The following is a 42,876-nucleotide window of genomic DNA, read 5'->3' as shown; positions in this document are numbered from 1 at the left end:
CCCCAGCCCCCCCACCCCCCCCACCCCCCCCACCACCCCCCCCCCCCCTCCCAAGCCGAGCCGCGGGGGGGGGGGGGCGGGCCGGCCCCCCCCCCCCCCCCCCCCCCCCCCCCCCGGGTCCTGGGCGAGGATCGCCTGGTGCAGGGCCACCAGCTCCGGGCCGGGGTCGAGGCCCAGTTCCTCGGCCAGCCGCTCGCGCAGCTCCGCGTAGCTGGCCAGCGCCTCGCTCTGGCGGCCCGCCCGGTAGAGGGCGCGCAGGTGGACGGCTCGCAGGCGCTCCCGCAGCGGGTGGCGGGCCACCAGGTCGCCCAGCTCGCCGGCCAGCAGGCCGTGCTCGCCCAGTTCCAGGCGCGCCTCCGCGCGCAGCTCCAGCGCGGTCAGGCGCTGCTCTTCCAGCCGTACGACGGCGGCCCGGGTGAACTCCTCGTCCGCGAAGTCCGCGTACGCCGGGCCCCGCCACAGGTCCAGCGCCTCGTCCAGCAGGGCGGCCCGGGTGCGCGGGTCCCCGGTCGCCTCGGCCCGCGCCAGCAGGTCGGTGAAGCGCACGGCGTCCACGTCGGCCGGGGCGAGGTGATAGCCGGGCGCCCTGGAGATCACCAGGTCCCTGCCACCGGGTTCGGCGTCCTCCAGCGCCTTGCGCAGCTGGGAGACCCGTACCTGGAGAGCCCCTGCCGGATTGCGGGGCTGCTCGTCCCCCCACAGGTCCTCCACCAGACGGTCGGCGGAAACCGTGCGTCCCTCGTGCACGAGCAGGTCGGCGAGGAGGGCGCGGACCTTGATGCCGGGAACGGTCACGGGCTCGCCCCGGTCCGTCCACACGGCGAGCGGCCCCAGCACCCCGAAACGCATGCGAGCCACCCTATGCGCCGCCCCTGTCTTCCGAAATAGCCGTTGAAAGGGGGTGCACGGACGAGTGATCAGGAGTCGGGAAGGGGTGGGGCCTTCCGGGCGGTGCCGCGGTAGGTGTCCGGGTCGTAGCGGCGTTCACCGATGTCGAGTTTGGCGTGGGCGGCGGCGATCAGGTCGACGCCGAGGACGTCGGCCAGGCGGACCAGGTAGATGGCGACGTCGCCCAGTTCGGCGGTGATGCGGGACAGAGTGTCGGGGTCGGGGTGGCGTGACTCGTCGGGGGTGAGCCATTGGAGTTCGGCCACGAGTTCCCCTACCTCGCCCGTCAGCGCCATCGCGAGGTTCTTCGGGGTGTGGAACTGCTCCCAGTCGCGGGCCCGCGCGAACGCGCGCAGCCGCTCCGCCAGCCCGTCCAGCTCCGTCGTCATGGTTCACGACCTTACGAGCTTCCCGCCGTACAAAGCAGGGAGCGAAAGTTTCAGCAGCCTCGCTCTGAAATTTTCAGAAGGAGAGGGCGGGCCGGGGCTCTTTCTGACGCGTTTCCTCCGGGACGGGTGGCTGCTCGACCGGTTCGAGGAGGTTGAGGACGGCACCGAGCGTGGCCCCGTACACGGTGTGGCCCGCCGCCATCACGGCGGGCCGGGTGGGGAGGTCGTGGCGGATCGGCGGGAGGACGCTGAGGCGCGGCGCCCAGCCCTCGTAGCTGACCGCCCAGATCAGCAGCGCGTAGCCGACGCCGGACGCGACCCGCCGGTCCGGGCGGCGCGACAGCAGGGCGAAGGCCATGCCGGAGGCGACGCCGAAGCCGAGGTGGGCCAGGGCCGCCAGGACGCCCTCGCCGGGCTTGGGGCGCCGCTTGCTGCCCGGGAGCAGGCCGCGGACGATGTGCTTGGGCGGCTGGGCGGGCATGAGGCCGGCCTGCTGCCCGGCCAGCATGACCGCGCTCATGGTCACGGTGGCGGCGGCGCCGCTGAGGGCGCCGCGCACGAGTCGGTGCGTCATGAGGCCGCTGCTGCCCGTGCCCCCGCCGCCGAAACCCAGGTCAGGCGGGCAACGGGGTGGTGCTCTCGCGCACGACCAGCTCGGTGGCCAGCTCGACGCGGCGCGCCTCGGGCGACTCGCCGCGCCGCATGGCCAGCACGGTGCGGGTGGCGAGCGCGGCCATCTCCTGCAGCGGCTGGCGGACCGTGGTCAGCGGCGGCCAGGCGGACTTGGCCAGCGGGATGTCGTCGAAGCCGACCACGCTGAGGTCTTCGGGGACCCGCAGGCCGCGCTGGCGGGCCGCCTCCAGGACGCCGAAGGCCTGCATGTCGCTGCCCGCGAAGATGGCCGTGGGCGGCTCGTCGAGCGAGAGCAGCGCGTGGCCGTGGTCGTGGCCGGAGTCGACCATGAACGTGCCGCGGCGGATCAGCTCGGGCGCGGCGGGCACCCCGGCTGTCTCCAGCGCGGCGCGGTAGCCGTCGATGCGGGCCTGGCTGCACAGCATGTCGTTGGGGCCGCTGATCATGCCGATCCGGCGGTGGCCGAGCTCCAGCAGGTGGCGGGTGGCGGCCAGGCCGCCGTTCCAGTTGGTCGCGCCGACGGAGACGACGCCGGGGGCGGGCTCGCCCTCCGGGTCGACCACGACGAACGGCAGCGAGCGGGCGCTGAGCTGGTCCTGAATACCGGCGGAGAGCTTGGAGGCGACGATCACGACGCCGTCGGTGCGGCGGCCGGCCAGGCGTTCGAGCCAGTCGCGGCCCGGCCCGGCGTGGGTATGCAGGACGGTGATGACGACGCTGGCCCCGGCCTCGTGGGCGGCGCTCTCGGCCCCGCGCACGATCTCCATCGCCCAGGGCGATTCCAACTCGGTGAAGACGAGGTCGACGAGCCCGGCGGGGGTCTCGTCGTGACTCACGCGCCGCTGGTAGCCGTGCTTGTGCAGCAGCCGCTCGACGCGATGGCGGGTCGCCGGGGCGACTTCGGGCCGACCGTTGATCACCTTGGACACCGTGGGAATCGACACCCCGGCCTCCTCGGCAATCAGAGCGATCGTCACCCGCCTTTTCGCAGACATGATCCGGAGTTTAGTCGAAAGTTTCGGAGTAGGGATAACCGGTCGTGACCGAACCGCGATCGGCATCGCTATTGACGCTTCACAAGCGGTCTACCTATGCTCCGGACAACGAAAATATCGGGGGGTTCACGAAATTTTCCAAGGAGGGAACCCCTGTGAAACGAACCTGTGCGTTGATCGCGGCGGTCGTCCTGCTGGCCGGGTGCGGAGGCGGGCAGACCGCCACGACAGAAGCCGGCGACGAGGGCTCGCCCGGGAAGGTGACACTCGAGTTCTGGCACCTGGCGACGTCCGACCCGCTGAAGACGGTTTACGAGCAGCGGGCCAAGGAGTTCCAGGAAGCCAACCCGAACGTCACCGTCAAGATGACTGTTCTGGAGAACGAGGCATACAAGAGCAAACTGACCACACTGACCCAGTCGGGCAAGACTCCTGACGTCTTCGCCACGTGGGGCGGCGGTGTGCTGAAGCAGCAGGTCGACGCGGGGCTGATCAAGGACATCAGCTCGGACGTCGACCTGAGTGAGTTCACCACGGCCTCGATGGCCGCGTACCAGTTCGACGGCAAGACGTACGCGCTGCCGGTCGACATCGGCATGGTCGGCTTCTGGTACAACAAGAAGCACTTCGAGCAGGCGGGCATCGCCGAGCCGCCGACCACCTGGTCGGGCTACCTCGACGCGGTCAAGAAGCTGAAGGACGCCGGGATCACCCCCATCGCGCTGGCCGGCAAGGAGAAGTGGCCCGGCCACTACTACTGGGCCTACCTCGCCATGCGCATCGCGGGCCTGCCGGCTCTGCAGCAGGCGGGAGTCGACAACGACTTCACCAAGCCCGAGTTCGTCCAGGCCGGGCAGCAGCTCAAGGCGCTGGTCGACCTGGAGCCGTTCCAGCGCGGTTTCCTCGGCGCGGGCTACTCCACCCCCGACGGCCAGGCCGCCAGCGTCGCCAACGGCAAGGCCACCATGGAACTGATGGGCCAGTGGGCGCCGACCGTGCAGAACGACGCGGGCGAGGGCCTCGGCGACGACCTCGGCTTCTTCCCGTTCCCTGAGGTCGAGGGCGGCAAGGGCGCCATCACCGAGGCGTTCGGCGGTGGCGGCGGCATGGCCGTGGGCGCCGACGCGCCGCAGGAGGCCCTTGACTTCCTGAAGTTCCTCACCAACAAGGAGAACCACACCAAGGCGGTCGAGACCGGCGCCGTCCTGCCCGTGCTCAAGGGCGTCGAGGAGGCGGTCAAGGACGAGAACCTCAAGACCGTCGCCACCACGCTGGCCGGTGCCACCGGCTTCCAGCTCTACCTGGACCAGGCGTACCCGCCGGCGGTCGGCTCGGAGGTCAACGACAGCGTTGCCGAGCTGATGGCGGGCACCAAGACGCCGGAGCAGGTGGCGCAGGACATCACCGAAGTGGCCAAGAGCGAGAGCTGATGACGACCGTCACCCGCAGGCCGGAGGCGGCCACGCCTCCGGCCCGTCCCCATCGCCGCCGCAAACCCGGCGCCCGCAACAACTGGCTCACGATCACCCTGTTCGTCGCGCCCGCGCTGGCGCTCTTCCTGCTGCTGGTGGTGGCGCCCATCCTGGTCGCCATCTACGCCAGCGGCTTCAAGTGGAACGGGTTCGGCGGGCTGCCCACCGACTTCATCGGCTTCGGCAACTTCACCAAGCTGCTCTCCAGCGAGATCTTCTACACCGACATGGGGCACCTGCTGTTCCTGATCGGTACGACGCTGGTGATCCAGCTGCCGTTCGCGCTGGCCATCGCGATGCTGCTGCACCAGCGCATCCGGGGGCGGGCGCTCTACCGGCTGGTGTTCTTCGCGCCGTACGTGCTGTCCGAGGTCATCACCGGTGTGCTGTTCTCGCTGATCCTGTCGCCGGAGAACGGCATCGCCAACCAGCTCCTCAGCCCGCTCGGGCTGGACTCGGAGTGGCTGTCGCACCCGGACAGCGCGCTATGGTCGATCTTCCTGGTCATGACGTGGAAGTACTTCGGCTTCCACATGATGATCTACCTGGCCGGCCGGCAGAACATCCCGAACGAGCTGATCGAGGCCGCCAAGATCGACGGAGCCGCCGGTTGGAGGATCTTCCGGTACGTCACGCTGCCCCTGCTCGGGCCCACGATCAGGATCAGCGTGTTCCTGTCCGTCATCTACACCATCCAGCTCTTCGACCTGGTCTGGATCCTCACCGAGGGCGGGCCCGCGCACTCGTCGGAGACGCTGGCCGTCACCATGTTCGCGCTCGGCTTCGAGCGCTCCCAGGTCGGCTACGCCAGCGCGATCAGCGTGGTCATGTTCGTGCTGAGCCTCATCTTCGCCCTCGTCTACCAGCGGTTCGTCATGCGCCGTGACCTGGAGGGCGCGACCACGGCCATGGGAGGTAAACGATGAAGCGCACCACACTGCCCCTGCACGCGATCGCCTGGGTGGTCGGCGCGTTCATTCTCATCCCGGTGGTGTACGCGGTGCTCGGCGGGTTCAAGAGCACCCAGCAGCTCTCGACGAACCCGTTCGGCCTGCCCAGCCCGTGGGAGACCGGCAACTACACCGAGGTGCTGGCGACCGGCTCGTTCTGGCGGCAGGTGTGGAACAGCACGTTCATCGCCGTCGCCACGACCGTGCTGGTGGTCGGGCTGGCGGCGCTGGCCGCGTACATCTTCGCCCGCTTCGCCTTCCGGGGCAGGGAGGCGCTGTTCACGCTGTTCACGGCGGGCCTGATGTTCCCGTTCGCGGTCGCGATCCTGCCCATCTTCGTGATGCTGCGCACGCTCAACCTGCTGGACAACCCGATGGGGGTGATCCTGGTGCAGGCCGCGTTCGGCCTGCCACTGACGATCATCATCCTGCGCCAGTTCTTCCGGAGCGTCCCAGGAGAGATCGAGGAGGCGGCCACGATCGACGGCTGCTCACCGTTCGGCTTCTTCTGGCGGATCCTGCTGCCGATGGCCCGCCCGGCGATCGCCACCGTGTCGGTGCTGGCGATCGTGGGAAGCTGGAACAACTTCATGCTCCCGCTGGTCGTCTTCAGCGACGAGCTGAGCTGGACCCTCCCGCTCGGCGTACAGCAGTTCCAGGGCCAGTACAGCTCCGACACCGCGCGGATCCTCGCCTACCTCGTGCTGGCCATGCTGCCCGCACTGGGGTTCTACGCAGTTGCGGAACGCCACCTGATCGGTGGCCTCACAGCGGGAGCGATGAAAGGGTGACCATGCTGCACGTCTCCGGAGCCGAGCTCCGCACCTCCGACGACCGGCCCGTACGTTTACGCGGCGTCGGGCTCGGCGGCTGGATGAACATGGAGAACTTCATCACCGGTTATCCGGCCAACGAGGCGTCGATGCGCGCGGCGGTGCGGCAGGTGCTGGGCGAGGAGCGTGCCGAGCTCTTCTTCGACCGGCTGCTCTCCTCCTTCTTCACCGAGCAGGACGCGGCGCTGCTGGCCCGGCTGGGCATGAACTGCGTGCGCATCCCGGTCAACTACCGGCACTTCGAGTCGGACGACCGGCCCTTCGAGATCACCGAGTACGGGTTCGGCCATCTCGACCGGGTGATCGGCCTGCTCGGCGCGCACGGCATCTACAGCGTGATCGACCTGCACGCGTTGCCCGGCTCCCAGAACCAGCACTGGCACTCCGACAACCCGACCCACGTCGCCTCCTTCTGGCAGCACCGGCACTTCCAGGACCGGGTGGTGCACCTGTGGGAGGCGATCGCCGACCACTACCGGGACAACCCGTGGGTGGCCGGCTACAACCCGATCAACGAGCCGGGCGACCCGAGCGGCAAGGTCGTCGGGCCGTTCTACGACCGGCTGGTCAAGGCGGTGCGCGCGGCCGACCCCCGGCATGTGCTGTTCCTGGACGGCAACACGTACTCGACCGACTTCTCGATCTTCCGGGAGGTGTACGAGAACACCGTCTTCGTCTGTCACGACTACGCCCTCGCCGGGTTCGCCCACGGGGGTGGTTATCCCGGATACACCCAGGGCCGCTGGTGTGACCGGGACGAGCTGGAGCGCACGTTCGAGGAGCGGTCGCGGTTCCAGCGCGAGACCGGCACCCCGCTCTGGGTCGGCGAGTTCGGCCCCGTCTACACCGGGGATCCGGAGCTGGACCGGGAGCGCTACCAGATCCTCCGCGACCAGCTGGAGATCTACGACGGGCACCAGGCCGGCTGGTCGCTGTGGACGTACAAGGACGTCGGCCTGCAAGGACTGGTCTGCGCCGACGGGCCGTACCTGGAGAGGTTCGGCCCGTTCATCGAGAAGAAGAAGCGGCTCGGCGCCGACCGGTGGGGCTCGACCATGCAGGAGTCCGCCGAGGAGCTCGCACCGCTGCACGAGCTGATGGAGACCGAGTTCCCCGGCTGGGAGCCCTACCCGTGGGGCGCCCGCTACCAGGTCGACGACCTGATCCGGCACATCCTCATCGCCCAGGCGCTGCTGCCCGAGTACGCCGAGCTGTTCAGGGGCCTCGACGACTCGGAGTTGCTGGCGCTGGCCGACTCGTTCGCGCTGGAGAACTGCCGGCGCCGCGAGCCGCTGCTGGATCTGCTGGCCGCCAACCTGGGCGGGAGCGCGTCAGCGTGACGTGAGCCGGAACCGGTCGTGGTTGTCGCGCCGGTCCGGGTCAAGGAAGGTCGAGGCGACGGACACGGTCGCGCTCGGCCGGTCCGTCCGCGGGATCCGGACCGGGACGCTCACCCGTACCGGACGGCCCGGACGGACGAGCGGAAGGCTGCACCGCACTTCCCGCCCCTCTGCGGTGCAGCCTTTCGTCTTCCCCGCCCGCGAGCCGGGCGGCAGGGTGAACACGACCGGCACGTCGGCCGCCGCCATCAGCCCTTTCATGGTCACGGTGGCGGTGACCCGGCGGGTGGTGCCGGAGCCTTGGACCGACAGCGCGTCGTACACGCCCCTGGGGTCGGCCCGCCGCACCACGGCGGCGTAGCTCTCGCCGCCCAGCGGGTTGGCCACCGCGTAGCCGTGGCCGGCGTCGTTGCTGGCGCCGGAGGTCAGCACGCCGGCCAGCATGCCGCCGTCCTTGGTCAGCCAGGGGCCGCCGCTGTTGCCGCCGAACAGGTGGCAGTTGTCGGTGCGCATCCGCCCGCCGACCCCGCCGCCGGCCGCGTGGCCGGGCCAGAGCCTGGTGTGGGCCAGGCACCAGAGCTGGCGGGTGCCGTCGTACGGGCGGTCGCTGGGGTAGCCGACGCTGACGACGGTGCGGCGCCCGCCTTCGCTGCGCATCGGCGTGAACCCGCCCACCCTGTCCTGCAGCGTCGCGCTGCCCCGCTTGGCGAACTCGACCAGCCCCACGTCGTAGATGGAGTCCCAGTCGTAGGGCGACACGCCGGTGAAGCGCGCCGGCTTCCAGGCGCGCCGCGCCCCCCACACGCCGTACGGGACGCGGTCGGCCGCCTTCTCGGCCCTGGGGTTGTACGCGGGCACGAACGCGATGTTCCGCGACCAGACGCCCCGCCTGCCCCGGGACACCCCGTACAGGCAGTGCGCGGCCGTCGCCACCAGCAGCCCGCGCGCCGAGCGGACCACCGCGCCGCTGCAGGATTTGCGCCGCCCGTTCGCGTCGAGGTAGTAGAGGCGGCCGGTGGCGCGGCTGTCGAGCGACCGCCGGTACGGTTCGGGCATCCGGGCGTAGCCGTTGACGTCGGCGCCGGGCGTGAGCCGCTTGTGGCCGGGCACGCCCGCCCTGCCGCCCGCCGCCCTCGGGATGACCACGTTCTCCGGCAGGCTGCCGGCGTCGGTGTTGAACTGCTTCCTGGCCGTCCAGTAGGCGATCGCCCGCTTCGGGTCCATGGCCGGGGAGACGTCGGCCTCCGGCACCGGCGGCGGCGCGGCGGCTGCCTCCACGGGCGGCGCGACCAGCGCGGTGCTCACTGTCACCAGCGCTACCAGGGTGCTTCGGCGTGACATCGGTCCCCCTCCAGATCGAGATGGAGGACACATTAAGTCACGAACAGAGCGCGTTACGTGACCGACGCCGCTGAAGATCGGGCTACAGCCCCATCGCGTATCCCGACGTGGCGGCGTGCCCGGCCCCGTTGACGGCGCTGATCGTGACCCATGGCCGCGCCGGGTCCGGGTTCTCCGGCGTGAACGGCGCCCAGGCCGACTCCCGGCCGCCGCGCGGCTCGTGCCATTCCTGGGGCGCCTCCACCGTCACCGGCCCCGTCCCGGCCCGGTGGTAGGTGAAGCGGAGCGTGCCGCCGCGCAGGTGGTGGCCCTCGACGGTGACGCCCGCGACCCCGTTCCGCTCGGCGGGGGCGGCGTGCACGACGACCGGCTGCTGCCCGTTCGCGGCCAGCTCGTCGGCCAGTGACGGCGCCGACGGGTGGTCGCGGCAGGTCAGGAAGGGGTCCCAGCCGTACGAAATGATCTTCGTGGGGTGCGGGCCGGCCGCCGCGACCTGCCGGTCCACGCGGGCTTTGGTGGTACGGCCGCGCAACGGCAGCGGGTCGGCCCGGCCGCACTCGCCCTGGACCGGGGTGGGCTCGAACACCTCGACGTTCACCCACAGCTCCACGCCGGGCCGCACCCGCCGGGCCGCGGCGTCCACGTAGTCGCGGACGGAGCCGTAATACGCCTGCCGGTTGGTGACCGGGCCGGTGACCGGCTCCAGGCGCGGGTCCACCGGCGCGTCCGCCTCGTCGGCCCCGTGCACCGGGACCTTGCCGACCCCGCGCCCGTCCTGGATGGCGATGACCATGGGCGCGCCGGCGCGGGTGGCGGCGATCTCGTCGAACCCCCGCTCGGCCCGCTCCGGCGGGAAGCCGCGGCCACGGCGCGCGTCCCAGAACGGGCTCACCATGATCGTCTGGCCGGGCCAGGTGCGGGCCACCACCTCGTGCTGCGCCTCGTACAGGGCGATGATCGGATCGTCGTCCAGCCGATCCCGCATGGCCAGCTCGAACGACTGATAGAGGCCGCCGAGCACGCCCGAGTCCCCGTACCGCTGCCGGTAGTCGGCGACCACCCGCTCGGTGAAGGCGTTGAGCACCGGCAGGTGGGCCAGGTCGGGCAGCCAGGTCTTGACCTCCTCGCGCGGCGGCACCGGCAGGCCGGGGAAGACCCGCATGCCCTGCGCCGCCGCCTCGGCGATCATGTGGCCCAGGCCGTCGCCGTCGGCGGTGACGAGCAGCAGGTCGTACGAGGACGCCTCACACGAGTCGCCGAGCATGAGCCGGTAGTAGACGCGCCCGCCGTTCACCACCCGCCGGTCCAGGCCGGGGCAGCGCAGCAGGCCCGGCCCGAAGTGCTCGCTCGCCGTGTACGTGTAGACGCTCCGGATCTCCCGCCCGGTGGCTTCGGCGGCCTGGTAGCAGGTCAGGCCGTCCTCGACGCAGCCGGCGAAGTCCGCGGCCGACTCCCCGGTCACCCGGCCCTCGGCGTCCACGCCGGCGAGCATCAGCCGCGGGCCGAACGTGATGAGCGTGTCGGCGCCCACCCCGTGGATCGCCTCGACCAGCCGCCGGGTCAGGCACGCGTCGGCCCGCGGGATCAGCCAGTAGCCGGTGATCGGGTAGCGGGCCTTGACCTCGGTATCGCGCGGCGCGCACTCCTCGGCCGCCTCCAAGGCCCTGGCCGCCGTGCCTCCCAGCCTGCCGACCATGCTGTCCGGAATCACGGCCAGCACCACCACCGTGACGGCGACCGCCATCCGCAGGACCCGCTGCAGCACACCCGCCCCTTCGCTCCCGGCGACACCCCCACGCTATGTCGCGCAACCCGATCAGGTGGACCCCCGTGCCCCTGATTCTGCCGATTACGCACGGCGATTCCGCTCTGACGAGGATCCTGAAGACCACTGGGGAACGGGGAGCCCGGCTCCGCTCTTCCCGGACGACGGCGGGCCGGGCAGGCCGAAGGCTTGCTAACGGCGCCCAGCCCGAGGGGTTTCCCCAAAAAGGCTTTTGGGGTTTTGACTTTCGGGGAGCGATCAACAAGAGCACCTGCGATTGATCACGGAGGATGCGATGCGGATCGTATGCGCGGGGCGGAGGCGGTGGTGCACGCCGCCGCCATCCCCGACCCCACCCACAACCCGCCGCACGTGGTGTTCCAGAACAACCTGATGGCCACGTTCAACCTGGTCGAGGCGGCGGTGGCGCTCGGGGTGCGGCGCATCCGATCGCGCCGCAGGACCCGTACGCGCTGTCGAAGCACTTCGGCGAGCAGCTCATGGACGCGGCGGTGCGCCGGTCGGACCTGCGGTGCGTCTCGCTGCGGCCGAGCTGGGTGCAGCACGAGGGCAACTACGAGCGCAACCTCGGCCCGCAGCTCCGCGACCCCTACCGGCCGAACCCGGGCCTGTGGAGCTACATCGACGTGTACGACCTGGCGGACGCGATCGTGCTGGCGGTGGAGTCGGGGCTGGCCGGGCACGAGGTGTTCGGCATCGCCTCGCCGGACAACGCGGGCAACCGCGATCTGGCCGACCTGATCACGACGGTGTACGGGGACGCGATCCCGGTCAGGCCCCTGTCCAGGCCGGACGCGTCCGGGATCTGGTGCGGCAAGGCGGTGCGGATGCTGGGCTGGCGCCCGTCCCGGTCCTGGCGCGACTACCTGGACGAGGACGGGCGGGCGCGGAAGGCCGCCGCCCCGGGTGAGGGCGGCGGCCTCTGACTAGCGGCTCACTTGGTCAGCGGGCCGAACTCCGCGCGGGTGTCGATCACCTCGCCGAACACTTCCCACCGCTCGCCCTTGAACTCCATGAGCTGCATCGACTCGATGGGGAAGGCGTCGTCGGCCGAGGTCTGCATGGTCACGCCGGGCAGCAGCATGTCGACCTGGACGTTGTCGAGGTTGCGCACCGACTCCATCAGGCCCTCGCGGGTCTTGCAGGTCGCGGCGTCCATCGCCTTGTGGAAGCTGCTGGCCACGGCCCAGCCGAAGGTGAGGTACGGGATGTTGGGGTCGGAGCCGGGCGCGTACTGCGCCATCTTCTCCTTGTAGAGCTTCATCTCGGCGTCGTCTTCCCACTGCGGGTCGTTCGGGTCCTTGTAGTACGAGGAGGACACGATGCCCTGCACGTTCTCGAACCCGACGGGCTTGAGCACGGTGACGGAGGCGGCGACGTTGTTGACGATGTGCAGCGGGTTCCACTTGGTGTTCTTGACGTCGGCGGCGAGCGCCTGCGACCCGAACTTCGGGGTGGTGATGTTGAGGAACACGTCGGCGCCGGACTCGGCGAGGTTGCGCATCTGCGGGTCCACGCTCGGGTCGGTCACCTCGTAGCTCTGCTCGGCGACGACGGTGATGCCGGTGCCCTCGATGGCCTTCTTGAAGCCGCCGGACAGGTCCTCGCCGAAGTCGTCGTTCTGGTAGAGGATGGCGACCTTGGCGTCGGGCTTCTCCTTCTTGAGGTAGGCGGCGTAGACGCGGGCCTCGGAGATGTAGTTGGGCTGCCAGCCGATGGTCCACGGGTGCTCGGTGTCGGTGCCCCACTGGGATGCGCCGGTGGCGACGAACACCTGCGGAACCTTGCGCTGGTTGGCGTAGTCCCAGGTGGCGGTGGTGGAGGGGGTGCCGAGCGTCTGGAAGAGCGCGAACACCTCCTCCTGCTCGACCAGGCGGCGGGCCTCCTCGACGGCCTTGGGCGGCTGGTAGCCGTCGTCGCGGACGACGAACTCGACCTTGCGGCCGTCGATGCCGCCCTGCTCGTTGTTCACGTAGTCGAAGTAGGCCTGGATGCCCTTGGGGATGTCACCGTAGGCGGACGCCGGCCCGGACAGCGGGTAGATGCCGCCGAGCTTGAGCGTGGTGTCCGTGATGCCGGTGGTCTGCTGGCCCTGGCACTGTTCCTGGGCGGCGCCGGTCGCCACGGCCTCTCCGCCGGTCTCCCCTCTCCCCCCGCAGGCCGCCGCGGCGAGCACCAGGGTGGCCGTCACCGCCGTACGGCCGATAGCAGTCAAACGCATGGCTGTTACCCCTTCCGGAGGGTCTTCTTGAGAGCGTTCGCGGCGCGCCCCGCCAGGCCGGCCAGCCCGGCCGGGGCCACGTACATCACCGCGATGATCAGGAGGCCGAAGATGACGCCGGGCGCGGCCTTGTTGATGTCCTGCGACAGGCTGGGCACGAACATCACGAACAGCGCGCCGAGCACCGGGCCGGACAGCGACCCGAGACCGCCGACGACGATGCCCGCCAGCAGCGTGATCGAGAGCGTGAGGGGGAACGAGTCCGGCGAGACGAACCCGATCACCCAGGTGTAGACGCAGCCCGCCACCCCGGCGAACATCGCGCTCCAGGCGAACGCGAGCGTCTTATAGAACGACAGCCGCACCCCCATGACCTCGGCCGCGATCTCGTTGTCCCGGACCGCGTGCAGCGCCCGCCCGACCCGGGACCGGAGCAGGCTCGCGGCCAGCGTGAACGCGGCGAGGGCGACGGCCAGGGCGAGGAAGTACAGCCACTGGTCCTCGGCCAGCCCGCTCCACGCGGGCGGCTCCGGCTTGGCCAGCGACAGCCCCATCGAGCCGCCGGTGACCTCCTCGAACCGTTTGAGCAGCGGCACCAGGAAGACCGCGATGGCCAGGGTGACGAGCGCCAGGTAGAGGCCGCGCAGCCGCATCGCGGGCACGCCCAGCACCAGGCCGAGCGCGAACGCCACGACGGCGGCCACGGGCAGCGTCACCAGGTACGGCAGCTCCCAGTGGAACATCATGATCGCCGCACCGTACGCGCCGACCGCGAAGAACGCGCCGTGCCCGAGCGAGATCTGACCGGCGTGCCCGACCAGGACGTTCAGCCCGAGCAGCGCCACCGCGTAGATCAGCACCATGGTGAGCTGGAAGACGTGGAAGGGCACGAGCTGGAAGGGCGCGTAGACGGCGGCGGCGAGCAGCACGCCGCCCGCGATCCACCGCCAGTTGACGGCCCGCGCCCGGGAGGGCGCGGCGACCGCGCCGGTGACCTGTGTGGACTCGCTCATGCCCGCTCCACCACCGCTCGTCCGAACAGGCCCTGGGGCCGCAGCAGCAGCACGCCCAGGATGATGACCAGCGGCACGCCGACCTTGAGGTCGGAGCCGATGACGCCGACGTACGCGCCGGCCAGGGTCTCGGCGACGCCCACGATCAGCCCGCCGGCGACGGCCCCGGCGGGGCTGTCGAAACCGCCGAGCGTGGCGGCGGCGAAGGCGTAGATCAGGACGCCGCCCATCATGTTGGGCTCAAGGAACAGCAGCGGCGCGACGAGCACGCCGGACACGGCTCCGACGGTGGCGGCCAGGCCCCAGCCGAGCGCCAGCGTCAGGCCGACCCGGATGCCGACCAGCCGGGCGGAGACCGGGTTGGTGGCCACCGCGCGCATCCCGAGCCCGATCTTGGTGTGCTGGAAGAGCAGGTAGAGCAGGCCCATGACGATGCCGACGACGGCGAACACGCCGAGCGTCTGGAAGCCGACGCTCACCCCGCCGACCTCGAACGCGCCGCTGGGGAACGGGTTGGGGAAGTCCTTGATGAGGAACGACCAGATCCAGCCCGCGGCAGCGTTGACGAAGATGAACAGCCCGACGGTGACGATCACCAGGGTCAGTTCCGGGGCGCCCTCGACCGGCCGGATGATCACCCGTTCGATGAGCATGCCGCCCGCGAACGACACGACCAGCGTGAGCACGAGCGCCAGCCAGAACGGCAGGCCGGCCGCGGTGAACTGCCAGGCGATGTAGGCGGAGAACATGGCCAGCTCGCCCTGGGCGAAGTTGACGATCCCGGTGAACTGGTAGATGAGCACGAGCGCGAGGGCCAGGCTGGCGTAGATGGCGCCGGTGCTGAGCCCTTGGAGGACCTGCTGCAGGAATCCGGACATGATCAGACCCGGTATCCGAGATAGGACTGAGCGACCTGCTCGTCCTCCTGGATCTGCGCCGCCGTGCCCGACAGCACGATCCGCCCGGTTTCCAGGACGTGCGCCTGCTGGGCGATGCCCAGGGCGAGGTGGGCGTTCTGCTCGACGACGACCACGGTGGTGCGCTCCTGTTCGTTGATGGTCCGCACGATCCGGAAGAGCTCCCGGGTGACCAGCGGGGCGAGACCGAGCGACGGCTCGTCCAGCAGGAGCAGCCGGGGGCGGAGCATGAGGGCCCGGCCGAGGGCGACCATCTGCTGCTCGCCGCCGCTGAGGCTGCCCGCCGCCTGCTTGAGCCGGGGTTTGAGTGCGGGGAAGTAGCCGTAGATGCGGTCGAGGTCCTCGTCCAGGCGGTCACGGCGGGTGAAGGCGCCCAGGCGGAGGTTCTCCTCGACGGTGAGCGGCATGAACGTGCCCCGGCCCTCGGGCACGTGCGCGACGCCCATCCTGGCCAGCGCGTCGGGCGTGCGGCCGAGCAGTTCGGCGTCGCCGAGCCGGACGCCGCCGCGGCCCTTGACCATGCCGGACAGCGCCCGCAGCAGGGTCGTCTTGCCCGCCCCGTTGGGGCCGAGGATCGCGCAGATCTCGCCCTCGCCCACGGTGAAGGTGACGTCGTGCAGCACCTGGGCTCCGCCGTATCCGGCGTTCAGCCCGGTGACCACCAGCTCGCTCATACCGCCGTCCCCAGATAGGCCTCGATGACGCCCGGATCGCGCTGCACCTCGGCGGGCGGCCCTTCGGCGATCTTCTTGCCGAAGTCCAGGCAGACGATCCGGTCGCAGGTGCCCATGACGAAGCCCATGTGGTGCTCGACCACGACCACGGTCAGGTTCAGGTCCTCGCGGATCGCGCGCAGGGTGCCGGCGAACTCCTCGACCTCGGCCGAGTTGAGCCCGTTGACCGGCTCGTCCAGCAGCAGCAGCCGCGGCTTGACGGCCAGCGCCCTGGCCAGCTCCACCCGTTTGAGGGTGCCGAACGGCAGCCCGGCCGCAGGGTGATCGGCGACCTCGGTCAGGCCGAGCCGTTCCAGCACCTCCTCGGCCTCGGCGCGCAGCCGCCGTTCCTCGCCGCGCACGACCGGTAACCGCAGCGCCGCGGTGAGGAACCCGGCCTTGCCCCGGTGGTGAGCGCCGACCAGCACGTTGTCCCGTACCGACAGGCGCGGGAACAGGCCGAGGTTCTGGAACGTGCGGGCGATGCCGAGCGCGGCGATGGCGTGCGGCGGCTCCGCGAGCAGGTCCTTGTCCTCGTAGCGCACCCGCCCCGCGTCGGCCCGGCAGCGCCGGGTGAGACAGTTGAAGAGGGTGGTCTTGCCCGCGCCGTTCGGCCCGATCAGTCCCATCATCTCGCCGCTGTGCACGGAGAACCCGACGCCGTCGAGCGCCGTGATGCCGCCGAACCGGACGGTAAGATCGTCAACTTCCAGCATCCGGCCTCCTGGGGCACTGCGAGTGGAAGAATGTTCTGAAGTTGAGGTCAGCGTAGGTTCGGCCCGTCTCCGGCCGCATTGGGCACGGCGACCCAACATGTGCACGGAAGGTTGTCCACCGGACACAGCGACTGTCTCGGTGCGGTCACGAGCCGTTGACCTCACCGCGACCGGCATGGATCATCCCGGACATGTCCAGTGGTTCCGGCGGTGCCGCCGGCGCGGAAACGTTCACTGGTGCGGAGGCGGTCCGGGCGCAGCGCGCGCGGATCCTCTCCGAACTACTCTCCGATGTCGACTCCCTGGCCGCCACGGCGGTCGCCACCATGCGCGCCGAGATCCCGGCCTACGCGGCGCAGAGTGAGGCGTTCCTGGCCGACGTGCGCGACCAGGTGGTGCGCCAGTACCGCGGCAAGCTCGCCGTGCTCCTGGAGGAGCGGACGGTGCGGCCGGAGGACATCGGCTACGTCCGCCAGTCCGCGATGCGCCGGGCCCGGGCCGGGGTGGCGCTCGCCGACTACATCAACGCCTTCCGGGTGGGCCAGCAGGTGTTCTGGGATTCGGTGCTGGCCAGGGCCGGCCGCACCCAGGCCGGGCGGGAGGCGGCGCTGACGCTGGCGGCCCCGGTCATGCGCTACTGCGACGTCGCCAGCACCCACGCCGCCCACGCCTACCAGGAGTTCCAGCAGTACGCGGCGGCGGAGGCGGCGCGCGAGACCCGCGACCTGCTGGAGACGCTGCTGGCCGGGGCGGTCCCGACCCGCGGGCCGGAGCTGGCCGCCGCCCAGGCGCACGGGCTCTGCCCCGACACCCGCACCCCGCTGCTCGTGGTCGTCGCCGTCGTGCTCGACCCGTACGACATGGTGGCGCGCGGGCCGGACCGGGGCGCCGACGCCCGGCACGCGGCCTGCGCGGCCCTGGCCCGGACGTCCGCCAGGGGCGGCGGGCGCACGCTGTCGGTGGTGCGCCAGTCGGAGATCGTGGCCGTGCCGGTGCTCGGCCCGAACGGCGACGCCGAGGAGCTCTGCGACCGGCTGCAGGCGCTGAACGAGTCGCTGCGGGCCGACGGTATCGTGCTCGCGATGGGCATCAGCACGGTCGGCGGGGGCGTCGCGCAAATCCCCCGCGCCTACCAGGAGGCGCGGGCGGTGATCGACTTCCTGCCCGAGGACGGCGGGGTGGCCGCGCTGCCGCGCCTGACCCCGTTCCAGTACCTCGCGCTGTGCGCCGACGACACCGCGCGCAACCTCGTCGACCCGCGCATCACCGCGCTGCTGGACGAGGACCGGGCCCGGGGCGGCGTGCTCACCGCCACCATCCGCGCCTTCGCCGCCGCCGACCTCAACCTGCGCACGGCCGCCGAGCGGCTCCAGATCCACCCCAACACGGCCCAGTACCGGCTCCGCCGCATCCAGGAGCGCACCGGCCGCAGCCTGCGCCACATCAACGACCTCGTCGAGCTGCTGGTCGCCATCGCGCTGCAGGACTCGCTGCCTCCCACCAATCCCGAGCGGAAAAGACTGGCCGCCGCGACCAATGAGCTCCAAGCGATCTCGGACGTACGGTCGTTTCCATGAACCTCGCCGACCGGCTCCACACCTCCGCCGAGCGACTCGGCGACAGGGCGGTCATCACGCTGGACGACGCGGTGCTCACCTACCGGGGGCTTGACCTGATGTCCGCGAGGGTGGCCGCGCTGCTGCGCGGGCGCGGCATCGGCATCGGCGACCGGGTGGCGATCATGCTGCCGAACGTGCCGGAGTTCGCGGCGGTCTACTACGGGGTGCTCCGCGCGGGCGCCGTCGTGGTGCCGCTCGACCCGCTGCTGCGCAAGCGTGAGATCGCCGCGTACGTGAGCGACTGCGGGCCGCGCCTGCTGATCGCCTGGCACGCCTTCGCCGAGACCGCCGAGGCCGGGGCCGCCGGCACCGGCACCGACTGCTTCTTCGTGGTGCCCGGCGAGTTCCGCCGCCTGCTGCGCGGGCTGCCCGCCGACACCGCCGTGGTCCCCCGCGACGACGGCGACACCGCGGTCATCCACTACACCGCCGGCACCACCGGCCGGGCCAAGGGCATCGAGCTGACCCACGGCAACCTGTGCGGCACCGCCGCGACCGTGGCCCGCATGCACGCGCTCGGCGTGGACGACGTGGTGCTCGGCGCGCTGCCGCTCTTCCACTCCTTCGGCCAGACGTGCTCGCTCAACGCGACCGTCCACGCCGGGGCCCGGCTCACGCTGATGACCCGCTTCGACGCGGGCCGGGCGCTGGAACTGCTGCGCCGCGACGGGGTGACGGTCTTCCAGGGCGTGCCGACCATGTACATCGCGCTGCTGGACCATCCGGGCGCCTCCGACCTGTCGCTGCTGCGCATCTGCGTCTCCGGCGGCGCGCCGCTGCCGCTAGACGTGCTGCGCGCCTTCGAGGCGCGGTTCGGCTGCGCGATCGTCGAGGGGTACGGACTAAGCGAGACGGCCGCGGTGGCCGCCACGAACCGGGGCGGCGAGGCCCGGCGGCCCGGCTCGATCGGCTGGCCCGTACGCGGCATCGAGATGCGGGTGGTCGGCGAGGACGGCCGCCCGGTGCCGTGCGGCGAGATCGGCGAGATCGTGATCCGCGGCCCGAACGTGATGAAGGGCTACTGGAACAACCCGGACGCCACCGCCGAGGCCATCCGCGACGGCTGGTTCCACACCGGCGACCTGGGGCGGGTGGACGAGGAGGGGTTCTTCTTCCTGGTCGACCGGCGGCGCGACGTGATCCTGCGCGGCGGCCGCACGGTCTACCCGCGCGAGGTGGAGGAGGTGCTCTACGAGCATCCGGCGGTGCGGCAGGCCGCGGTCATCGGGGTGCCGCACCCCGAGCTCGGCGAGGAGATCGCCGCCGTGGTGGCGCTGCGGGAGCCGGCCGACCCGGACGAACTGCGGGCCTTCGTCAAAGAGCGGGTCGCGCCGTACAAGTATCCCCGGCACGTGTCGGTCCTGGACGAGCTGCCGGTGAGCCCGACGGGCAAGATACTCAAGCGCGCGATCACGGTGCCGTCCCCGGCGCGGTGACCGTCACGGGTCCCGCCGGGTGGCGCGCAGCCAGCGCAGGGAGCCTCGCGACAGGGCGACCAGCACGTCCGCGGCCTCCTCCAGGTCCGGGTAGCGGCCTTCCAGGTGGCCGAGCGCCAGGGCGTCGGTGGCCGCGTTCATGGCGTCGGCGATCATCTCCAGGCGGCGGCGGTCGCGCTCGTCGTCGGCGGTGTAGCCGAGCGCGGCCAGGTCGGCCGCGTGGTGCTCGCGGTAGGCCCGGGCCGTCTCCAGCGCGAAGCCGCGCAGCGGCGAGGACGGGTCGTGGCGGGCGCGCAGCAGGATCCGGAGCAGCTCCGGATGCCGGGAGACGGCCTCCAGCGGGATGCGGAAGGCGTCGCGGTGGCTCTCCAGCTCGCCCGGCGCCTCGCGGGCGCGGCGGCGGGCCTCGCGCATGTCGCGGCGCAGGCGCTCGCCGCCCTCCTCGCCGAGGGCGCGCAGCAGGTCCGGCATGTCCTTGAAGTGCACGTAGAAGCTGGACTGGGCGATGCCCGCGGCCTTGGCGACCTTGCCCGTGGTCAGGCCCGCCTCGCCTTCCTCGTCGAGGATCCGCAGCGCCGCCGCGAGCAGCCTCCGCCTGGTCAGGTCCTTGGCCTCGCGCCTGGTGAGCGGTGTCTCGGACACGGGCGCCCTTCTCTCGGGGGCTTGTGCGGAATTTCACCGATAGTACTATCGGTGAAACCGCCTTGAGGAGAGTACGGCATGGCCATCGACTTCACCCTCGCCCCCGAGCACGAGGAGATCCGCCGGCGGGTCCGCGCCTTCATCCAGGAGGTCGTCATCCCCGCGAGCGAGGAGCTGAAGGGGCTCGACCGCGACGCCTACCTGCGCGGCATCTTCGCCCTGCGCGAGAAGGCCAAGGCCGAAGGGCTGTGGCTGCCGCACATGCCGAAGAAATGGGGCGGCATGGGGCTGGGCCACGTCGAGCTGGCCATGGTGCAGTCGGAGGCGGCCAAGACCCGGCTCGGGCCGTGGGTGCTCAACTGCCAGGCCCCCGACGAGGGCAACATGCACACGCTGCTCCACTGGGGCACCGACGAACAGAAGGAGAAATACCTCCGGCCCCTCCTCGAAGGCCGCCAGATGTCCTGCTTCGCCATGACCGAGCCCGAAGTGGCCGGCTCCGACCCGACGCTCATCCGTACCCGCGCCGTCAAGGACGGCGACGAATGGGTCATCAACGGGCACAAGTGGTTCATCTCCAACGCCCGCCGGGCCGGCTTCGCCATCCTCATCGCCCGCACCGAGGACGACGTCCCCGAAGGCAGCCGGGGCGCCAACACCGCCTTCCTCATCGACCTGCCCCAGGACGGCTGGAACGACGTACGCGAAGTCGAGACCATGCACGGCTCGACCGGCCACAGCGAGATCGTCATCGAAGACCTGCGCGTCGCCGACAGCCAGATCCTCGGCGGGCGCGGCAACGGCCACCGCCTCGGCCAGTATCGCCTCGGCCCGGCCCGGCTCGCCCACTGCATGCGCTGGATCTCCCAAGCCGAGACCGCCCTCGACATGATGGTCGACCGGGCCCTCAACCGCTACAGCCACGGCTCCCTGCTCGCCGAGAAACAAGGCGTCCAATGGCTCATCGCCGACTCCGCCATGGAGCTCTACCAGTGCAAACTGATGGTCCTGCACGCCGCCTACAAAATCGACCGCGGCGAGGACTTCCGCACCGAAGTCTCGATGGCCAAACACTTCGTCGCCAACAGCCTCAACCGCATCATCGACCGCGCCATCCAGATCCACGGCGCGCTCGGCTACTCCACGGACACACCGCTCGCCCACATGTTCCAGCACGCCCGCTGGGCCCGCTTCGCCGACGGCGCCGACGAGATCCACCAGATGCGCATCGCCGAACGCACCATCGCCGCCTACCAGGCCACCGGCTCCACCAACTCGGCCACGGGCGGGCTGCCTCTGTGAGCCGGACCAGCAGAGAGATCCGCATGGACTTCACCACCGTCGACGATCAACGTCGGATCGCCGAGATCGAGAAACGCGGGCCCTCGCGCGGAGGCTGCTCAGCTGTCGCGTAATAGGTGAGAAAGCCGGCCAGCTGCGACAGTTGCGTATACGTATCGAGGAGCCTGTCGCGCAGGGTCGGCTCACGCGCGAGAAGCCTTCCGACCACAGCCCGCCGCCCGTGGACGACAGGCAGAAGGGCGGCCGGTCCGGCCGATTGTGCACACCGAGGCCGCAAGCCGGGGACGGGGTAGTTCGATTACTCTCGGTGAGGCATACTGGACTCGCCGCACCCCCGGTGGGTGTCGGAAGTGAGGCCGGGCCTCCCGATGGAATCGGGCGTCCGGCCTTTGCGCTATTCCTGCTCAATCAATGCACACGACCCGCACGCGTTCGTGCAGGCGCTGGAAGCAGGCGCTATGCCCATCGATCCACCAGGTGGTAGCACCGACCACTGCATCAGCCGCCCAGAGCAGCGGTTCCTCAGCCAGTTGACCATGATCGCCTTCGAGATGGCCCGCGACTTCCGCAAGGCCATGACCAGCAGAAGATCCAAGTGGTCCTGGCTGGGTGAGCGGCTTTCGATGACGACTTCTGTCACGCCAGCGCTTGCCAGTTCAAGGAGAAGGCGCTCCAGGCAGCGTCTACGTGCTCGCTCGGTACGGCATTCCGTGTCGTAGATGTGCACTGCCACGACAACGGCAAGGGGCAGTTGAGGGCCGGAGATAGCCGGCGTCCTCGGTCACCACGGCGACGACCGCCGACACGATGACCGCGACGACGTATCCCCCTCCAACCACGGCGGCGACCCAGCCGAACCTGTAGCGGCGCATCGGTCACTTCCTGGCGTCTCCGGACAGGGGGCCCGACCCTAGCGAAGATCAACTCCTACACTGGCGCAGTCGCCGTACGGAGGAGGCCGCGTGGGGATCATCGGGGTAGGGGTCGTGCTGACCGACGGGCAAGGGCGGATTCTGCTGGGCGAGCGGGTCAAGGACGGAGAGGAGCCGTCCTGGTGCCTGCCGGGCGGGGCAGTGGAACCAGGAGAGCGCTTCGAGGACGCGGCCGTGCGGGAACTGCGTGAGGAGACCGGCATCGGGGACGCGGGGCCGCCGCGGGTGCTGGCGGTGGTGGTCGATCATCCGGACGACGTGGTACGAGTGACCGCCGCGGTGGCCGTCACCCTGGGCGCCACCATGCCCCGGGTGACGGAGCCTCAGGTGTTCCGGTCATGGGAGTGGTTCTCACCGGATCGGCTGCCGTCACCGCTGTTCCCGGCGACCGCACACGTCCTCGGCCGGTCCCAGGCGGCGCGCTACGAAGTCGTCCACGACGGGGCATGAGATGGGGGCGCACAGAGGCACCCGCCCCGATCCGGCCAGGAGCACACCTTCATCAGGCCGGCGATACAGCGCAGATGGCGTATGTCCCGGGTCCAGGTGATGGCCGTCGGCCCCGGCCATGAGCACACCTCTAGCCGGGGACCTAACGCAGGCGGCTTATGTCCCGCCAGGTGATGGTCGTCCCCTCGCGGTGGAACACCCACGCACGGATTCGCTCTCTCCAGAAGGTGCGCTCGGGCCACCAGGTGGCGTACCGTCGGCTCCGCTCGTCCAGATCCTCGATGAACTCGTAATGACTGGCGAGCCTCGGAAGTCGCCGCGCGAACTCCTCCCTGTCGCTCCAGTCCCAGGGCTCGCCGTCACATTCCACGTAATAGGTCACGAATGGGAACTTGCTGTCGACTCCTCGCGCCCGGACGGCGTCGCCCAGATGCTCGGTGTCCTCACCGGTGACCTGCTGGTACGGATCGAAGGTCACGTACGCGAACAACTCGTACTGCGGGTACTCCTCCTCCAGCAAGGTATGAAGACGGGTCTGCGTGAACCGTCCGAGCCAGATGTCGCCCGAGGTGGAGATCCGCCGGTGTACGAAGGCCCGCGCCAGTTCGATCAGCCGCTGCACCTCCGGCAACTCGACGATCCGGTCAGGACAGTCGACGACTTTCTCGAAGGCCTCACGCCCAAGGCTGATCAGCCAGTCCACGAAATACTCGAACCCGTCGGACGACCCGAAGCCGGCGACGTAATAGCACACCGCGTACATATCCCAGGTACAGGCCCGGTTTTGGTGAATCGTGAACCAGGTGTCGTAGTCCACGATCTCTTCGGCCGACAACCCTGAGAGGTACTCCTTCAGCCACTCCACCCGCTCCCCCTTGTCGCGGGTCTCCTCGGCGGAGCGCTCTACCAGTTCCCAGAAGCCGTCGACATCCACAAACCGTGATCATCGCACGCGAAGGACTCCCTGCCCAGCGTCTCGCACTGGCCCGAACCGGGACGCAGAGCCGGATCATGCACGTAAGAAGGTCCAGTAGTCGTCGAGGCGGGAGGTCAAACTGCTGCCGGTCCGAACAGACGGTCCAGGTGGTAGTGGATGATCTTGACGGCGTCCTCATAGCTGCGCTGGCGGCTGAGGACGCTGGAGGTCAGGCCGTTCGCGAGGGCCAGAAGACCGGCGACTTCGGTACGCGGGTCACGATCGGGGGTGATGTGCCCGGCCTGCTGTGCGGCGGTCAACCTGGCCGTGAGGACGTTCTCCAGCGCGTTGGGCAGAGTGAGCCCGACCGCCGCGAGCGCCGGGTCGGTGAGGGCGACGGTGTAGTACGCGGTCCAGGCCATGGAGTCCAGGCGGCTCTGCTCGTCGAAGGGCAGGATCGTACGGAGGACAGCGGCGAACACGTCTCGCGGTGTCAGCTCACCCGCCGCAGCGGTGACCCGTTCCTTGAGCCGGCGGTCGATACGGGCGCCCAACTCGGTGAGGCCGGACTCGAGCAGCGCCTGCTTGTTCGTGAAGTAGTACTGGACGACGCGCAGTGAGACCCCGGCCTCGGCGGCGATCTCACGCATCGACACCGCCTGCAAACCGCGGGTGCCGGCGATACGCAGCAGCGCCTCGGTCAACTGGCGCCGCCGCGCTTCATGATCTACTTGTCTGGGCATGCCGGTTTCCTAGCTGTGTCGCCCGGTTGGAAAGTCAAGGATCCGCTCGACGATCAAGTCCGGAGCCTCGACGGGCAGCGAATGTCCGGTGCCGGGCACGATTTCCACTCGCCATTCCGGCGCGATGTCGGCCAGCCGCGTGGCCACTGCCTGTGCGTCCAGCAGCGCGCTGTGAGCGCCCAAGAGCACCTGTACGGGCACGAACAGGTTGCGTATCTGCTCATCGGTGTAAACAGGCGGAATGGGCACACGCCGACGGTAGGAGAAGCCGAGCCGCATCAGCTCCACCAGCGCGTCCTCGCGCAGCACGCCGTTGCCCACGGTGCCCGCGAGACGGTGTCGCAACGTACGAGGAAGCATGGAGGCGGCAGCACCGAGCGTGGCCCATCGGATGAAACGCCAGCCGATCGGCGCGAACCCGCCCGGATCCACCAGCGTCAGCGCCGCGACTCTGCCGCCCCCGCCGAGCTGCTGTTCCACTGCGGCCCAGGCGCCGGCGGAGAAGCCCGCCAGGTGTGCGCGCTCGGCGCCGACCGCGGCCAGGGCGTCGGTGAGCCAGCCGCCGACGTCGGCACCGGACGCGAGCGGCTTCCTCTGGACCGAGCGGCCGGGCTCGCCGAGCGGGTCGACGACGAGGACGGGACGCGTGCGCGCCAGCGGCTCGACGTAGCGGTACCAGGCCAGGGCGTTCCCTCCGGCGCCGGCCACGAGGACTATGGGATCCCCCGTCGCGGGCCCGGCCCGGTGGATCCGCACGCTGCCGGCGCGAGTCTCTACGTCGAAGGCATCGATCGGCACCGGCCACAACTCGCCGAGTAACCGGTCATAGGCGGCGTGGTACTTGTCGCGGGCAGAGTCGCTGGTGAAGGCGGACGGCCGGTCAGGCACGCGCATGGCGATCTCATCTCTCGAATGGATACACCTGTACCCTAACTAGTGACGGCCTCGGGAGCTGCCGCTTTCACCGACATTCCGGACGCCGGACAATCCCAGACGCGCCGGGGACGCACCTCACCCTCCGGCAGGCTCGCGGCCGGTGCCGTACCGATTTGATTACGCACCGTCACTCTTCTGTTGCGCTCCTACGACGTCGGGTCTCAGTTCCGGTGCGCTGAAGGGGAAGGGCTATAGCCAGGCGAGTGCCCCGTCATCGCGGGGATGACGAGAAAGCTAATCCAAGGGCCCGGACGGTTTCCTACTCGTTTGATAATCTCGCACTATGGACGAGACACCGTACGGCATCGGCGAAGGCCCGGCCGCCAGGGTCAGCCTTTCCCTGCCTGAAGGCACCGCGTCGGCCATCCGCGCGCGCGTGGGCAGGCGCGAGTTCTCCGCCTTCGTCGCAGCCGCGGTCGAGCGCGAACTGCGCGGCCAGATTCTGGACGACTACCTGGCCGACTACGAGCGCCGCCGAGGGCCGATCTCCGAGCAGGCGCAGGAGCGGGCCAGGCAGGTGTTCGACGAGATCTTCGCTGCAGAAGACCAGTGGCCCGCCGCCGGCTGACCCACGCGGGCACGCTCGTCCTCGACTGTGAGGGCCTGTCCAGGCTTGCCGAGGATCACGAGCCCACGGTCGCGTTTGTGGCCGAGGCTCGTCGGCGCGGCATGGAGGTCGTGGTCAACGCGCTGACCATCATCGAGGCCACCCACCGGCGCACCGATAAGGCGCGGCTGGCCTGGCTGCTCTCCGGTCTGCGCATCTCGCCGGTCGGCGACAAGGAGGCCAAGGCCGCCTCCGCCCTGCTGCTGAACACCGGGCTGCACGGGCACAAGTACGCGATCGACGCGGCGGTGGCCGAGATGGCCCTGCGCCAGCCGCTCCCTGTCGCCATGCTCACGTCGGACCTGGACGATATGACCAAACTCTGCGGCGGCCGCGTCCGGCTCATCGAGCTTTGACGCTGGGTACGAAGCGGGCGAGCGCCACGGTGTCGTCCGTAGGATCGGCCGTATGAGCGCCCACATCGCGATGGTCGGCATCCCGGCGATCAGCCACGTCCTGCCCAGCCTGGAGGTCATCAGGGCGCTGGTGGCGCGCGGGCATCGGGTGACCTACGCCAACGACCCGGCGGTGGCCGAGGTGATCAGGGAGACAGGCGCCGAGCTGGTGCCGTACACGTCCACGCTGCCCGTCGCCGATCACGACTGGCCGGACGACCCGATCGCGGCCATGCGGATCTTCCTGGAGGACAACATCCGGCTGCTCCCGCAGCTGGAGGCCGTGTACGGGGAGGAGCCCGCCGATCTCTACCTGTACGACATCGGCGCCTATGCGGCGCGGGCCCTGGCCGAACGGCAGAGAAGGCCGATCGTGCAGCTCTCCCCCTCGATGGTCGGCTGGGACGGGTACGACGAGGAGGTGGCGGCGCCGCTCTGGGAGTTGCCGGGCGCGGACGACTACCGGGCGCGGTTCGCCGGGTGGCTGGCGGGCAACGGCGCGACCACGACCGACATGGACGAATTCTCCGGCCGCCCGGCCCGCTGCCTGGCGCTGATTCCGAGGGCGATGCAGCCGAACGCCGACCGGGTGGACGACAAGGTGTCGTTCGTGGGCCCGTGCAAGAAGCCCACCGGGTCGTGGGAGCGGCCGGCGGGGGCGGAGAAGGTGCTGCTGATCTCGCTGGGCTCGGCGTACACGCGGCAGCCGGAGTTCTACCGGCGGTGCCTGGCCGCGTTCGGCGGGCTGCCCGGCTGGCATGTGGTGCTGCAGATCGGCAAGCGTGTCGCCCCGGCCGAGCTGGGCCCGATCCCGGGCAATGTGGAGGTCCATTCCTGGGTGCCGCAGCAGGCGATCCTGGAGCGGGCGGACGCGTTCGTCACGCACGCGGGGATGGGCGGCTGCGGTGAGGGGCTGCTGGCGGGGGTGCCGATGATCGCGGTGCCGCAGGCGGCCGACCAGTTCATGAACGCGGACCGGCTGGTGGAGCTGGGGGTGGCCCGCCGGATCGACACGGCCGAAGCGACGGCGGAGACGCTCAGGACCGCCCTGGTCGAGCTGACCACCGACCCGGAGGTGGCCGAGCGGCTGAAGAGGTTGCGGGCGGAGGGCGGGACGGCGCGGGCGGTCGAGCTGATCGAGGCTGAACTAACCCGGGTGTGAAAGTTTCATCGCCCACCAGGGGCGATGGCCCGGCCCGTTGACGGGGCGGCGGTGGCGGCCAGAAGATCCTGGGAGCGCTCCCAAAATCCCCCAGAGGATCCCCATGACACGACGCCTGTCCGCGGCACTCGCCTTACTGACCGCCTTCGCCCTCGCCCCGGCCGCCCCCGCGCACGCCGCCGACGAGGGCCCGGAACAGATCGTCAACGGCACCTTCGACGACGGCACCGCCCCCTGGTGGGGCACCCCCAACCTCACGCTCGGCGTCGAGGACGGCCGCCTCTGCGCCGACGTCCCCGGCGACACCGCCAACCCGTGGGACGTCATCATCGGCCAGGACAACCTGCCGCTGGTCGAGGGCGAGACGTACGCGTTCTCGTTCTACGGCTCGGCGAGCGAGACCCAGGTCGTCCGGGCGCTGGTGCAGCTCCCGGTCGACCCCTGGACGCAGTACCTGTCGGCCGCGCCGGAGCTGAGCGCGGCGGGCGACGTCCACGAGTTCACCTTCACCGCCCCCGTATCGCTGCCGGACGCCCAGGTCGCCTTCCAGATTGGCGGCAGCGCCGAGCCCTGGAGGTTCTGCATGGACGACGTGTCGCTGCGGGGCGGCGCGGAGCCCGAGCAGTACGAGCCGGACACCGGCCCCCGCGTCCGCGTCAACATGGTCGGCTACCTGCCGTCCGGCCCCAAGAACGCGACCGTGGTCACCGACGCCCCCCGCGCGCTCAAGTGGGAGCTGAAGGACGCGTCCGGCCGTACCGTCGCGCACGGCAAGAGCACCCCGCGCGGCCTGGACGAGAGCTCCGGCGAGCGCGTGCACAGCATCGACTTCGGCAAGTACCGCAAGCCGGGCACCGGCTTCACGCTGACCGTCGACGGCGAGACCAGCCGCCCGTTCGACATCGCCGAGGACCTCTACGACGAGATGCGGACGGACGCGCTGAAGTTCTACTACACCCAGCGCAGCGGCATCGAGATCCGCGACGACCTGCGGCCCGGCTACGGCCGCCCCGCCGGTCACGTCGGCGTGGCGCCGAACCAGGGCGACATCAGCGTCCCCTGCCAGCCGGGCGTCTGCGACTACTCGCTCGACGTCCGCGGCGGCTGGTACGACGCGGGTGATCACGGTAAGTACGTGGTCAACGGCGGCATCTCGGTGCACCAGCTCATGAGCCTGTACGAGCGAGACAAGGCCGCTTCCAAGGACGGCCAGCTGAACATCCCCGAGAGCGGCAACGGCGTCCCCGACGTGCTGGACGAGGCCCGCTGGGAGCAGGAGTTCCTGCTGAGCATGCAGGTCCCGGACGGCGAGCGGCTGGCCGGCATGGCGCACCACAAGATCCACGACGCCCAGTGGACCGGGCTGCCGCTGCTGCCGCACCTGGACCCGCAGCCGCGTGAGCTGCACCCGCCGTCCACCGCCGCCACGCTGAACCTCGCCGCGACCGCCGCCCAGGCAGCGCGCGTGTTCGCTCCGTACGACGCCGCGTTCGCCGCCCGCAACCTGGCGGCGGCCCGCAAGGCGTGGGCCGCGGCGCTGGCCAACCCGGACCTGCTGGCCGACCCGAACGACGGCGTGGGCGGCGGCGCCTACAACGACGCCGACGTGAGCGACGAGTTCTACTGGGCGGCGGCCGAGCTGTTCATCACCACCGGCGAGAAGGAGTTCGCCCGGTTCGTGCAGTCCTCGCCGCACCACACCGGCGACATCTGGCGCGAGCGCGGCTTCGACTGGGGCAACACCGCCCAGCTCGGCCGCCTGCAGCTGGCCACCGTGCCGAACGCCATCCCGGACCGCGCCCGGGTGCGCCGCTCGGTCGTGGAGGGCGCGGAGAAGTACCTGGCCACCCAGCGCAAGCACCCGTACGGGCTGCCGTACAACCCGCCGGACTTCGACTGGGGCTCGAACAACCTGGTGCTCAACAACATGGTGGTCATGGCCGTCGCCTACGACCTGACCGGCAAGGAGAAGTACCGCGAGGGCGTGCGTGAGGGCATGGACTACATCCTCGGCCGGAACGCGCTCAACCAGTCGTACGTGACGGGCTACGGCGAGGTGTCGTCGCAGAACCAGCACAGCCGCTGGTACGCCCGGCAGCTCGACCCCTCGCTGCCCAACCCGCCGCGCGGCACCCTGTCCGGCGGGCCGAACTCGGCCATCCAGGACCCGGTCGCGCAGCGGCTGCTCCAGGGCTGCAAGCCGCAGTTCTGCTACATCGACCACATCGAGTCGTGGGCCACGAACGAGCTGACCATCAACTGGAACGCCCCGCTGGCCTGGATCTCCGCGTTCCTGGCCGACCGGTCCGGGCACACCCACTGCGACGTCCGCTACACGGCGGGCGGCGGCCGGCACTTCACCGCTCAGGTCACCGTGCGCAACCACGGCCCGAAGTCGCTGGACGACTGGGAGCTGCGCTGGTGGTTCCCGGGTGCGCAGCGCGTCCAGAACGCCCGGGGCGCGACGGTCACGCAGGACGGTCCGGTCGTGACCGCGAGCGGTAAGCGGGTGAAGCCCCGGCACGCGATCACCTTCGGCTTCACCGGCACCACGCCGGCCGGGCCGAACCCGGCGCCGGAGGTGTTCTACCTGAACGGGGAGCGCTGCCGCTAACCTCGTCGCATGTCCCACAGCAGGCCCGAGGTCCGACGTACCCCGCTCGACGGCGACGAGAGGGCGAGAGCCGAAGCGAACTTCGTCCCTCTCGTCGCCGAACAGCTCACCGCCACCGGGCGGTTCCGGGTCAGCGCCGATACCCCGGAGCTGGTGGAGATCTTCCAAGAGGTCGCTCGCCGGGTAGGCGAGCAGTTGAGGCGGCCGGTGGTCAGCTACGCCAACGGCCGCTACCTCGTCATCACCTTCGCCGACGCCTAGGCGGCACGCCCTCACAGGGTGAACTTACGCACTCCGAGCGGCTCGAAGTCGTAGAGGGCGTTGTTGACCTGCAGCCCGTCGACGGCACCGACGAAGGGATTGTCCCGGCCCTTGCTGATCGCCAGGCTGAGGGTGATCACCGCGTCCGGCAGCGCCGCCTTGAGTGCGCTGAACGTGCAGGGGCTGGCCTGGGTGCACCCGGTGGCGGTGGCCGTCGCGCCGTTGGTCGCGTACCACTTTCCGCCCTCCGCGCCGGCGTCGTACTGCTGCCAGGTGTTGGCCTGCCGGGCGGGCGGCGCCGACGGGGCCACGGACTGGCTGGGCACATAGACCAGGCTCGTGTAGTTGATGGCGGGGTCGAGGTTCGGATCGACCTCCAGGGCGATGCTCGGCGGCGCGTTCACCAGCGGCGGGTCGACGCCCTCGAAGATCCAGTACTTGAGGGTCGAAATGCTGTTGAGCGGGACCCCCGCGTACTCCTCCTCGGTGCCGAACGCGATCTTGTCGTCGCCGCTGCTGACGACGATCCCGAGGCTGCCGGTGCCGTAGGGCGGCGGCACGGTGGCCGCCGGGTTGCCGGCGGGGTCGCGGCCCCAGGGGCCGAGGCGGAGGACGGCCGTCGACGCACCCAGGGTGTTGCGTCCGATGACGCCCCATTCTTCCTGGTAGTAAGTGCCCGACTCGACCGCCGCGGCCGGCAGTGCGTTTGTCGCCATGAGAGTAAGTACGGACATGGCCGGTGCCACGAATAGCTTTTTCATCGTATGTCTCCTGAAATTCCGGACGCCGGAGAATGAGGTGGTGCTCAGCCGCTCACAAGCGACCAGGGAGTGCACGGCAGATCTCCGGTCGTCGGAAGAGGAATGCTCAGGTTCTGCAGGTTCCCGAGGCGACAGACGGTGAAGTAGATTCCGATCGGCGTTCGTGCGGTGACGCGCACGGCGGTGGTGGTCGTGGGGTCGGGAGTGTAATTCAGGCGGGAGTCCTCCGCCACGGTGATGGCGAGCACCTGGCCGCCGCCGCTGCCGGGGACCCTTCTCAGGTTCTGCCAGGCGGGCGAGCTGCGGGGGTCCCTGATCCAGGGCACCCCGCCGTTGGCCGATACGTTGAACACCAGGGGCGATTCCGGGAGAGAACGGATGACCGCCGAGTCCACCGTCGGGTCCGCGTTCTGCTGGCTGCGGGCCGGTTCGGCGGTGACGGCGCTCGCCATCGCCGAGCCCGGAATTGCGGCGGTCACCGCCAGGGATGCGGCCACTGCCAGCAGGCGGATGGCGGCAAAAGAGCTGCTCTTACGATTGAACAAGTTAATTCCACCCTTGGAGAGCCGAATTTTCGCGTTATGTGCCGCGATTGATCGATCACGACTCTATGCGAGACACCAACGGCATTCCGGGCGATAAGTTTCAGTGGCGGGTAAATGACTGCTTCAATCTCATATGGCAGCCGTAGATCGTACGTATCGGTACCTCGTCATCGGACGAGACCATTCTCGGCGGAGCGCAGCGCCGCCACCAGCGGGCCCGGCTCGTCGGCGAAGAACCGCACGGCCGAGACCCGCACCTCGGCGCCCAGCGGGCGGACCGCGGTGACCGGCTCCGACAGCTCCACCACCACGTTCACCTGCGAGGCCACCACCACGGTCAGCCGCTCGCCGTCGACCGCGATCATGCCCGACTCGTTGAAGGAGCGCACCGTACGCACCGACGCGATGAGCTCGCGGGGGATGCGCAGATCGAAGAAGGCCCCGTACCGGATCCGCAGCTCGCGTCCGGTGACCACGTGCGGCCGGGTGACGCAGGCGGCCACCACCGCGAACCCGACGAGCAGCCCGTACAGGTCGATGAACAGGATCGGCACCCGGATCGCGGCGGACACGTCGTAGGCGCGCAGCAGCACCTCGACCACCACGACCTCCACCGCCATGATGACCAGGAGGAGGACCATCGTCGCCGACTGGGCCCTGGAGTAGGACACCGCCAGCGCGCCGGGCGGCACCCCGTGCCTGCGGCGGGTCACCCACAGCGCGAGACTCACCATGCCCGCGACGTCGAACCCCGCGATCCTGCGCAGCACCCTCATGCCCGCTCCCGCACGAACTCGACCATCAGCCGGAACACCTCGCCCTGCGCGGGCGTCACCTCGCCGAGCATGGCGTCGAGCCACGGCCCGCCCGACGGCGGCAGGTTCTCGAGCATCCCGCGTACGAGCTCGTCCGGCATGTGCGCGGCCATGTCGGCGGCCAGCTCCCGGACCCGCGGATCGCCCGGCTCGGCGTCGGCCAGCTCGTCCAGCCGCCGGTAGAGCTCGTGGCCCTTGTCGCGCATCCCGGGCTCGGCGAGCGGCCGCAGCATCGCCACGATCTCGTCGCGGTGCTCGGGATCCGCGGACGCCTCCATGAGGGAGAGCATCTCGCGGTCCATCTCGGCGAGCCTCGACCCCTCCAGAGCCAGGTCGCGCAGCACCACGGCCATGTCCGGTGAGACCGCCGAATCCGGCCGCAGCTCGTCAGCCTCCAGCAGCACCGCCAGCCGGGCCCGCCGCGCCGCGATGGCCTCCTGCTGCCGGGCCAGGTCGGCGTCCAGCTCCTCCAGCACCTCCCGCAGATCTTTCCCGCGGTCGTCGGCGAGCACGTCACGGACCTCGTCCAGCGACAGCCCCAGCTCGGCCAGCCGGCGCACCCGGGCGAGCAGCACCGCGTCGCGCAGCCGGTACTCCCGGTAGCCGCCCGCCGTCCGTTCGGGTTCGGGAAGCAGCCCGAGATGGTGGTAGTGCCGCACGGTCCGGGTGGTCACCCCGACGAGCGCGGCCAGTTCTCCGATCCGCATGCCTCCATCAGACACGTTGACGCTACGTCAAGGTCAACCGGTTATCGCCGCCGCTAACAGGGCGTCCCGGGGGTGGTGGCCGTGGTGCGGAGGAGGGCGCGGACGAGGTCGAAGTCGATCTGGCCGGGCTTCTTGAAGCGCAGCCGGGTCAGCGCCTCCCGGCGGGCCTCCGGCACCTCTTCCAGGTACGCGTCCACCGTCGACGCCTTGCTCTGCACCATGCGGCCCAAGCTACCGGCAGACGGCGGTTTCGAAGGCGTCCCTCAGGTGGTCCCGGCCCTTGCCGGTGGCCGAGCCGGTGACGTAGACGGTGGCCTGGCGGCCGGCGGCGCTCCGGCCGCTCATGACCGAGATGCCCGGCAGGTCGCCTTCGTGCATCCAGACGGTGCCGCAGGCGAGCCGGAGCCGGGTCATGCCGTGCCCGTAGCGGGCCTGGGACGGCCAGCCTTCCTGGCGTACCGCGACGGGGGCGGAGGTCATGGCGCGCAGGCTCTTGGCGGACAGCAGCCGGCCGCCGAACACCCCTTGCCAGAACCGGTTGAGGTCCTTCGGCGTGGAGACCAGGCCGCCGCTGGCCCCGAGCAGGTAGCCGGGCATCCGGGTCGTGTCGACGACTCCGGCCTCGGGGGCGGCGGGGTGGACGCCGTACATGTGCGCGTGCTGGCCGCGGATGCCCTGCTCGCCGGGCTTCGGCCAGTACGTGTGGCGCATCCCCAGGGGCTTGAGCACCAGGTCCCGGCTGGCCCGCCGGAAGTCCCCGGCGACCGAGTCGATGATCATGCCGAGGACGAGGTAGTTGGTGTTGGAGTAGGCGAACTTCCCGTACGGGGTGGGCTTCAACCGGAGCGCGAGCTTCAGGAAGTCCTGGTCGGGGTTCGACCAGTCGACGGCCTGGGTGAAGTCGGCGAGCCCGCTGGTGTGCCGCAGCAGGTCGCGGACCTTGATCTTCCGGCCGTCGGCCTTGCCCCTGATGGCGCGGGGCAGGTAGGTCTCCACGGGCGCGCCGAGCCGTACCTTCCCCTGCTCGGCCAGGCGCATCACGGTCACGGCGACGACCGGCTTGGACATGCTGGCGACCCGGAGCCGGCCGTCCGCCCCGGGCATCGGCCGGTCGGTGCCGAGCTCCGCCGTCCCGGACTTCACGGTGCGGCGGTCGTCCACCTGCGCCACGGCGCCGGCGAACCCGTCCGCGCCGGTCAGCCGATCCACCCGGTCCTGCAGCCCGGTGGCGGCGAAGGCGGGGGCGACCGGAGCCAGCGCCATCGCGCCCGCGGCGGCGACGGCGATCATCTTGCGAGACATGAGCGTTTCCCTTGTCAGTGGTGATCTCGACACCACCGACTCTGCCGGGGTACGCGGCCAAGATCAGTAACGCTGGCACCGCTCTCGTACGGGGGTTATCCCTACCATCGGCGCGGGGCGAGACAATGGAGTGTGAAGATTACCGTCATGACCGGGGCCGGCATCTCCACCGAGTCCGGGATTCCCGACTACCGCGGCCCGGGCGGCGTGTGGCGCCGCGACCCCGACCACGAGAAGCTCGTCACGATCGACTATTACCTGGCCGATCCCGACATCCGGCGCCGGTCCTGGGAGTACCGCCGCGCCAGCCCCGCGCGCGACGCCGAGCCGAACGCCGCGCACCGGGCGCTGGTGGAGCTGGAGCGGGCCGGGCGGCTCGACCGGCTGATCACGCAGAACGTCGACGGCCTGCACCTGAAGGCGGGCTCCGATCCGGAGCGGGTGCTGGAGCTGCACGGGAACATGTTCGGCGTGCTCTGTCTCGGCTGCGGCGCCCGGTCCTCGCTGGAGGAGGCGCTGGCCCGGATCGACGCCGGCGAGCAGGATCCCGCCTGCCTGGCGTGCGGCGGGATCCTGAAGACGACCACGGTCATGTTCGGCGAGAACCTGTCTCAGGACGTGATCGCCGAGGCGGCCGAGGCCGCCGAGCGGGCCGAGGTGTTCGTCGCCGTCGGCACGTCGCTGCAGGTGATGCCCGCCGCCTCGCTCGCGGCGCTGGCCGAGCGGAACGGCGCACGGCTGATCATCGTGAACGCCGAGCCGACCCCGTACGACGAGCTGGCCGCCGAGGTGATCAGGGATCCGATCGGCGAGGCGGTGCCCCGGCTGGTGGCGCGGCTCATGGCTTGACCTGGAGTCCGTCCGCCGGGAAGGGGGTGATGGGCGTCGACAGCGTCCTGGCCTGGGCGGGCCCGCAGAGCGCCAGCAGCAGGTGGTTGCCGAAGGCGAGGTCGATCTCGTGCGGGACGGGCATGCCGTTCTCGTCGAAGGTCTGATACTTGGCGCGGTTCAGGCCCACGGAGATCTGCCGGGTGCCGTCGGGGCTCGACAGCGACTGGGTGAGCATGCCCCAGACCGCGCCGTCGTGGCCCCAGAAGCGGCCGCAGGGCAGGTCGAGCGCGTAGATGCCGAGCCCGTACTCGATGGGGCCGGCCCCGACGTACACGGGCACCGTCCGCTGCATCTCGGCGAGCTGCGCGCCGCCGAGGAGCTCGCCCTGGAGCAGCCGGCGGTAGAAGCGGTTCAGGTCGTCCATGGTCGACACGACGGCCCCGGCCGTGGTCAGCCACGACATGTCGTAGACCGCGTAGTCGCGCGGCGGGTCGAACAGCCCGTAGAAGGACTCGTACGCGCCGGAGCTCGGCCCGGGGATCTGCGGCGAGCGCGGGAACGAGGTGTGCCGCAGCCCGGCCTTCTTGATCACGTGGTGGGTGATGTACCGCTCGGCGTCCATGCCGGTGACCTTCTCGAGCACCAGGCCGGCCAGGACGTAGTTGGTGTTGGAGTACGAGCCGGGCGTCGCCCCGGGCTCACCCGTGCGCGGGAACGCGAGGCCGAGCCGCACCAGTTCCTCGGGTTCGATGCGGCGGAAGCGGTGGTTGTCCAGGTCGGCCAGGGAGCCTTCGAGCAGTGAGGGGAAGGCGCCGGGGATGTAGTCGGCGAGGTGGCTGGTGTGGTTGAGCAGCATCCGCACGGTGATGTCGTCGTCGGAGATCAGGTCCGGCAGGTAGCGGCTCACGGGCGCGTCCAGGTCGACCTTGCCGCGCTCGACTTGCTGGAGCACCGCGACCGCGGTGAACGTCTTGGTGATGCTGCCCACCCGGTGCACCATGTGGGGCTTGACCGGCCGCCGGTTCCGCACGTCGGCCACGCCGGCCGCGCCCTTCCAGGTGTCGCGCCCGTCGCTGACCGCCGAGTACAGCCCGTACATCCCCGCCTGGTGCACGGCGTCCAGCGAGTCCTGGAGCGCCCGCCGGTCGGGGACGGCGGCCTGGGCGGGCGCGGCGAGGGTCCCGGCGACGAGCAGCGCGCCCACCCCCGCGACTAAACGCTTGGTGATCGACATCTGATACCTCCGATCTCGGCGTCTTGTACGCACGAGCCTCCTCGATCACAGGACGCCGGAACAGTCGGCTCAGTCACGGGCTGGGCATGACAGCTGTCATGCCGCACCTATGACAAAGGTCGTTGCCCAGGTGGGGGCATCCGGCGATGATGCTGGTCATGGGTTTCCACGAACTCCTGCACGACCGCCACGGCGCCGCCGGCGTCATCCACCACCCGCGCGCCTACGAGGTGACCTCGGCCATCGGGTTCCTGGGGGCGCGGCGGGAGGCGTTCACCCGGCTCGCGATCCAGGCCCGGCCGCGGCCCGGCGACCGGTTCCTGGACGTGGGCTGCGGCACGGGCTACCTGACCCGGGTGATCGCGCCCGTCGTCGGCCCGAAGGGGCAGGTGACGGGCGTCGACCCGTCCGCCGAGATGATCGAGTACGCCCGGCGGCGCGCTCCGGGCAACTGCGACTACCAGGTGGCCGAGGGCCAGGCGCTGCCGTTCCCCGACGCGTCGTTCGACGCGGTGGTGTCCAGCCTCGCCGTCCACCACATCCCCGCCGACGCGCGCCCGGCGGCGATCGGGGAGATGTTCCGGGTGCTGCGGCCGGGCGGCAGGCTCGTCGTCGCCGAGTTCCGGCCGCCGGCGCAGCCGCTGCTGCGCGCGTTCGTGTCGCTGGTGGCGCCGCGCGCCGCCCACCACGACGCGCACGAGGTGCTCGGCACGCTCATCCCCGACGCGGGTTTCCGCGTGGAGGGCGCGGGCGACCTGCCGCCGTACCTGTATTACGTACGAGCCCGCAAACCCGACTAATCGTAAGATCAACTCATGAATCCCCTCGACCGCATCGCCCGGGTCCGCCTGTCGTCCGTCTACCTGCCGCTCGACACGCCGGTCAGCGACGCCAAGGTGCTCACCGGGCGGCAGCGGCCGATGACCGAGGTCGCCTTCCTGTTCGCCGAGGTCACCACGGAGGGCGGCCTGGAGGGGATGGGGTTCTGCTACTCCAAGCGGGCGGGCGGCCCCGGCCAGTACGCGCACGCCTGCGAGCTCGCCCCCGACCTGATCGGCGAGGACGCCAACGACATCCCCAGGCTGTGGGAGAAGCTGGTGTGGGCGGGCGCGTCGGTGGGCCGGGGCGGGCTGTCGGTCCAGGCCATCGCCGCCTTCGACATCGCGCTGTGGGACCTGAAGGCCCGCCGGGCCGGGCTGCCGCTGGCCAAGCTGCTGGGCGCGCACCGCGACTCGGTGCGCTGCTACAACACCTCGGGCGGATTCCTGCACACGCCGATCGAGCAGGTGCTGGAGAACGCGGAGGCGGCGCTGGCGCGCGGCATCGGCGGCGTCAAGCTCAAGGTGGGCCAGCCCGACGGCCGCGCCGACCTGGCCCGGGTGCGGGCGGCCCGCGAGCGGCTGGGCCCGGACGTGCCGCTGATGGTCGACGCCAACCAGCAGTGGGACCGCCCGGCCGCCGCCCGGATGGGGCGGGCGCTGGAGGAGTTCGGCCTGGTGTGGATCGAGGAGCCGCTCGACGCGCACGACCACGCCGGGCACGCCGCGCTGGCCGCCGCACTCGACACGCCCGTGGCCACCGGCGAGATGCTGACCAGCGTCGCCGAGCACGCCGAACTGCTGCGCGCGGGCGGCGCCGACATCCTGCAGCCCGACGCGCCGCGGATCGGCGGCATCACCCCGTTCCTGCGGCTGGCCGCGCTCGCCGAGCACCACCGGGTGCAGCTCGCGCCGCACTTCGCCATGGAGATCCACCTGCACCTGGCCGCCGCGTACGGCCAGGAGCCCTGGGTCGAGCACTTCGAGTGGCTGGAGCCGCTCTTCGAGGAGCGGCTGGAGATCCGCGACGGGCGGATGCTCGTGCCCGACCGGCCGGGGCTCGGCCTCACGCTGAGCGAGCAGGCCGCCAAGTGGACGGCCGAGCGGCGCGAGTTCTGATCAGGCGGCGACCACCAGCGCCTGCGGCGCGGCCTGCTTCATCCTGGTGCGCAGCCACAGCAGCTGGGTGGCGGTCTCGCCCTCGCAGGCCGACACCACCGCCAGCAACTCCCGGTCCCTGGCGCCCTGCGCGGCCTGGCCGACCACCGTCCACGCGATGTCGCACTCGGCCGCCATCAGGTAGAGGTCGTGCAGGTCGCGCAGGAGCCCGAGGCCGCCGGTGCGGGGGCCGGAGAACAGCGTCGAGTGCAGCCGTTCCGGCTCGTCCGGAGCCTCCTCGGAGTAGCGCTCGGCGAACGGCCGCAGCCTCTCGGCGTGCCCGTCGCACTGGACGGCCAGCCGCTCGCACACGTGGAACACGTCCGGCTCGTCCCGGTGCATCCGCCCGACCTCGCGGAAGGCGGCGGCCAGCTCGATCTGGGAACGGTGCAGCAGCCCCAGGTAGTGGGCGAGATGCATGGCTCACTCCTCCTCGACGCGCTCGCCGGCCTCGGCGGCGGGACCGCCCAGGGTGACCGGGACGCGCGGGTCGGCGGGCAGGGTGCCGGTGGTGGGCGCGGCCGACACCGTCCCCCGCGCCTCGGCCACCTTGCTCACCCGGACCGCGGCCACCTTGTAGATCGGCTGCTTGGACACCGGGTCCCAGCTCGTCATCGTCAGCTCGTTCGCGGCGCGCGGCGGGCCGTCGCCCGGCCCGGCCGCGTCCAGATCCCAGTAGCCGTAGTGGAAGGGCACGAACACCACGCCCTCCCGCGTGCCGCAGATCCGCGCCGCCGCCTCCAGCGCGCCCCGCAGCGACTCCACCCGGACCAGGTCGCCCTCGCCGACGCCCAGCCTGGTGGCGTCGGCCGGGCTGATCTCCACCCACGGCTCCGGCGCCGCCGCGGCGAGCTGCGGGGCGCGGCCGGTCTTGGTGCGGGTGTGGAAGTGGTAGACGGTGCGGCCGGTGGTCAGCGTCATCGGGTGCGCGCCGCCCGGCACCTCGGGCGACGGCTCGTACGGGGCCGCCTTGAGGAACGCCCGCCCGCGCGGCTCCTTCGCCCGGTAGCTCTCCTCGTCGTAGGCGGCGCCGGTGACCAGGTCGTGCCCGTACGTCTCGCAGTAGCCGGGGTCGGTGCTGAACCTGCCTCGCGCGTACAGCCGTTCGGTGCCGAGCGGCCACTGCACGCCGCTGCCGCCCCGCAGCAGCTCGTACGTGATGCCGGTGTAGTCGCACGGCCGCCCCGCCGAGCAGGCCTGCCAGGCCCGGTACGCGGACTCCGGGTCGTGCCACTTGATCAGCGGCGCGCCGTCCTGGTCGCGGAAGTCCATGCGGCGCGCGTAGTCCAGGAAGATGTCGAGGTCGGAGCGGGCCTCCCCGGGCGGTTCCACCGCCTTGTCCGACAGATGCACCGTACGGTCGACACAGGTGAACGTGCCCGTCTTCTCCCCCCAGGTGGCGGCGGGCAGCACCACGTCGGCCAGCATCGCCGTCTCCGTCATGAAGAGGTCCTGGACGACGACGAACAGCTCCTCCCTGGCCAGGATCTTGCGGATGCGGGTCAGGTCCGGCAGGGAGACGGCGGGGTTGGTGGCCGAGATCCAGAGCAGCTCGATCGAGCCCTGCTCGGCGTAGCGGAAGATCTGCATGGCGTGCGTCGGCGGCGCCCAGTGCGGGATGACCGACGGGTCCACGTTCCACAGCCGGGCCAGCTCCTCGACGTGCGCGGGGTTGTCCCAGTTGCGCATGCCGGGCAGGTCGCCGTCGGCGCCGGTCTCGCGGGTGTTCTGCGCGGTCGGCTGGCCGTTCATCTGGTAGAGGCCCGCGCCGGGGCGGCCGAGCATGCCGCGCAGCAGGTGGATGTTGTTCACCTGGCAGGCCGCCGCGGTGGCCTGGTTGGACTGGTAGAAGCCCTGGAGGACGGTGGAGAGCAGCCGGTCGCAGGTGCCGATGATCTCCGCGGCGCGCTCGATGTCGCGTACGGGAACGTCGCAGATCTCCGCGGCCCGCTCCGGCGGGTAGTCGTGCACCACCTCGGCCAGCTCGTCGAAGCCGAGGGTGTGCTCGCGCACGTACCGGCGGTCGTACCAGCCTTCGGCGATCAGCCGGTGGACGAGCGCGTTCATCAGCGCCATGTTGGTGCCGGGGCGGACTGCGAGGTGCACGTCGGCCTCGCGGGCGACGGGCGTCTCGCGCGGGTCGACGGCGATCATCGCGGGCGGGCGCGGGCCCCGGCGGCGGTCCAGCATCCGCATCCAGAGCACGGTCTGCGTCTCGGCCACGTTGTGGCCCCAGAGCGCGATCGCGTCGCAGTGGTCCACGTCGGTGTAGGAGCCGGGCTGGCCGTCGGTGCCGAAGCTCTCCTTCAGCGCCGCCGCAGCGGTCGCGGTGCACAGGCGGGTGTTGCCGTCCATGTGCGGGGTGCCGATGCCGGCCTTGCCGATCACCCCGAGCGTGTAGTACTCCTCCAGGAACAGCTGGCCGCTGGTGTGGAAGCCGAACCGGCCCCAGCCGCCCGGCCGGTCGAGCAGCTCCCGCGAGCGGGCCACGATCCGGCCCATCGCCTCGTCCCAGCCGGTCTCGACCAGGCGGCCGTTCTCCCTCACCAACGGCCGGGTGAGCCGGTCAGGGCTGTGGACGGCCTGCCACCCGTACAGATCCTTGGGACCGAGCCGGCCCCGGTTGATCCGGTCGGTGGCCCGCCCGCGCACGCCCACGATCCGGCCGCCGGCGACCGCGATGTCCATCGCGTCGCCGTTGCTGTGCAGGATCGAGGCCGACCGGACCCAGTGGTCCACGTCGGCCTCCGTGACGCCCTCCTCCAGGAAGGTGTCCACCCGCACGGGCCAGGTGGTGCGCCGCCCCGCCTCGCCGGGGAGCACCCGGCGCACCGGGCCCGGCAGCGACGCGGCGGCCCGCTCGACCAGCGACGGCGGGCCGTAGGGGGTGCGGCGCCCCCACGGGTCTGCGATCCGGTCGGACATGAGGCGTTCCCTTCCACGGCGCTCGGTCAGGGGAATGCCCCTGGCACTACCCCGACCGGCACCGTGAACACGCCCCCGTCAGAGCGACCCCTCGCTGCCCGCCAGGGCGAGCTCGCGCAGGTCCTCGGTGAGGCTCTCACGGACCTTGTCCATGATGCTGCCCTGGGTGGCCTCGTCGGTGACCTCCAGCACCACCCGGGCCAGGAACACCGCCCGGCGCGGGTCGGTTCCCGCCCGGTCCCCCACCCGCCGGATGAACTCGTCCCGGTCGAAGCGCTCGCCGGTGCCCAGGCCGCCGTACACCTCGGTGCGGCGCAGGTTCTCGCCGATCTCGTGTGGCAGCTGGGCGGCGAGCTTGTCGGCGAGGCTCTCCGGCACCCGCTCGCCGAGGGTCTCCAGGGTCGCCCGGATGGCCCGCTCGGCGTGCGCCCGGTCGCTCAGGCGAGCCCGCGCCTGTACTTGGCCGACAAAGTCGTCATGTCGCATGATTTCCCCCTTTGTCCCTCCAAGCGGCTACCCGGTCCCCGCGACCCCACAGAACCCCCGGCACAAGAAATCGGTAAAGCTCGCGGGCTCCCTCGTACGCCTCAGGCTCGGCGCCCGGCGGGAACGTACTCGGTCCTTGTGCCCTCCGCTCGCCACCGTGAGGAGGGCTCCCGTGCTTCGCGCACCCCGGCCTTTCAGGTGCCTGCCCCGATGACCACCCGCCGGTTCTTGGCCCGGCCGTCCGGGTCGTCGGAGCCGGTTGCGGGTCTCGTCCCCCTTGGCGTCCGTGTGCCCGTCGACCCGGATCTCCGAGCCGTCCTTCGCCTTCTCGGCGATCTCCCGGGCGACCCGCTTCAGCTCGGCCGCGGCGGCCGGCCTGATCTCGGCGCTGTCGAAGCCGAACAGCACGTCGGCCTTGCGGCTGAACGCGATCGTGTTCTCCCCTTCCAGCACGTCGCTCTTCCCGGCCACGTACGACGTGAGGTGGGCGGAGGGAATCTGGACCGAGGACACCCGCACGGACGGGATGCATTCCCGCCGCTCGTTGCAGGCGCGCGGCCGGCTGATGCAGGGCCGCCGGATGTACGGGCGTCTGATGTCCGCCCCGCCGGTCCGCCTTCCCGGCCGCGCGTCACCATCGGGGCCGGTACTCCAGCCGCGCCCCATCCAAGTGCAGGACCATGTCGTACGAGGCGCAGCCCACGATCACCCCCAATCGGAGCATGAGCTGGGATGACGCAGGCAGTGAATCCCCGGACAAATCGGCGGCCCTGGCAATGGCCCCCGACACCGCCCAGACACTGATGCCGGTGGCCATTTGTCACGACGGTAAAGCCGGGGTCGGCATCATGCCCGCCATTCCGCTACTCTCTCCTTCGAGAGATTTCACTAGGAATGTCGGCATTACGGACGCCCACGAGCAGAGGCGGAACAGCGTGATGATGCGAACGGTCCGTCGCGGCTCCTGGATCGTCCCTCAGGGTCGAAGCGTTCTCAGATGGTGAGACCGAGTAGCTGAAGGCCGTCGGCTGGGTGGCTGCGGTAGTGATCGGTGGCGGCGGCGATGTTGGTC

The 42,876-nt window shown here is 70.8% G+C and carries 43 protein-coding genes; 17 read left to right on the top strand and 26 right to left on the bottom strand.

The genetic code is table 11. From position 1 onward, the window contains the following. The 4 genes from AB0J42_RS34060 to AB0J42_RS34045 form a co-directional block, all read right to left on the bottom strand. The coding region (locus AB0J42_RS34060) for an AfsR/SARP family transcriptional regulator (RefSeq protein WP_364301913.1) at positions 1-849 on the bottom strand (849 nt) is incomplete at its 3' end. 68 nt (positions 850-917) lie between these two features. Beyond that, on the bottom strand, positions 918-1,277 hold the full coding sequence (locus AB0J42_RS34055; protein WP_364301910.1) for a nucleotide pyrophosphohydrolase: 360 nt from the start codon (positions 1,275-1,277) through the stop codon (positions 918-920). Positions 1,278-1,350: 73 nt separating this feature from the next. Then, positions 1,351-1,851 (bottom strand): DUF6789 family protein, encoded by a 501-nt coding sequence (locus AB0J42_RS34050; RefSeq protein ID WP_364301907.1) that lies wholly within the window; start codon positions 1,849-1,851, stop codon positions 1,351-1,353. A 40-nt stretch (positions 1,852-1,891) separates the two neighbouring features. After that, positions 1,892-2,905, bottom strand: coding sequence for a LacI family DNA-binding transcriptional regulator (locus tag AB0J42_RS34045; protein ID WP_364301905.1), 1,014 nt, complete (start codon positions 2,903-2,905; stop codon positions 1,892-1,894). A 155-nt stretch (positions 2,906-3,060) separates the two neighbouring features. On the opposite strand from AB0J42_RS34045, the gene AB0J42_RS34040 reads away from it, so the two are divergent. Genes AB0J42_RS34040 through AB0J42_RS34025 form a run of 4 tightly spaced genes read left to right on the top strand, consistent with a single transcriptional unit; the run spans position 3,061 to position 7,500 of the window. Continuing rightward, positions 3,061-4,335, top strand: coding sequence for an extracellular solute-binding protein (locus tag AB0J42_RS34040; protein WP_364301903.1), 1,275 nt, complete (start codon positions 3,061-3,063; stop codon positions 4,333-4,335). After that, on the top strand, positions 4,335-5,303 hold the full coding sequence (locus AB0J42_RS34035) for a sugar ABC transporter permease (protein WP_364301901.1): 969 nt from the start codon (positions 4,335-4,337) through the stop codon (positions 5,301-5,303). The genes AB0J42_RS34040 and AB0J42_RS34035 overlap by 1 nt, the downstream gene beginning before the upstream one ends. Then, on the top strand, positions 5,300-6,118 hold the full coding sequence (locus tag AB0J42_RS34030) for a carbohydrate ABC transporter permease (protein WP_364301899.1): 819 nt from the start codon (positions 5,300-5,302) through the stop codon (positions 6,116-6,118). Before AB0J42_RS34035 ends, AB0J42_RS34030 begins: the two co-directional genes overlap by 4 nt. A gap of 2 nt (positions 6,119-6,120) precedes the next feature. After that, on the top strand, positions 6,121-7,500 hold the full coding sequence (locus AB0J42_RS34025) for a cellulase family glycosylhydrolase (RefSeq protein WP_364301916.1): 1,380 nt from the start codon (positions 6,121-6,123) through the stop codon (positions 7,498-7,500). Here AB0J42_RS34025 and AB0J42_RS34020 read toward each other — a convergent pair. Both AB0J42_RS34020 and AB0J42_RS34015 read right to left on the bottom strand, forming a co-directional pair. Continuing rightward, the gene (locus tag AB0J42_RS34020) at positions 7,492-8,841 is read right to left on the bottom strand and encodes a trypsin-like peptidase domain-containing protein (protein ID WP_364301897.1); all 1,350 of its coding nucleotides are present in this window, start codon (positions 8,839-8,841) and stop codon (positions 7,492-7,494) included. The two genes, AB0J42_RS34025 and AB0J42_RS34020, sit on opposite strands and share 9 nt — an antisense overlap. A gap of 82 nt (positions 8,842-8,923) precedes the next feature. Beyond that, positions 8,924-10,606, bottom strand: a complete 1,683-nt coding sequence (locus AB0J42_RS34015; protein ID WP_364301895.1) for a hypothetical protein — start codon at positions 10,604-10,606, stop codon at positions 8,924-8,926. A 500-nt stretch (positions 10,607-11,106) separates the two neighbouring features. Here AB0J42_RS34015 and AB0J42_RS34010 point away from each other — a divergent pair, with 500 nt between their 5' ends. Beyond that, positions 11,107-11,553 (top strand): hypothetical protein, encoded by a 447-nt coding sequence (locus AB0J42_RS34010; protein ID WP_364301893.1) that lies wholly within the window; start codon positions 11,107-11,109, stop codon positions 11,551-11,553. Positions 11,554-11,561: 8 nt separating this feature from the next. On the opposite strand, the gene AB0J42_RS34005 is transcribed toward AB0J42_RS34010, so the two are convergent. Genes AB0J42_RS34005 through AB0J42_RS33985 form a run of 5 tightly spaced genes read right to left on the bottom strand, consistent with a single transcriptional unit; the run spans position 11,562 to position 16,207 of the window. Beyond that, positions 11,562-12,848, bottom strand: a complete 1,287-nt coding sequence (locus tag AB0J42_RS34005) for an ABC transporter substrate-binding protein (protein WP_364301891.1) — start codon at positions 12,846-12,848, stop codon at positions 11,562-11,564. Between the two features lie 5 nt (positions 12,849-12,853). Continuing rightward, positions 12,854-13,861: a branched-chain amino acid ABC transporter permease gene (locus AB0J42_RS34000; protein ID WP_364301889.1), complete on the bottom strand. Its 1,008-nt coding sequence runs from the start codon at positions 13,859-13,861 to the stop codon at positions 12,854-12,856. After that, positions 13,858-14,739, bottom strand: a complete 882-nt coding sequence (locus tag AB0J42_RS33995) for a branched-chain amino acid ABC transporter permease (RefSeq protein WP_364301887.1) — start codon at positions 14,737-14,739, stop codon at positions 13,858-13,860. The genes AB0J42_RS34000 and AB0J42_RS33995 overlap by 4 nt, the downstream gene beginning before the upstream one ends. 2 nt (positions 14,740-14,741) lie before the next feature. Next, entirely contained in the window at positions 14,742-15,452 is a 711-nt protein-coding gene (locus AB0J42_RS33990) for an ABC transporter ATP-binding protein (protein WP_364301885.1), read from the bottom strand. Then, the gene (locus tag AB0J42_RS33985; protein WP_364301883.1) at positions 15,449-16,207 is read right to left on the bottom strand and encodes an ABC transporter ATP-binding protein; all 759 of its coding nucleotides are present in this window, start codon (positions 16,205-16,207) and stop codon (positions 15,449-15,451) included. The genes AB0J42_RS33990 and AB0J42_RS33985 overlap by 4 nt, the downstream gene beginning before the upstream one ends. A 191-nt stretch (positions 16,208-16,398) precedes the next feature. Between AB0J42_RS33985 and AB0J42_RS33980 the strand changes: the two genes are divergently transcribed. Continuing rightward, a complete protein-coding gene (locus tag AB0J42_RS33980) occupies positions 16,399-17,784 on the top strand; it encodes a helix-turn-helix domain-containing protein (RefSeq protein ID WP_364301881.1) in 1,386 nt (461 codons plus the stop codon). Further along, entirely contained in the window at positions 17,781-19,262 is a 1,482-nt protein-coding gene (locus AB0J42_RS33975) for a long-chain fatty acid--CoA ligase (RefSeq protein WP_364301879.1), read from the top strand. Before AB0J42_RS33980 ends, AB0J42_RS33975 begins: the two co-directional genes overlap by 4 nt. A 3-nt stretch (positions 19,263-19,265) precedes the next feature. Here the strand turns inward: AB0J42_RS33975 and AB0J42_RS33970 are convergent, their stop codons facing one another. Further along, positions 19,266-19,904 carry a TetR family transcriptional regulator gene (locus tag AB0J42_RS33970; RefSeq protein WP_364301877.1) on the bottom strand — a complete coding sequence of 213 codons (639 nt, stop codon included), beginning with the start codon at positions 19,902-19,904 and terminating at the stop codon, positions 19,266-19,268. 78 nt (positions 19,905-19,982) lie between these two features. Between AB0J42_RS33970 and AB0J42_RS33965 the strand changes: the two genes are divergently transcribed. Both AB0J42_RS33965 and AB0J42_RS33960 read left to right on the top strand, forming a co-directional pair. Further along, the gene (locus AB0J42_RS33965) at positions 19,983-21,206 is read left to right on the top strand and encodes an acyl-CoA dehydrogenase family protein (RefSeq protein WP_364301875.1); all 1,224 of its coding nucleotides are present in this window, start codon (positions 19,983-19,985) and stop codon (positions 21,204-21,206) included. 962 nt (positions 21,207-22,168) lie between these two features. Then, entirely contained in the window at positions 22,169-22,588 is a 420-nt protein-coding gene (locus AB0J42_RS33960; protein WP_364301873.1) for an NUDIX domain-containing protein, read from the top strand. A 142-nt stretch (positions 22,589-22,730) separates the two neighbouring features. Here the strand turns inward: AB0J42_RS33960 and AB0J42_RS33955 are convergent, their stop codons facing one another. From AB0J42_RS33955 to AB0J42_RS33945, 3 genes are all read right to left on the bottom strand, one after another. After that, on the bottom strand, positions 22,731-23,522 hold the full coding sequence (locus AB0J42_RS33955; protein WP_364301871.1) for a DUF4240 domain-containing protein: 792 nt from the start codon (positions 23,520-23,522) through the stop codon (positions 22,731-22,733). Positions 23,523-23,638: 116 nt separating this feature from the next. Then, positions 23,639-24,208, bottom strand: a complete 570-nt coding sequence (locus AB0J42_RS33950) for a TetR/AcrR family transcriptional regulator (protein WP_364301869.1) — start codon at positions 24,206-24,208, stop codon at positions 23,639-23,641. Between the two features lie 48 nt (positions 24,209-24,256). Beyond that, the gene (locus AB0J42_RS33945) at positions 24,257-25,141 is read right to left on the bottom strand and encodes an alpha/beta fold hydrolase (protein WP_364301867.1); all 885 of its coding nucleotides are present in this window, start codon (positions 25,139-25,141) and stop codon (positions 24,257-24,259) included. Positions 25,142-25,466: 325 nt separating this feature from the next. On the opposite strand from AB0J42_RS33945, the gene AB0J42_RS33940 reads away from it, so the two are divergent. From AB0J42_RS33940 to AB0J42_RS33920, 5 genes are all read left to right on the top strand, one after another. Continuing rightward, entirely contained in the window at positions 25,467-25,751 is a 285-nt protein-coding gene (locus tag AB0J42_RS33940) for a hypothetical protein (protein WP_364301866.1), read from the top strand. 77 nt (positions 25,752-25,828) lie between these two features. Beyond that, positions 25,829-26,146, top strand: a complete 318-nt coding sequence (locus tag AB0J42_RS33935; protein WP_364301864.1) for a DNA-binding protein — start codon at positions 25,829-25,831, stop codon at positions 26,144-26,146. Positions 26,147-26,198: 52 nt separating this feature from the next. Then, positions 26,199-27,347, top strand: coding sequence for a macrolide family glycosyltransferase (locus AB0J42_RS33930; protein WP_364301862.1), 1,149 nt, complete (start codon positions 26,199-26,201; stop codon positions 27,345-27,347). A gap of 103 nt (positions 27,348-27,450) precedes the next feature. Further along, entirely contained in the window at positions 27,451-29,961 is a 2,511-nt protein-coding gene (locus tag AB0J42_RS33925) for a glycoside hydrolase family 9 protein (protein ID WP_364301860.1), read from the top strand. Positions 29,962-29,970: 9 nt separating this feature from the next. Continuing rightward, positions 29,971-30,222, top strand: coding sequence for a hypothetical protein (locus tag AB0J42_RS33920; RefSeq protein ID WP_364301858.1), 252 nt, complete (start codon positions 29,971-29,973; stop codon positions 30,220-30,222). Between the two features lie 11 nt (positions 30,223-30,233). On the opposite strand, the gene AB0J42_RS33915 is transcribed toward AB0J42_RS33920, so the two are convergent. The 6 genes from AB0J42_RS33915 to AB0J42_RS33890 form a co-directional block, all read right to left on the bottom strand. Further along, the gene (locus AB0J42_RS33915; RefSeq protein WP_364301856.1) at positions 30,234-30,938 is read right to left on the bottom strand and encodes a hypothetical protein; all 705 of its coding nucleotides are present in this window, start codon (positions 30,936-30,938) and stop codon (positions 30,234-30,236) included. A gap of 89 nt (positions 30,939-31,027) precedes the next feature. After that, on the bottom strand, positions 31,028-31,528 hold the full coding sequence (locus AB0J42_RS33910; RefSeq protein WP_364301854.1) for a hypothetical protein: 501 nt from the start codon (positions 31,526-31,528) through the stop codon (positions 31,028-31,030). Between the two features lie 167 nt (positions 31,529-31,695). Continuing rightward, complete coding sequence (locus tag AB0J42_RS33905) at positions 31,696-32,304, bottom strand: hypothetical protein (RefSeq protein WP_364301852.1); 609 nt, start codon at positions 32,302-32,304, stop codon at positions 31,696-31,698. Further along, a complete protein-coding gene (locus tag AB0J42_RS33900) occupies positions 32,301-33,050 on the bottom strand; it encodes a MerR family transcriptional regulator (protein ID WP_364301850.1) in 750 nt (249 codons plus the stop codon). Before AB0J42_RS33900 ends, AB0J42_RS33905 begins: the two co-directional genes overlap by 4 nt. 53 nt (positions 33,051-33,103) lie before the next feature. Continuing rightward, a complete protein-coding gene (locus tag AB0J42_RS33895) occupies positions 33,104-33,271 on the bottom strand; it encodes a hypothetical protein (RefSeq protein ID WP_364301848.1) in 168 nt (55 codons plus the stop codon). Positions 33,272-33,281: 10 nt separating this feature from the next. After that, positions 33,282-34,352: a serine hydrolase domain-containing protein gene (locus AB0J42_RS33890; RefSeq protein WP_364301846.1), complete on the bottom strand. Its 1,071-nt coding sequence runs from the start codon at positions 34,350-34,352 to the stop codon at positions 33,282-33,284. Positions 34,353-34,499: 147 nt separating this feature from the next. Here AB0J42_RS33890 and AB0J42_RS33885 point away from each other — a divergent pair, with 147 nt between their 5' ends. Further along, positions 34,500-35,201, top strand: a complete 702-nt coding sequence (locus AB0J42_RS33885) for a Sir2 family NAD-dependent protein deacetylase (RefSeq protein ID WP_364301844.1) — start codon at positions 34,500-34,502, stop codon at positions 35,199-35,201. Here the strand turns inward: AB0J42_RS33885 and AB0J42_RS33880 are convergent. Beyond that, the gene (locus AB0J42_RS33880) at positions 35,191-36,417 is read right to left on the bottom strand and encodes a serine hydrolase domain-containing protein (RefSeq protein WP_364301842.1); all 1,227 of its coding nucleotides are present in this window, start codon (positions 36,415-36,417) and stop codon (positions 35,191-35,193) included. The two genes, AB0J42_RS33885 and AB0J42_RS33880, sit on opposite strands and share 11 nt — an antisense overlap. 158 nt (positions 36,418-36,575) lie before the next feature. Between AB0J42_RS33880 and AB0J42_RS33875 the strand changes: the two genes are divergently transcribed. Together AB0J42_RS33875 and AB0J42_RS33870 are read left to right on the top strand one after the other, a co-directional pair. Next, positions 36,576-37,217: a methyltransferase domain-containing protein gene (locus tag AB0J42_RS33875; RefSeq protein WP_364301840.1), complete on the top strand. Its 642-nt coding sequence runs from the start codon at positions 36,576-36,578 to the stop codon at positions 37,215-37,217. Positions 37,218-37,232: 15 nt separating this feature from the next. Continuing rightward, complete coding sequence (locus AB0J42_RS33870; protein WP_364301838.1) at positions 37,233-38,354, top strand: mandelate racemase/muconate lactonizing enzyme family protein; 1,122 nt, start codon at positions 37,233-37,235, stop codon at positions 38,352-38,354. On the opposite strand, the gene AB0J42_RS33865 is transcribed toward AB0J42_RS33870, so the two are convergent. The 4 genes from AB0J42_RS33865 to AB0J42_RS33850 form a co-directional block, all read right to left on the bottom strand. Beyond that, positions 38,355-38,813 (bottom strand): hypothetical protein, encoded by a 459-nt coding sequence (locus AB0J42_RS33865; RefSeq protein WP_364301836.1) that lies wholly within the window; start codon positions 38,811-38,813, stop codon positions 38,355-38,357. Between the two features lie 3 nt (positions 38,814-38,816). Then, positions 38,817-41,318 (bottom strand): molybdopterin-dependent oxidoreductase, encoded by a 2,502-nt coding sequence (locus AB0J42_RS33860; RefSeq protein WP_364301834.1) that lies wholly within the window; start codon positions 41,316-41,318, stop codon positions 38,817-38,819. A gap of 78 nt (positions 41,319-41,396) precedes the next feature. Next, positions 41,397-41,804, bottom strand: a complete 408-nt coding sequence (locus tag AB0J42_RS33855) for a DUF2267 domain-containing protein (protein ID WP_364301832.1) — start codon at positions 41,802-41,804, stop codon at positions 41,397-41,399. A 27-nt stretch (positions 41,805-41,831) separates the two neighbouring features. Then, a complete protein-coding gene (locus tag AB0J42_RS33850) occupies positions 41,832-42,323 on the bottom strand; it encodes an OmpA family protein (protein ID WP_364301830.1) in 492 nt (163 codons plus the stop codon). Positions 42,324-42,876 lie beyond the last annotated feature (553 nt).

The sequence above is a fragment of the Nonomuraea sp. NPDC049649 genome (genome assembly GCF_040675175.1).
Taxonomy (GTDB): domain Bacteria; phylum Actinomycetota; class Actinomycetes; order Streptosporangiales; family Streptosporangiaceae; genus Nonomuraea.
The sequence above is the reverse complement of the archived record's forward strand: the minus strand, read 5'-3'. Positions and strand labels throughout refer to the sequence as shown.

Coding starts and splice junctions, on each gene's coding strand:
- AB0J42_RS33895 (WP_364301848.1), bottom strand. CDS start 33,271: ATGGTGCAGAGCAAGGCGTCGACGGTGGACGCGTACCTGGAAGAGGTG.
- AB0J42_RS34000 (WP_364301889.1), bottom strand. CDS start 13,861: ATGAGCGAGTCCACACAGGTCACCGGCGCGGTCGCCGCGCCCTCCCGG.
- AB0J42_RS33915 (WP_364301856.1), bottom strand. CDS start 30,938: ATGGCGACAAACGCACTGCCGGCCGCGGCGGTCGAGTCGGGCACTTAC.
- AB0J42_RS34010 (WP_364301893.1), top strand. CDS start 11,107: ATGGACGCGGCGGTGCGCCGGTCGGACCTGCGGTGCGTCTCGCTGCGG.
- AB0J42_RS34005 (WP_364301891.1), bottom strand. CDS start 12,848: ATGCGTTTGACTGCTATCGGCCGTACGGCGGTGACGGCCACCCTGGTG.
- AB0J42_RS33900 (WP_364301850.1), bottom strand. CDS start 33,050: ATGCGGATCGGAGAACTGGCCGCGCTCGTCGGGGTGACCACCCGGACC.
- AB0J42_RS33905 (WP_364301852.1), bottom strand. CDS start 32,304: ATGAGGGTGCTGCGCAGGATCGCGGGGTTCGACGTCGCGGGCATGGTG.
- AB0J42_RS33975 (WP_364301879.1), top strand. CDS start 17,781: ATGAACCTCGCCGACCGGCTCCACACCTCCGCCGAGCGACTCGGCGAC.
- AB0J42_RS34025 (WP_364301916.1), top strand. CDS start 6,121: ATGCTGCACGTCTCCGGAGCCGAGCTCCGCACCTCCGACGACCGGCCC.
- AB0J42_RS33860 (WP_364301834.1), bottom strand. CDS start 41,318: ATGTCCGACCGGATCGCAGACCCGTGGGGGCGCCGCACCCCCTACGGC.
- AB0J42_RS33880 (WP_364301842.1), bottom strand. CDS start 36,417: ATGTCGATCACCAAGCGTTTAGTCGCGGGGGTGGGCGCGCTGCTCGTC.
- AB0J42_RS33925 (WP_364301860.1), top strand. CDS start 27,451: ATGACACGACGCCTGTCCGCGGCACTCGCCTTACTGACCGCCTTCGCC.
- AB0J42_RS33985 (WP_364301883.1), bottom strand. CDS start 16,207: ATGCTGGAAGTTGACGATCTTACCGTCCGGTTCGGCGGCATCACGGCG.
- AB0J42_RS34055 (WP_364301910.1), bottom strand. CDS start 1,277: ATGACGACGGAGCTGGACGGGCTGGCGGAGCGGCTGCGCGCGTTCGCG.
- AB0J42_RS34035 (WP_364301901.1), top strand. CDS start 4,335: ATGACGACCGTCACCCGCAGGCCGGAGGCGGCCACGCCTCCGGCCCGT.
- AB0J42_RS33940 (WP_364301866.1), top strand. CDS start 25,467: ATGGACGAGACACCGTACGGCATCGGCGAAGGCCCGGCCGCCAGGGTC.
- AB0J42_RS34020 (WP_364301897.1), bottom strand. CDS start 8,841: ATGTCACGCCGAAGCACCCTGGTAGCGCTGGTGACAGTGAGCACCGCG.
- AB0J42_RS33920 (WP_364301858.1), top strand. CDS start 29,971: ATGTCCCACAGCAGGCCCGAGGTCCGACGTACCCCGCTCGACGGCGAC.
- AB0J42_RS33875 (WP_364301840.1), top strand. CDS start 36,576: ATGGGTTTCCACGAACTCCTGCACGACCGCCACGGCGCCGCCGGCGTC.
- AB0J42_RS33945 (WP_364301867.1), bottom strand. CDS start 25,141: ATGCGCGTGCCTGACCGGCCGTCCGCCTTCACCAGCGACTCTGCCCGC.
- AB0J42_RS33870 (WP_364301838.1), top strand. CDS start 37,233: ATGAATCCCCTCGACCGCATCGCCCGGGTCCGCCTGTCGTCCGTCTAC.
- AB0J42_RS33865 (WP_364301836.1), bottom strand. CDS start 38,813: ATGCATCTCGCCCACTACCTGGGGCTGCTGCACCGTTCCCAGATCGAG.
- AB0J42_RS34050 (WP_364301907.1), bottom strand. CDS start 1,851: ATGACGCACCGACTCGTGCGCGGCGCCCTCAGCGGCGCCGCCGCCACC.
- AB0J42_RS33965 (WP_364301875.1), top strand. CDS start 19,983: ATGGCCATCGACTTCACCCTCGCCCCCGAGCACGAGGAGATCCGCCGG.
- AB0J42_RS33930 (WP_364301862.1), top strand. CDS start 26,199: ATGAGCGCCCACATCGCGATGGTCGGCATCCCGGCGATCAGCCACGTC.
- AB0J42_RS34045 (WP_364301905.1), bottom strand. CDS start 2,905: ATGTCTGCGAAAAGGCGGGTGACGATCGCTCTGATTGCCGAGGAGGCC.
- AB0J42_RS33990 (WP_364301885.1), bottom strand. CDS start 15,452: ATGAGCGAGCTGGTGGTCACCGGGCTGAACGCCGGATACGGCGGAGCC.
- AB0J42_RS33980 (WP_364301881.1), top strand. CDS start 16,399: ATGTCCAGTGGTTCCGGCGGTGCCGCCGGCGCGGAAACGTTCACTGGT.
- AB0J42_RS33890 (WP_364301846.1), bottom strand. CDS start 34,352: ATGTCTCGCAAGATGATCGCCGTCGCCGCCGCGGGCGCGATGGCGCTG.
- AB0J42_RS33855 (WP_364301832.1), bottom strand. CDS start 41,804: ATGCGACATGACGACTTTGTCGGCCAAGTACAGGCGCGGGCTCGCCTG.
- AB0J42_RS33995 (WP_364301887.1), bottom strand. CDS start 14,739: ATGTCCGGATTCCTGCAGCAGGTCCTCCAAGGGCTCAGCACCGGCGCC.
- AB0J42_RS33885 (WP_364301844.1), top strand. CDS start 34,500: ATGACCGGGGCCGGCATCTCCACCGAGTCCGGGATTCCCGACTACCGC.
- AB0J42_RS34030 (WP_364301899.1), top strand. CDS start 5,300: ATGAAGCGCACCACACTGCCCCTGCACGCGATCGCCTGGGTGGTCGGC.